The 43115-nt window shown below is 41.5% G+C and carries 47 protein-coding genes and 1 tRNA gene; 42 read left to right on the top strand and 6 right to left on the bottom strand.

Translation table 11 applies throughout. From position 1 onward, the window contains the following. The 9 genes from HMPREF1149_RS11520 to dnaJ all read left to right on the top strand — a co-directional run. A partial coding sequence (locus HMPREF1149_RS11520) for an SHIRT domain-containing protein (RefSeq protein ID WP_000396764.1) occupies nt 1–1273 on the top strand: 1273 nt, incomplete at its 5' end. 157 nt (nt 1274–1430) lie between these two features. Continuing rightward, entirely contained in the window at nt 1431–1751 is a 321-nt protein-coding gene (locus HMPREF1149_RS08525; RefSeq protein ID WP_000423978.1) for a PadR family transcriptional regulator, read from the top strand. Further along, the gene (locus HMPREF1149_RS11380) at nt 1751–2326 is read left to right on the top strand and encodes a DUF2812 domain-containing protein (RefSeq protein WP_000412845.1); all 576 of its coding nucleotides are present in this window, start codon (nt 1751–1753) and stop codon (nt 2324–2326) included. The genes HMPREF1149_RS08525 and HMPREF1149_RS11380 overlap by 1 nt, the downstream gene beginning before the upstream one ends. A 34-nt stretch (nt 2327–2360) precedes the next feature. Continuing rightward, nucleotides 2361–2870 carry a DUF2812 domain-containing protein gene (locus HMPREF1149_RS08515; protein WP_001086360.1) on the top strand — a complete coding sequence of 170 codons (510 nt, stop codon included), beginning with the start codon at nt 2361–2363 and terminating at the stop codon, nt 2868–2870. Nucleotides 2871–3033: 163 nt separating this feature from the next. After that, complete coding sequence (hrcA, locus tag HMPREF1149_RS08510) at nt 3034–4068, top strand: heat-inducible transcriptional repressor HrcA (protein ID WP_000255742.1); 1035 nt, start codon at nt 3034–3036, stop codon at nt 4066–4068. Between the two features lie 27 nt (nt 4069–4095). After that, on the top strand, nt 4096–4611 hold the full coding sequence (grpE, locus tag HMPREF1149_RS08505; RefSeq protein WP_000046060.1) for a nucleotide exchange factor GrpE: 516 nt from the start codon (nt 4096–4098) through the stop codon (nt 4609–4611). Between the two features lie 247 nt (nt 4612–4858). Further along, entirely contained in the window at nt 4859–6682 is a 1824-nt protein-coding gene (dnaK, locus tag HMPREF1149_RS08500) for a molecular chaperone DnaK (RefSeq protein ID WP_000034655.1), read from the top strand. 344 nt (nt 6683–7026) lie between these two features. Next, the gene (locus HMPREF1149_RS08495) at nt 7027–7659 is read left to right on the top strand and encodes a DJ-1/PfpI family protein (RefSeq protein WP_000756342.1); all 633 of its coding nucleotides are present in this window, start codon (nt 7027–7029) and stop codon (nt 7657–7659) included. Between the two features lie 151 nt (nt 7660–7810). After that, nucleotides 7811–8947 (top strand): molecular chaperone DnaJ, encoded by a 1137-nt coding sequence (dnaJ, locus tag HMPREF1149_RS08490; protein WP_001066316.1) that lies wholly within the window; start codon nt 7811–7813, stop codon nt 8945–8947. A 77-nt stretch (nt 8948–9024) separates the two neighbouring features. Here the strand turns inward: dnaJ and HMPREF1149_RS08485 are convergent, their stop codons facing one another. From HMPREF1149_RS08485 to HMPREF1149_RS08475, 3 genes are all read right to left on the bottom strand, one after another. After that, on the bottom strand, nt 9025–9678 hold the full coding sequence (locus HMPREF1149_RS08485; RefSeq protein WP_000808878.1) for a hypothetical protein: 654 nt from the start codon (nt 9676–9678) through the stop codon (nt 9025–9027). Nucleotides 9679–9745: 67 nt separating this feature from the next. Then, on the bottom strand, nt 9746–10033 hold the full coding sequence (locus HMPREF1149_RS08480) for a hypothetical protein (protein WP_000777738.1): 288 nt from the start codon (nt 10031–10033) through the stop codon (nt 9746–9748). Nucleotides 10034–10042: 9 nt separating this feature from the next. Further along, nucleotides 10043–10453, bottom strand: a complete 411-nt coding sequence (locus HMPREF1149_RS08475; RefSeq protein ID WP_001278314.1) for an HIT family protein — start codon at nt 10451–10453, stop codon at nt 10043–10045. A gap of 67 nt (nt 10454–10520) precedes the next feature. On the opposite strand from HMPREF1149_RS08475, the gene HMPREF1149_RS08470 reads away from it, so the two are divergent. From HMPREF1149_RS08470 to HMPREF1149_RS08380, 20 genes are all read left to right on the top strand, one after another. Next, nucleotides 10521–11252, top strand: a complete 732-nt coding sequence (locus HMPREF1149_RS08470) for an ABC transporter ATP-binding protein (RefSeq protein ID WP_000889928.1) — start codon at nt 10521–10523, stop codon at nt 11250–11252. Further along, on the top strand, nt 11249–12298 hold the full coding sequence (locus tag HMPREF1149_RS08465; RefSeq protein ID WP_000653787.1) for an ABC transporter permease: 1050 nt from the start codon (nt 11249–11251) through the stop codon (nt 12296–12298). The genes HMPREF1149_RS08470 and HMPREF1149_RS08465 overlap by 4 nt, the downstream gene beginning before the upstream one ends. 47 nt (nt 12299–12345) lie before the next feature. Beyond that, entirely contained in the window at nt 12346–13140 is a 795-nt protein-coding gene (gene ccrZ, locus HMPREF1149_RS08460; RefSeq protein ID WP_000363023.1) for a cell cycle regulator CcrZ, read from the top strand. Further along, the gene (gene trmB, locus HMPREF1149_RS08455) at nt 13137–13772 is read left to right on the top strand and encodes a tRNA (guanosine(46)-N7)-methyltransferase TrmB (protein ID WP_001266088.1); all 636 of its coding nucleotides are present in this window, start codon (nt 13137–13139) and stop codon (nt 13770–13772) included. Before ccrZ ends, trmB begins: the two co-directional genes overlap by 4 nt. Before the next feature lie 126 nt (nt 13773–13898). Continuing rightward, nucleotides 13899–14378: a ribosome maturation factor RimP gene (gene rimP / locus HMPREF1149_RS08450; RefSeq protein WP_000338696.1), complete on the top strand. Its 480-nt coding sequence runs from the start codon at nt 13899–13901 to the stop codon at nt 14376–14378. A 42-nt stretch (nt 14379–14420) separates the two neighbouring features. Continuing rightward, complete coding sequence (nusA, locus tag HMPREF1149_RS08445; RefSeq protein WP_000032278.1) at nt 14421–15557, top strand: transcription termination factor NusA; 1137 nt, start codon at nt 14421–14423, stop codon at nt 15555–15557. 21 nt (nt 15558–15578) lie between these two features. Next, the gene (gene rnpM, locus HMPREF1149_RS08440; RefSeq protein WP_000857560.1) at nt 15579–15872 is read left to right on the top strand and encodes an RNase P modulator RnpM; all 294 of its coding nucleotides are present in this window, start codon (nt 15579–15581) and stop codon (nt 15870–15872) included. Next, nucleotides 15865–16164 (top strand): YlxQ-related RNA-binding protein, encoded by a 300-nt coding sequence (locus HMPREF1149_RS08435; RefSeq protein ID WP_001041402.1) that lies wholly within the window; start codon nt 15865–15867, stop codon nt 16162–16164. Before rnpM ends, HMPREF1149_RS08435 begins: the two co-directional genes overlap by 8 nt. A 16-nt stretch (nt 16165–16180) precedes the next feature. Then, on the top strand, nt 16181–18967 hold the full coding sequence (infB, locus tag HMPREF1149_RS08430; protein ID WP_000039172.1) for a translation initiation factor IF-2: 2787 nt from the start codon (nt 16181–16183) through the stop codon (nt 18965–18967). Between the two features lie 165 nt (nt 18968–19132). Then, on the top strand, nt 19133–19483 hold the full coding sequence (gene rbfA / locus HMPREF1149_RS08425; RefSeq protein WP_001273601.1) for a 30S ribosome-binding factor RbfA: 351 nt from the start codon (nt 19133–19135) through the stop codon (nt 19481–19483). A gap of 134 nt (nt 19484–19617) precedes the next feature. Next, a complete protein-coding gene (locus tag HMPREF1149_RS08420) occupies nt 19618–20397 on the top strand; it encodes a hypothetical protein (protein ID WP_001118423.1) in 780 nt (259 codons plus the stop codon). A gap of 1 nt (nt 20398) precedes the next feature. Continuing rightward, nucleotides 20399–20581, top strand: a complete 183-nt coding sequence (locus tag HMPREF1149_RS08415) for a hypothetical protein (protein ID WP_000505780.1) — start codon at nt 20399–20401, stop codon at nt 20579–20581. A gap of 261 nt (nt 20582–20842) precedes the next feature. Then, complete coding sequence (locus HMPREF1149_RS08410) at nt 20843–21076, top strand: DUF1858 domain-containing protein (protein ID WP_000368739.1); 234 nt, start codon at nt 20843–20845, stop codon at nt 21074–21076. Beyond that, complete coding sequence (locus HMPREF1149_RS08405) at nt 21076–22410, top strand: DUF438 domain-containing protein (protein WP_000752870.1); 1335 nt, start codon at nt 21076–21078, stop codon at nt 22408–22410. The genes HMPREF1149_RS08410 and HMPREF1149_RS08405 overlap by 1 nt, the downstream gene beginning before the upstream one ends. Nucleotides 22411–22419: 9 nt before the next feature. Then, nucleotides 22420–22674 carry a DUF1912 family protein gene (locus tag HMPREF1149_RS08400; RefSeq protein ID WP_000119707.1) on the top strand — a complete coding sequence of 85 codons (255 nt, stop codon included), beginning with the start codon at nt 22420–22422 and terminating at the stop codon, nt 22672–22674. Between the two features lie 97 nt (nt 22675–22771). Continuing rightward, the gene (locus HMPREF1149_RS08395; RefSeq protein WP_000038699.1) at nt 22772–23167 is read left to right on the top strand and encodes a helix-hairpin-helix domain-containing protein; all 396 of its coding nucleotides are present in this window, start codon (nt 22772–22774) and stop codon (nt 23165–23167) included. A 276-nt stretch (nt 23168–23443) separates the two neighbouring features. Next, nucleotides 23444–24007 (top strand): GNAT family N-acetyltransferase, encoded by a 564-nt coding sequence (locus HMPREF1149_RS08390; protein WP_000196178.1) that lies wholly within the window; start codon nt 23444–23446, stop codon nt 24005–24007. Next, entirely contained in the window at nt 24004–24981 is a 978-nt protein-coding gene (locus HMPREF1149_RS11215) for a hypothetical protein (RefSeq protein ID WP_000748437.1), read from the top strand. Before HMPREF1149_RS08390 ends, HMPREF1149_RS11215 begins: the two co-directional genes overlap by 4 nt. Next, the gene (locus tag HMPREF1149_RS08385; protein WP_000032146.1) at nt 24974–27625 is read left to right on the top strand and encodes a valine--tRNA ligase; all 2652 of its coding nucleotides are present in this window, start codon (nt 24974–24976) and stop codon (nt 27623–27625) included. The genes HMPREF1149_RS11215 and HMPREF1149_RS08385 overlap by 8 nt, the downstream gene beginning before the upstream one ends. Nucleotides 27626–27698: 73 nt before the next feature. Beyond that, nucleotides 27699–30563 (top strand): DUF3427 domain-containing protein, encoded by a 2865-nt coding sequence (locus HMPREF1149_RS08380; protein WP_001114049.1) that lies wholly within the window; start codon nt 27699–27701, stop codon nt 30561–30563. A 12-nt stretch (nt 30564–30575) separates the two neighbouring features. Here HMPREF1149_RS08380 and HMPREF1149_RS08375 read toward each other — a convergent pair whose 3' ends face one another. Beyond that, nucleotides 30576–30968 (bottom strand): (deoxy)nucleoside triphosphate pyrophosphohydrolase, encoded by a 393-nt coding sequence (locus tag HMPREF1149_RS08375; protein ID WP_000037666.1) that lies wholly within the window; start codon nt 30966–30968, stop codon nt 30576–30578. Between the two features lie 204 nt (nt 30969–31172). Here HMPREF1149_RS08375 and rpoE point away from each other — a divergent pair, with 204 nt between their 5' ends. The 10 genes from rpoE to HMPREF1149_RS08325 all read left to right on the top strand — a co-directional run bounded on the left by rpoE (nt 31173) and on the right by HMPREF1149_RS08325 (nt 39368). Beyond that, nucleotides 31173–31763, top strand: a complete 591-nt coding sequence (gene rpoE, locus HMPREF1149_RS08370) for a DNA-directed RNA polymerase subunit delta (protein ID WP_000418415.1) — start codon at nt 31173–31175, stop codon at nt 31761–31763. A gap of 330 nt (nt 31764–32093) precedes the next feature. Next, nucleotides 32094–33701, top strand: a complete 1608-nt coding sequence (locus tag HMPREF1149_RS08365) for a CTP synthase (protein WP_000105267.1) — start codon at nt 32094–32096, stop codon at nt 33699–33701. Between the two features lie 153 nt (nt 33702–33854). Further along, on the top strand, nt 33855–34154 hold the full coding sequence (locus tag HMPREF1149_RS08360) for a DUF4651 domain-containing protein (protein WP_002875970.1): 300 nt from the start codon (nt 33855–33857) through the stop codon (nt 34152–34154). Next, complete coding sequence (locus HMPREF1149_RS08355) at nt 34151–34468, top strand: thioredoxin family protein (RefSeq protein ID WP_000632567.1); 318 nt, start codon at nt 34151–34153, stop codon at nt 34466–34468. The genes HMPREF1149_RS08360 and HMPREF1149_RS08355 overlap by 4 nt, the downstream gene beginning before the upstream one ends. Nucleotides 34469–34483: 15 nt before the next feature. Next, nucleotides 34484–35110 (top strand): YtpR family tRNA-binding protein, encoded by a 627-nt coding sequence (ytpR, locus tag HMPREF1149_RS08350; protein ID WP_000578298.1) that lies wholly within the window; start codon nt 34484–34486, stop codon nt 35108–35110. Between the two features lie 39 nt (nt 35111–35149). Further along, nucleotides 35150–35911 carry an SDR family NAD(P)-dependent oxidoreductase gene (locus HMPREF1149_RS08345; RefSeq protein WP_001107782.1) on the top strand — a complete coding sequence of 254 codons (762 nt, stop codon included), beginning with the start codon at nt 35150–35152 and terminating at the stop codon, nt 35909–35911. A gap of 77 nt (nt 35912–35988) precedes the next feature. Continuing rightward, nucleotides 35989–36384 (top strand): single-stranded DNA-binding protein, encoded by a 396-nt coding sequence (locus HMPREF1149_RS08340; protein WP_000282457.1) that lies wholly within the window; start codon nt 35989–35991, stop codon nt 36382–36384. Between the two features lie 156 nt (nt 36385–36540). Continuing rightward, entirely contained in the window at nt 36541–36825 is a 285-nt protein-coding gene (gene groES, locus HMPREF1149_RS08335) for a co-chaperone GroES (RefSeq protein WP_000917326.1), read from the top strand. 15 nt (nt 36826–36840) lie between these two features. Then, a complete protein-coding gene (gene groL, locus HMPREF1149_RS08330; RefSeq protein WP_000031560.1) occupies nt 36841–38463 on the top strand; it encodes a chaperonin GroEL in 1623 nt (540 codons plus the stop codon). A 137-nt stretch (nt 38464–38600) separates the two neighbouring features. Beyond that, nucleotides 38601–39368, top strand: coding sequence for an epoxyqueuosine reductase QueH (locus HMPREF1149_RS08325; protein ID WP_000567556.1), 768 nt, complete (start codon nt 38601–38603; stop codon nt 39366–39368). Nucleotides 39369–39438: 70 nt separating this feature from the next. On the opposite strand, the gene ntdP is transcribed toward HMPREF1149_RS08325, so the two are convergent. Both ntdP and recX read right to left on the bottom strand, forming a co-directional pair. Beyond that, a complete protein-coding gene (ntdP, locus tag HMPREF1149_RS08320) occupies nt 39439–39972 on the bottom strand; it encodes a nucleoside tri-diphosphate phosphatase (RefSeq protein WP_000775318.1) in 534 nt (177 codons plus the stop codon). An 88-nt stretch (nt 39973–40060) separates the two neighbouring features. After that, a complete protein-coding gene (gene recX / locus HMPREF1149_RS08315) occupies nt 40061–40837 on the bottom strand; it encodes a recombination regulator RecX (protein ID WP_000705065.1) in 777 nt (258 codons plus the stop codon). Nucleotides 40838–40874: 37 nt separating this feature from the next. Here recX and rlmD point away from each other — a divergent pair, with 37 nt between their 5' ends. The 3 genes from rlmD to HMPREF1149_RS08300 all read left to right on the top strand — a co-directional run bounded on the left by rlmD (nt 40875) and on the right by HMPREF1149_RS08300 (nt 43073). Further along, nucleotides 40875–42293 (top strand): 23S rRNA (uracil(1939)-C(5))-methyltransferase RlmD, encoded by a 1419-nt coding sequence (rlmD, locus tag HMPREF1149_RS08310; RefSeq protein WP_001050268.1) that lies wholly within the window; start codon nt 40875–40877, stop codon nt 42291–42293. Nucleotides 42294–42349: 56 nt separating this feature from the next. Then, on the top strand, nt 42350–42943 hold the full coding sequence (locus HMPREF1149_RS08305) for a hypothetical protein (RefSeq protein WP_000053461.1): 594 nt from the start codon (nt 42350–42352) through the stop codon (nt 42941–42943). A gap of 58 nt (nt 42944–43001) precedes the next feature. Then, nucleotides 43002–43073: transfer RNA gene (locus tag HMPREF1149_RS08300), tRNA-Glu, on the top strand. The last annotated feature ends 42 nt before the right edge of the window (nt 43074–43115 follow it).

Genomic DNA, 43115 nt, shown 5'->3' with positions numbered 1-43115 from the left:
CTTCAAGTCCTATGACAAAGCATCAGAAACCATCAATGGAGCAGATGCACATTTCGTAGGCACCTGGGAATTTACCCCAGCACCAACTTACAAGGCAACACATGAATTTGTCAGCGGAACCCCAGGTAAAGAACTTCCACAAGAAGTGAAAGCCTTTCTTCCAGCAGATCAAAAAGACTTGAAAGATGGCAATCAAGCGACGCCAACGCAACCAAGTCAAACAGAAGTGAAGACAGCAGAAGGTACCTGGAGCTTCAAGTCCTACGACAAGACATCGAAAACAATTAATGGATCAGATGTTAAGTTTGTAGGTACATGGGAGTTTACAGCAAGCCCAGTTCCAACAGTGACTCATAAGGCGGTTCACGAGTTTGTCAGCGGAACTCCAGGTAAAGAGCTTCCACAAGAAGTGAAAGACTTGCTTCCAGCAGACCGAACAGACTTGAAAGATGGCAGTCAAGCAACTCCAATGCAACCAAATCAAACAGAAGTGAAGACAGCAGAAGGTACCTGGAGCTTCAAGTCCTATGATAAGACATCGGAAACAATTAATGGATCAGATGTTAAGTTTGTAGGTACATGGGAATTCACCCCATCCCCAACCTATAAGGCAACTCACGAGTTTGTCAGCGGAACTCCAGGTAAAGAACTTCCACAAGAAGTGAAATCCCTGCTTCCATCAGACCAAACAGACTTGAAAGATGGCAGTCAAGCAACGCCAACGCAACCAAGTCAAACAGAAGTGAAGACAGCAGAAGGTACCTGGAGCTTCAAGTCTTATGACAAGACATCGGAAGCAATTAATGGATCAGATGTTAAGTTTGTAGGTACATGGGAATTTACAGCAACTCCAGTTCCAACAGTGACTCATAAAGCGGTTCATGAGTTTGTCAGCGGAACTCCAGGTAAAGAGCTTCCACAAGAAGTGAAATCCTTGCTTCCAGCAGACCAAACAGACTTGAAAGATGGTAGTCAAGCGACTCCAACTCAACCAAGTCAAACAGAAGTGAAGACAGCAGAAGGCACTTGGAGCTTCAAGTCCTACGACAAGGCATCAGAAACCATCAATGGAGCGGATGCCCACTTCGTCGGTACTTGGGAATTTACCCCGGCAACAAATAAAGATTCTGGAAATAATAGCAAACCAGAAGAAGGAAGTAGTCAAACTAAGGCCTTGTTACCAAACACAGGCTCAGCAGTATCTGGTCTTCTTTCAATCATTGGTCTTGCCTTTGCAAGCCTAGCAGTTTTTGTCCTTCGCAAGAAAGACTAAGATGCTCTTAGTGAATAAGAAATTGACATCTTAATTTCTTACCCTAAGAAGAGAGAACGAGAAATCGTTCTCTCTTTTTCTTGCATTTTATATCGAGCTGTGATATAGTTTATATAACGAGATGCGATATATCGAACTGAATAGGAGGTGTGAATAAATGGAATTAACAGATAAAATCAGGCGTGTTTACCTTCCCATGACTGAAACAGGTTTTTATATCTTGTTTTGTTTACAGAAGGAGAACCATGGATATGGTATCACACAAAAGGTCAAGGAGATGACAGATTCGCAAGTTTCGATTAGTCCTGGAACTATGTATGGGACCTTGTCAAAGATGGAAAAGGATGGCTTGATTTCCTTTATCCGGGAAGAGGAAAAACGTAAAATCTATCAGATCACAGACTTGGGACGAAAAGTCTTAGATATTGAATTGAAACGTATTGAACGGCTCTATAGAAATAGTCGGGAGGAAGTATGATGGAAAAGAAGGTTGTATATCGAATATCTACAATTGCAGATTATGATAAAGAGGCTTTATACCTTGGGGAAATGCATGCTAAGGGCTGGAAACTTAAGGAAGTAAGCTACTCTAACTTAGTAGTTGCGGTTAAGTATACTTTTGAAAAGTGCCAACCGGAGCAGGTGTCTTATCAGTTGGACTTTTATCCCATGAAAAAATCAGAGAGAGCCTCCTATTTACAATTATTTAAAGACTGTGGCTGGGAGCATATTACAGACTTTAATAGTTTTTCCTATTTTAGAAAAGCGCATTCTGAAATTGAATCGGATACTGAGTTTGAAATCTATAATGACGCTACAGGGAAGTTAGCTATGATCAAACGGATTTTAATAATGCGGATGCTTCCTATTTTGATTCTATTTTTAGCTCTACTACCGGTTTTCTCAAAGTTTGTCAGTGGAGCTAGCTCTTTCAGATGGGAAGTATTTTTGATTTTCATAATAGATTGGATTTTATTGATAGTTTTTGCGATTCAGATTTCTTATATTTTTTGGAAATTGAGTCAAAAGTGGAAAGAATTATCTGATAAATGAAAGAATGCCTGTTTTCTAATTTGGAGGTAAGACAATGAATAGCAAAGTACAATTTAGGATTTTCACCATTGTTGATTTGGACAAGGAAGAAGAATATTTACATGAGATGCACTTGAAAGGTTGGAGATATAGAACTAACCGTTTTGGTTTTTTCTATTTTGAACAATGCCAACCAGATGATGTCATCTATCATATCTATGATTCTAGATTTCTTAAAAAGTATAAGCATGAACTGCAAGATTTTAGAAATAGCGGTTGGGAATTGATAGAAACAGGTTTTTATTCAATTCTTCGTAAACCAACTTCTGATATACTTTCAGAGGAGAAAGTCTATATGCGTAATGCTCTTAGATGGGAAGCTATGCGGTCTAGACTTCGTTCCTGTATAGCCGCTTTCTCAGGTGGTCTTGTTGTTTGCATGAGTTTGTATCGAGAGAACTTGTCTCAGTCTTTCTTTATTATTTTCGTTTTATACACTTGCTTAATTTCTTATCTAATCTATGGTTTTTTCAGACTTAAAAGGAAATACCAGGTAGATGAGTAGCAAGGTTCTAGGTCTTCAGACTGATTTTTAGCACTCTTGGTAAAAGAGTGCTAATTTTTTGAGTTTTTATCTTGACATTCTCTTCTAAGGGTGTATAATAGAATCATGAGTTAGCACTTGGGTACATAGAGTGCTAATCGATCGGACAGAGAGGAGTGATGAGATGGTTACAGAGCGTCAGCAGGATATTTTAAATCTGATTATTGACATCTTTACCAAAACGCACGAACCTGTCGGATCCAAGGCGCTACAAGAGTCTATCAATTCTAGTAGTGCTACCATTCGTAATGACATGGCAGCTCTAGAGAAGCAGGGTTTGCTTGAGAAGGCTCATACCTCAAGCGGTCGGATGCCAAGTGTCGCGGGATTTCAGTACTATGTGAAACACTCGCTTGCTTTTGACAGACTGGCTGAAAATGAGGTATACGAGATTGTCAAAGCCTTTGATCAGGAGTTCTTCAAACTGGAGGATATTCTGCAAGAGGCTGCTAATCTATTGACAGACCTGAGCGGCTGTACGGTAGTAGCACTGGATGTTGAGCCGAGCAGACAGCGCCTGACGGCCTTCGATATTGTCGTTCTAGGACAACATACTGCTCTTGCAGTTTTCACCCTAGACGAGTCTCAAACGGTTACCAGTCAGTTTTTGATTCCAAGGAACTTCTTGCAGGAAGATTTGCTGAAACTGAAGAGCATCATTCAGGAACGTTTCCTTGGTCACACTGTTCTGGACATTCATTATAAGATTCGGACGGAGATTCCACAGATTATCCAACGTTACTTTACAACAACGGACAATGTCATGGATCTCTTTGAACACATCTTTAAAGAAATGTTCAACGAAAATATTGTGGTGTCGGGAAAAGTCAATCTCTTGAATTTTGCTAATCTAGCAGCCTATCAGTTCTTTGATCATCCACAAAAGGTGGCTCTGGAGATTCGTGAGGGTCTGCATGAAGATCAGATGCAAAATGTTCGTGTTGCGGACAGTCAGGAATCCTGTCTAGCTAACCTAGCAGTGATTAGCAGTAAATTCCTCATTCCTTATCGAGGTTTTGGAATTCTAGCGATTATCGGTCCAGTCAATCTAGATTATCAGCAATTGGTCAACCAAGTCAATGTGGTCAATCGTGTTTTGACGATGAAGTTGACAGATTTTTATCGCTACCTCAGCAGTAATCATTACGAAGTAAATTAATATTGGAATCATTAGAAGGAGGCGAAAATGGCCCAAGATAAAAAAAACGAAGAAATGAAAGAAGAGGAAGTTGTGGAAACAACTGAAGAAACAACTCCTGAGAAGTCTGAGTTGGACTTGGCAAATGAACGTGTGGATGAGTTCGAAAACAAATACCTTCGCGCTCATGCAGAAATGCAAAATATTCAACGCCGTGCCAATGAAGAACGTCAAAACTTGCAACGTTATCGTAGCCAAGATCTGGCAAAAGCAATTTTACCGTCGCTTGACAACTTAGAACGTGCACTAGCAGTTGAAGGTTTGACAGACGATGTCAAAAAAGGATTGGAGATGGTGCAAGAGAGCTTGGTACATGCTTTGAAAGAAGAAGGAATCGAAGAAATCGCAGCTGACGGTGAATTTGACCATAACTACCACATGGCCATCCAAACGCTCCCAGCAGACGATGAACACCCAGCAGACACCATCGCTCAAGTCTTCCAAAAAGGCTACAAACTCCATGACCGCATCCTACGCCCAGCCATGGTAGTAGTATATAACTAGGCTAGAGAACTTAAAAACTTGTCCGAAACGACAATAAACTATGAAGAAAGTTAAGAAATTGTTCAGCTTTGCAATAGTGAGCGAAGCGAACAAAAGACGATACTCTTCGCCGTGGCGCTATTTGCGCAAACTTTGAGACCTTAGGCTCAAAGTTTGCGCAAAGAGATTGACGAGTCAAGCTCTGACGGCGCCGCTACCTAAGAAGAGTACCAAAAAGAAAGAATATAAAATTAAAGGAGAAAAACACATGTCTAAAATTATCGGTATTGACTTAGGTACAACAAACTCAGCAGTTGCAGTTCTTGAAGGAACTGAAAGCAAAATCATCGCAAACCCAGAAGGAAACCGTACAACTCCATCTGTAGTATCGTTCAAAAACGGTGAAATCATTGTTGGTGATGCTGCAAAACGTCAAGCAGTCACAAACCCAGATACAGTTATCTCTATCAAATCTAAGATGGGAACCTCTGAAAAAGTTTCTGCAAATGGAAAAGAATACACTCCACAAGAAATCTCAGCTATGATCCTTCAATACTTGAAAGGTTATGCTGAAGACTACCTTGGTGAAAAAGTAACCAAAGCTGTTATCACAGTTCCTGCTTACTTCAACGATGCTCAACGTCAAGCAACTAAAGACGCTGGTAAAATCGCTGGTCTTGAAGTAGAACGTATTGTCAACGAGCCAACTGCAGCAGCACTCGCTTACGGTTTGGACAAGACTGACAAAGAAGAAAAAATCTTGGTATTCGACCTTGGTGGTGGTACATTCGACGTATCTATCCTTGAATTGGGAGACGGTGTCTTCGACGTATTGGCGACTGCAGGGGATAACAAACTCGGTGGTGACGACTTTGACCAAAAGATCATCGATCACATGATTGCAGAATTCAAGAAAGAAAACGGTATTGACTTGTCTACTGACAAGATGGCGATGCAACGTTTGAAAGATGCAGCTGAAAAAGCTAAGAAAGACCTTTCTGGTGTAACTTCAACTCAAATCAGCTTGCCATTTATCACTGCTGGTGAAGCTGGACCTCTTCACTTGGAAATGACTTTGACTCGTGCGAAATTTGATGATTTGACTCGTGACCTTGTAGAACGTACAAAAGTTCCGGTTCGTCAAGCGCTTTCAGATGCAGGTTTGAGCTTGTCAGAAATCGACGAAGTGATCCTTGTTGGTGGTTCAACTCGTATCCCAGCCGTTGTAGAAGCTGTTAAAGCTGAAACTGGTAAAGAACCAAACAAATCAGTAAACCCTGATGAAGTAGTTGCTATGGGTGCTGCTATCCAAGGTGGTGTGATCACTGGTGATGTGAAAGACGTTGTCCTTCTTGATGTAACGCCATTGTCACTTGGTATCGAAACAATGGGTGGAGTATTTACAAAACTTATCGATCGCAACACTACTATTCCAACATCTAAATCACAAGTCTTCTCAACTGCGGCAGACAACCAACCAGCCGTTGATATCCACGTTCTTCAAGGTGAACGCCCAATGGCAGCAGATAACAAGACTCTTGGACGCTTCCAATTGACTGATATCCCAGCTGCACCTCGTGGAATTCCTCAAATCGAAGTAACATTTGACATTGACAAGAACGGTATCGTATCTGTTAAGGCTAAAGATCTTGGAACTCAAAAAGAACAAACAATTGTTATCCAATCTAACTCTGGCTTGACTGACGAAGAAATCGACCGCATGATGAAAGATGCAGAAGCTAACGCTGAAGCAGATAAGAAACGTAAAGAAGAAGTAGACCTTCGTAACGAAGTTGACCAAGCTATCTTTGCGACTGAAAAGACAATTAAGGAAACTGAAGGCAAAGGCTTCGATGCAGAGCGTGATGCTGCTCAAGCTGCCCTTGATGACCTTAAGAAAGCGCAAGAAGACAACAACTTGGACGAAATGAAAGCAAAACTCGAAGCATTGAACGAAAAAGCTCAAGGACTTGCTGTTAAACTTTACGAACAAGCCGCTGCAGCCCAACAAGCTCAAGCAGGAGCAGAAGGCGCACAAACAACAGGAAACGCAGGCGATGACGTCGTAGACGGAGAGTTTACTGAAAAGTAAGATGCAAAGCCCGTTAAAACCTCACAGTGAAAATAGGAAATCTGACGCAGAAATTTTAGTTTCTAGGAAGATTTGTCTTTTTCACCAAGAGGTTAGGGAGTGCTCAATTCGGTAAGATGTTGAGGCGTTAAGAAAACGAAAGAAAAATAGGGAGCCATCGCCTTGTGCGATGCACAAAAGATGGCTTATCTTTTTTCCGAAGTTTTTAGCCGAAACTCAGTTAAGCCTAACTCGTTAAGAATGACGAATTACTAAGGTACTTTGTCTAAATGTAATAATGATAGGAAGAAATCCAGAGGTTGCAGCCCAGCCTCTGTTTTTCGGTAAAATAGAGGATGTTGCGTATGAAAAAAGTACTTTGTATCATTTATCCTAATTTTTCTCTTTATGAGATAACCGCTTTAACAAGTACTTTAGCTCTGTCTTTTGACGTCACGATTGATTATGTCGCTTCAGATCACTCAATGGTAGTCTCTGAGGATGGTTTGCCCTGTCAACCAACGAAAACACTGGATCAAATCCGTATAGAAGAGTATTCTTGCGTGATTTTGCCAGGGATGGTAAACATAGGACCAGCCCTACAGGATGAGAAATTGATTTCGTTCTTGAGGGACCTTGGTGAGCAAGATATCCTAATTGCAGCCATTTCTTCAGCACCTCTTTTATTAGCGAAAGCAGGTCTGTTGAAGGACACGAAATTTACAGGTGGAATTTGGCAAAACTTCTTTGACTATTTTGAATTTCTTCCTCGGGAAAATTTCAAAGCAAAAGCTGTCCTGCAAGATAAAAATATCATTACTGCTATTGGCTTTGCACATCAAGAGTTTGCAAGAAAAGTGATTCTTGGTCTAGGTTTGGCAGAAAATACTGACAACTATTTTAAAGAACAGAACGAATATTCAGAAGAGGACTTGATTTTTACTCTATCGGACAAAGAGTTTGATGAAGTGAAGCAGAGTATAGACAATACCTTCTAATGATTTACTTATAAATTATAGAAAGGAATAAGGGTGTTCGTAATTGAACTCGAGCGGAAAGCTTGGAAATTAGATAAACCTCCTAAGAAATCAGGATTTCTTATCGGTTTCCTAAATTTCAGTCGCTTTCTGTTCGCTCTTAGTATCTTGTATGAACAATACTGAATTTTATGATCGTCTGGGGGTGTCAAAAAACGCTTCGGCAGACGAGATCAAAAAGGCTTATCGTAAGCTTTCGAAAAAATACCACCCAGATATCAACAAGGAACCTGGTGCTGAGGAAAAGTACAAGGAAGTTCAAGAAGCCTATGAGACTTTGAGTGACGACCAAAAACGTGCTGCCTACGATCAATATGGTGCTGCAGGTGCCAACGGTGGCTTTGGTGGTGCTGGCGGTTTTGGCGGCTTTGACGGAGCAGGTGGCTTCGGTGGTTTTGAAGATATTTTCTCAAGTTTCTTCGGGGGAGGCGGAGCTTCACGCAATCCAAACGCTCCTCGTCAAGGGGATGACCTCCAGTATCGTGTGAACTTGACCTTTGAAGAAGCTATCTTCGGAACGGAAAAAGAAGTTAAATACAATCGTGAAGCTAGCTGTCGTACATGTAATGGATCTGGTGCTAAACCAGGAACAAGTCCAGTCACTTGTGGACGCTGTCATGGTGCTGGTGTTATTAACGTCGATACACAGACTCCGCTTGGTATGATGCGCCGCCAAGTAACCTGTGATGTCTGTCATGGTCGCGGAAAAGAAATCAAAGATCCATGTACAACTTGTCACGGAACAGGTCATGAAAAACAAGCTCATAGCGTACATGTGAAGATCCCTGCGGGTGTGGAAACAGGCCAACAAATCCGTCTAGCGGGTCAAGGTGAAGCAGGATTTAACGGTGGACCTTATGGTGACTTGTATGTAGTAGTTTCTGTGGAAGCTAGCGATAAGTTTGAACGTGAAGGAACCACTATCTTCTACAATCTGAACCTCAACTTTGTCCAAGCAGCTCTTGGTGATACTGTGGAAATTCCAACCGTGCATGGTGATGTTGAATTGGTCATCCCAGAAGGAACTCAGACTGGCAAGAAATTCCGTCTACGTGGTAAGGGAGCACCGAGCCTTCGTGGCGGTGCCGTTGGTGACCAATACGTAACCGTTAATGTTGTAACTCCGACAGGTTTGAACGACCGCCAAAAAGCAGCCCTTAAAGAGTTCGCAGCTGCAGGTGACTTGAAAGTCAATCCAAAGAAAAAAGGTTTCTTTGACCATATAAAAGATGCCTTTGAAGGAGAATAAAGTAAAAAGAGCCGATTGGCTCTTTTTGTTTTATCATTAAAAATTTAGTGTCGAAAAATCATTTTCCAGTTAGTCTACTATTTGTACTTTTGAGTGAGCAATCCAGCTGCATCCATCTCCTGAATGAGTTGCTTAAGTTCCGCTTCTTTACCAGATTTCACAGTGACAGTATCGATATGTTTGATCGCCGAATTATCTTGAATATCCACTAAGGTCAAAGCTTTTTCATAGAATGCAATTCCCTTTTTAAGACTTTCCTGATCTTTCCAATTTAGAATTGTGTAAGAAGATTTTGATTTCTTTCCTTTTTCTTGGAAATACTTCTCGCCCTCCTCCTCCAAAAATTGTATTAAACCGTGATTGAACAAGTTGTCTCCTACCTTATAGTATGAAATATCCCCTGCCTGTAGGACATAGACTTCCAGTCGGTTTTTGGTGAGTTTTGGACTTTCTTTTAGGACGGGGTGACTATTGATGACCTCGTCTGAGAAAGTAACATAAAAATCTAGGCCTCCACCCTCGTATTGATAGTGTCCATCCGATTCGACTTTCTCGGGAGGGAGGTCAAGGGAGATAAAGATTTGTTTTAAGGCTTCATTCCCCTCACGGATGTCACTCGGTGAAGCCTTGAAAAGATTGGCCACTAGTAGAAATGCCAAGGCTACAAGAAGGCAGAGGCAGCCGCAAGGGATCGCGATGACCTTCGCTAGAACTTTTACAAACTGTTTCATTTTCATTCCTCTTCTTTGTTTGGACTTGACAACCTAAAATGGATTTAAGGAAAGTTGTTGGCTCTTTTTACTTATCCTCAAGCTCCTGTGTTTCTTTTATCACAGCTAGTCTAGTTTGGAAATCCTTTTCTAAGACTTTGAACTTGTAGGTCAAATCTTTTTGGTATTCCTTGATAAGGGCTTTTTGTTGGTCAATGATTTGTAGGCTGTTTTGGATGATATCCAAATCATCCTTGATAGCTTCGACACGGTCAGTTGTATCTAGCACTTCATCCTGAATGGCTTGGCGATTTTTCACGACAAAATAACTTCCAGCTGCAGCTCCTGCGAATAGCAATAGATTGGATAGTTTCATGGCAACTCCTTAAGCGTTTTTAATGGTTCCAGCGACTTGGGCAAGTTTGTCAAAGTCTGGTTCGTGGGCGATAAAGTCAATCTTGAGGTCATCTTCAGCACCGTAGCGAGGTACGAGGTGCACGTGGGTATGAAAGACTGTTTGACCAGCAACTTCCTCACAGTTAGCGATGATATTCATGCCGACGGCCTTGGTAGCCTTCATGACTTTTTGAGCCACTGTTGGCACTTGGGCAAAGAGCTGGCTGGCGCTGGCAGCATCCATCTCCAAAAGATTGCGGTAGTGTTCTTTTGGCACGACCAAGGTGTGTCCAGGCGTTACTTGAGAGATATCAAGAAAGGCAAGAACCTGCTCATCCTCGTATACTTTTGAAGCAGGAATCTCCCCTGCGATGATCTTACAAAAAATGCAATCTGACATAAAATCCACCTCTACTGTATTGAATTTTGATATAATATAGCTACATTATACCAGATTCGGAGAAAATATGTTAGAAATTAAAAACCTGACAGGAGGCTATGTTCACGTTCCTGTCTTGAAAGATGTGTCCTTTACCGTTGAAAGTGGGCAGTTAGTCGGTTTGATTGGTCTCAACGGTGCTGGAAAATCAACGACAATCAATGAGATTATTGGTCTGTTGATCCCTTACAGTGGGGAAATCAAGATTAATGGTCTCACCCTGCGAGAAGATGCGACCAACTATCGCAAGCAGATTGGGTATATCCCAGAAACGCCTAGTCTGTATGAGGAATTGACCCTCAGAGAGCATATCGAGACGGTTGCCATGGCTTATGGTATTGAGCAAAATATAGCTTTTGATCGAGTAGAACCTTTGTTGAAAATGTTTCGTTTGGATCAAAAATTAGACTGGTTTCCAGTGCATTTCTCCAAAGGGATGAAGCAGAAGGTCATGATTATCTGTGCATTTGTGGTAGATCCGAGTCTTTTCATCGTTGATGAGCCTTTTCTTGGCCTCGATCCGCTGGCCATTTCTGACTTGATTCAGCTTCTAGAAGTGGAAAAGCAAAAAGGCAAGTCCATTCTCATGAGTACCCACGTGCTAGACTCAGCAGAAAAGATGTGTGATGCCTTTGTCATTCTCCACAAGGGAGAGGTGCGGGCTCAGGGGAACCTCCAGCAACTCCGCGAGGTCTTTGACATGCCTGAAGCGAGTTTGAATGATATTTACTTGGCTCTGACCAAAGAGGAGGAGCTATGAAAGACTTGTTTTTAAAGCGAAAGCAGGCTTTTCGTAAGGAGTGTGTCGGTTATCTGCGTTATGTTCTAAATGACCATTTTGTCTTGTTCCTGTTAGTTCTCATCGGTTTTCTAGCTTACCAGTATAGTCAACTCTTGCAAGATTTTCCTGAAAATCATTGGCCTATTCTCTTGTTTTTAGTAATAGTATCTACCTTGCTTTTGGCTTGGGGAGGAATCGCGACCTATATGGAGGCACCTGACAAGCTCTTTCTCTTAGTCAGTGAAGAGGAGGTTAAGTCTCACCTCAAAGGGCAGACGATGCGCTCACTGGTCGTTTGGCTCTTTGTCCAAACACTTTTCTTGCTTTTATTTGCGCCCTTATTTTTAGCCATGGGTTATGGCTTGCCAGTCTTTCTCATCTATGTGCTTTTACTGGGAGCTGGGAAATACCTGGTCTTTCGTCAAAAATCCAATAAATTTTTTACTGAGAACGGAATTGACTGGGACTATGTGATCGCCCAAGAGAGCAAGCGCAAGCAAGTTTTGCTTCGTTTCTTTGCTCTCTTTACTCAGGTCAAGGGCGTTTCAAATAGTGTCAAACGTCGCGCTTATCTAGATTTCATCCTAAAGACTGTTCAAAAGGTGCCTGGGAAGATTTGGCAAAATCTCTATCTCCGCTCTTATCTGCGAAATGGAGACCTCTTTGCCCTCAGTCTCCGCCTCCTCTTCCTATCCTTGTTAGCTGTGATCTTTATTGAGCAAGCTTGGATCGCGACAGCAGTAGTAGTTTTATTTAACTATCTCCTGCTCTTTCAGTTACTGGCCCTCTATCATGCCTTTGACTACCAGTACTTGACTCAGCTCTTTCCACTAGAAAAAGGGGAGAAAGAGAAGGGATTGAAACAGATTGTAGTCGGTGTGGGAAGTGCAGTTCTTTTGTTAGAATTGCTGGTCGGAGCAGTGGTTTTTCAAGGGAAAATAGCCTTGTTGGCTCTTGTAGGGGCTAGTCTCTTCCTACAATTGTTTTATTTACCTTACCAACTAAAAAGATTGGTTGACGAATAGACCAAAAACTAGTAGAATAGTAAGGAAACTTTATACGGAGGAAAGAAATGGACTTGGGTGATAATGAGCTAACGCTGACCCCTATCCCTGGGAAGAGCGGCAAAGCTTATATGGGAAGCTACCCTGATGGGAAGCGCGTCTTTGTAAAAATGAACACCTCTCCAATCCTACCTGGCCTGGCCAGAGAACAAATCGCTCCTCAATTACTATGGACTCGTCGTTTGCCAGATGGCAGTGATATGTGTGCTCAGGAATGGCTGACGGGCAAAATCTTGACCCCTTACGACATGAATCGCAAGCAGATTATCAATATCTTGAACCGTCTCCACCGCTCGCGTCCTTTGATGAAGCAGTTGAGCCGTTTGGGATATACCATGGAAACACCAGTTGATTTATTGCGTTCTTGGCAACATGGAGTTCCAGAAATCTTGAAACAGAACCACTATTTGAACAGTGTGATTGCGGAGCTAGGTAAGACGGCTCCAGGTTTTAGGGAAGACCATGCAACGATTGTGCACGGGGATCTTCGTCATAGTAATTGGATTGAGACAGAGAGTGGACTCGTTTATCTAGTGGATTGGGATTCGGTTCGTCTGACGGATCGTATGTTTGATGTGGCGCATTTGCTATGCCACTACATTCCAGATCATCAGTGGCGTCAATGGTTGAGAGACTACGGCTATAAGTACAATCAGACAGTGTTAGATAAATTGTATTGGTATGGTCAGTATTCTTACTTGAACCAGATTGCCAAATACTGTGAAAATCAAGATTTAGACAATGTAAACCGGGAGATTTATGCCTTGCGCGTCTTCCGTGACAAGTATGGAAAGAAGAGATGAGAGTTAGAAATCGTAAAGGGGCGACAGAATTACTAGAGGCCAATCCTCAGTATGTAGTCCTCAATCCCTTGGAAGCTAAAGGGAAATGGCGAGACTTGTTTGGAAATGATCATCCTATTCATGTTGAAGTTGGAAGTGGGAAAGGGGCCTTCGTATCAGGAATGGCCAAGCAAAATCCTGACATCAACTACATCGGGATTGACATCCAAAAGTCGGTATTAAGTTATGCCTTGGATAAGGTATTAGAAGTTGGAGTGCCCAATATCAAGTTGCTGTGGGTAGATGGTTCAGATCTGACCGACTACTTTGAAGACGGTGAGATTGATCGTCTCTACCTAAACTTTTCAGATCCCTGGCCTAAAAAACGCCATGAAAAGCGTCGTTTGACTTACAAGAGTTTCTTGGATACCTTCAAGCGCATCTTGCCTGAGAATGGGGAAATCCATTTCAAGACAGACAATCGTGGCTTATTTGAGTATAGTCTAGTGAGCTTTTCTCAGTATGGGATGAAACTCAATGGTGTTTGGCTGGACTTGCATGCCAGTGATTTTGAAGGCAATGTCATGACAGAATATGAGCAAAAATTCTCCAGCAAAGGTCAAGTGATCTATCGAGTTGAAGCAGAATTTTAAGAAATAGCTTGAAAACCAGCTGTTTGAGTGCTAATGCTTTACATAAATTGACAAACGTGCTATACTGATAGTAAGAATATGAGAAAGAGAGGCGGGGAAATATCTTCGCCTCTTGCTTATGAGGAGGTGGACGCAATCGCAACAATCGTAGAATTAGTCAGAGAAGTTGTAGAACCTGTCATCCAAGCACCTTTCGAGCTCGTGGATATCGAGTATGGAAAGATTGGCAGTGACATGATTCTCAGTATTTTTGTAGATAAACCCGAAGGAATTACCTTGAACGACACGGCAGACTTGACAGAAATCATCAGTCCTGTCTTAGATACCATCAAGCCCGATCCCTTCCCAGAACAATATTTCCTAGAAATCACCAGTCCAGGCTTGGAACGTCCTTTGAAAACCAAGGATGCTGTCGCTGGAGCTGTTGGGAAATACATCCATGTCGGGCTCTACCAAGCCATTGATAAGCAAAAAGTCTTTGAAGGCACCTTGGTATCCTTTGAAGGGGATGAGTTGACTATGGAGTATATGGACAAGACACGTAAGAAAACCGTTCAAATTCCATACAGTTTAGTATCAAAAGCACGTTTAGCAGTAAAACTATAGAAAAGAAAGGATAGCTTTTGAGGATTCAAAAGTAAAAAGAACATGAGTAAAGAAATGCTAGAGGCCTTCCGCATTTTGGAAGAAGACAAGGGAATCAAAAAAGAAGACATCATCGACGCAGTAGTAGAGTCGCTTCGTTCCGCTTATCGCAGACGCTATGGTCAATCTGACAGCGTAGCTATTGACTTCAACGAAAAAACAGGTGACTTTACAGTTTATACTGTCCGTGAAGTTGTTGATGAAGTATTTGATAGCCGTTTGGAAATTAGCTTGAAAGATGCCCTTGCCATTAATTCAGCCTATGAGCTTGGTGACAAAATCAAGTTTGAAGAAGCACCAGCTGAGTTTGGTCGTGTAGCAGCCCAATCTGCTAAACAAACCATCATGGAAAAAATGCGCAAGCAAACACGTGCCATCACCTATAATACTTACAAGGAACATGAACAAGAAATCATGTCTGGTACGGTAGAACGTTTTGACAACCGCTTTATTTACGTCAACCTTGGCAGCATCGAAGCCCAATTGTCAAAACAAGACCAAATCCCTGGAGAAGTTTTTGCTTCCCACGACCGTATTGAGGTTTACGTTTATAAAGTTGAAGACAACCCTCGTGGTGTCAACGTCTTTGTTAGCCGTAGTCATCCAGAAATGATCAAACGCTTGATGGAGCAAGAAATTCCAGAAGTGTATGATGGAACTGTTGAAATCATGAGCGTAGCCCGCGAAGCTGGTGACCGTACGAAAGTTGCCGTTCGTAGCCACAATCCAAACGTGGACGCTATCGGGACAATCGTTGGACGTGGTGGTGCTAATATCAAGAAAATCACCAGCAAATTCCACCCAGCTCGCTACGATGCCAAGAGTGATCGTATGATTCCTGTCGAAGAAAACATCGACGTTATCGAGTGGGTAGCAGATCCAGCTGAATTTATCTACAATGCCATCGCACCTGCAGAGGTTGACCAAGTTATCTTTGATGAAAATGACAGCAAACGTGCCTTGGTCGTTGTACCTGATAACAAACTTTCTCTTGCTATCGGTCGTCGTGGACAAAACGTTCGCTTGGCGGCTCACTTGACAGGTTACCGTATCGATATCAAGTCTGCAAGCGAATTTGAAGCTATGGAAGAAGCAGGTCAAGTGGATTATGCAGCTGCGGACGAATTGACGGAAGAATAAAAGCTGCTAGAGGAGGGAAAGATGAAAACAAGAAAAATCCCTTTGCGCAAGTCTGTTGTATCCAATGAAGTGATTGATAAGCGTGATTTGCTCCGCATTGTCAAGAACAAAGAAGGACAGGTTTTTATCGATCCGACAGGCAAGGCCAATGGCCGTGGCGCTTATATCAAGCTAGACAATGCAGAAGCCCTAGAGGCAAAAAAGAAGAAAGTCTTTAACCGCAGCTTTAACATGGAAGTGGAAGAAAGCTTTTATGACGAGTTGATCGCCTATGTTGATCACAAAGTGAAAAGAAGAGAGTTAGGACTTGAATAAGCAAAAGATAAGTAATCTCTTGGGACTTGCTCAACGAGCAGGCCGGATCATATCAGGTGAGGAATTGGTGGTCAAGTCCATCCAAGATCAGAAAGCCAAGCTAGTCTTTCTAGCCCATGATGCTGGTCCTAATCTGACCAAGAAGATTCAAGATAAAAGTGACTATTATCAAGTAGAAGTTATAACCGTGTTTTCAACACTGGAATTAAGCATAGCAGTCGGGAAACCGAGAAAGGTTTTGGCTGTGACAGATGCTGGATTTACAAAGAAAATGAGGTCTCTTATGGAATAGAAGAGGAGGACATGATTTGTCTAAGAAAAGATTGTACGAAATCGCAAAAGAACTTGGAAAAGAAAGTAAAGAAGTTGTAGCGCGTGCAAAAGAGTTGGGCTTGGATGTGAAAAGCCACTCATCGAGCGTGGAAGCTGCTGCTGCTGAGCAAATCGCGGCTAGCTTTAAACCTGCACCTGCTCCTAAGGCAGAAGCAAAACCTGCAGCACCAAAAGTAAGTGTAGAAAAGAAAGTTGAAAAGCCTGTATCAGATAAACCAGTTGTCGCTAAGGAAGAAAGTAAACCAGCTACACCTGCAGCTCCTAAGGAAGAAAAAGTAGTGGCCGCAAGACCACAGAGTCGAAACTTCAAGGCGGAGCGTGAGGCGCGTGCCAAAGAGCAGGCAGAACGACGCAAACAAAACAAGGGCAACAACCGTGACCAACAACAAAACGGAAACCGTCAGAAAAATGACGGCCGTAATGGTGGTAAACCTGGTCAAGGGAACCGCGACAATCGCCGATTCAACGACCAAGGGAAAAAATCACAAGGTCAAGGGAATCGTGGCAATGATCGCCGTCAGCAACAAGACTTCCAGCCAAAACAAGCTGGACCACGTGTTGACTTTAAAGCCCGTGCAGCAGCCCTAAAAGCAGAGCAAAATGCAGAGTACGCACGCTCAAGCGAGGAGCGCTTCAAACAATCGCAAGCAGCCAAAGAAGCCTTGGCTCAAGCTAACAAACGCAAGGAGCCAGAGGAAATCTTTGAGGAAGCTGCTAAGCTAGCTGAACAAACGCAACCAGCCGTAACAGTAGCTCCTGTAGCGAAAGAAGCGCCAGTGGATACACGTCGTAAAAAACAAGCTCGACCAGACAAAGAACGTGACGATTATGATCACGAAGAAGATGGTCCTAGAAAACAACAAAAGAATCGAAGTAGTCAGAATCAAGTGAGAAATCAAAGAAATAGTAACTGGAATAACAACAAGAAAAATAAAAAAGGGAACAAGCAAAACAACCGTAACCAGGCTCCAAAACCTGTTACAGAGCGTAAGTTCCACGAATTGCCAACAGAATTTGAGTATACAGATGGTATGACTGTTGCGGAAATCGCAAAACGGATCAAACGTGAACCAGCTGAAATCGTTAAGAAACTCTTTATGATGGGTGTGATGGCCACACAAAACCAATCCTTAGATGGAGAAACCATCGAACTCCTCATGGTGGATTACGGTATCGAAGCCAAACAAAAGGTTGAAGTGGATAATGCCGACATCGAACGTTTCTTTGTCGAAGATGGCTATCTTAATGAAGATGAATTGGTTGAGCGTCCACCAGTTGTAACCATCATGGGACACGTTGACCATGGTAAAACAACCCTCTTGGATACCCTTCGTAACTCTCGTGTTGCGACAGGTGAAGCAGGTGGTATCACGCAGCATATCGGTGCCTACCAAATCGTGGAAAATGGCAAGAAGATTACCTTCCTTGATACACCAGGACACGCGGCCTTTACCTCTATGCGTGCGCGTGGTGCATCTGTTACCGATATTACTATCTTGGTTGTAGCGGCCGACGACGGGGTTATGCCTCAGACTATCGAAGCCATCAACCACTCAAAAGCGGCAAACGTTCCAATTATCGTGGCTATCAACAAGATTGATAAACCAGGTGCCAACCCAGAACGCGTTATCGGTGAATTGGCAGAGCATGGTGTTATGTCAACAGCTTGGGGTGGTGATTCTGAATTTGTTGAAATCTCAGCTAAATTCAACCAAAACATCGATGAACTCTTAGAAACGGTCCTACTTGTGGCTGAAATCCAAGAACTCAAAGCAGACCCAACAGTGCGTGCGATCGGTACGGTTATCGAAGCGCGCTTGGATAAAGGAAAAGGTGCGGTCGCAACCCTTCTTGTCCAACAAGGTACCTTGAATGTTCAAGACCCAATCGTTGTCGGAAATACCTTCGGTCGTGTCCGTGCTATGACCAATGACCTTGGTCGTCGTGTCAAGGTTGCAGGCCCATCAACACCAGTTTCTATTACAGGTTTGAACGAAGCGCCAATGGCGGGTGACCACTTTGCCGTTTACGAAGATGAAAAATCTGCGCGTGCAGCCGGTGAAGAACGTGCCAAACGTGCTCTTATGAAGCAACGTCAAGCTACTCAACGTGTCAGCCTTGAAAACCTCTTTGATACGCTTAAAGCTGGTGAGCTTAAGTCAGTTAATGTTATCATCAAGGCCGACGTACAAGGTTCTGTTGAAGCCCTTTCTGCCTCACTTCAAAAGATCGATGTAGAAGGTGTCAAAGTTACCATTGTCCACTCGGCAGTCGGTGCTATCAACGAATCTGACGTGACTCTTGCGGAAGCTTCAAATGCCTTTATCGTTGGTTTCAACGTACGCCCTACACCACAAGCGCGTCAACAAGCGGAAGCTGACGATGTAGAAATCCGTCTCCACAGCATTATCTATAAGGTTATCGAAGAGATGGAAGAAGCCATGAAAGGGATGCTTGACCCAGAATTCGAAGAAAAAGTTATCGGTGAAGCAGTTATCCGTGAAACCTTCAAGGTATCTAAAGTGGGAACCATTGGTGGATTCATGGTTATCAACGGTAAGGTTACCCGTGACTCGAAAGTCCGTGTTATCCGTGACGGTGTCGTTATCTATGATGGCGAACTCGCAAGCTTGAAACACTACAAAGACGACGTGAAAGAAGTTACAAACGGTCGTGAAGGTGGATTGATGATTGATGGCTACAATGATATCAAGACTGATGATGTGATTGAGGCCTATGTCATGGAAGAAATCAAACGATAATAGAGAAACGATAGCTCATTTGACTCGTTGTCAACAGCGCCTTGATGAACTTTAGTTCTATCAAAGGCTTGTTTCCTAGATTCAAATGGCTCTAGTTCCTCTATCTATTAAAAATAGCTAGGTCTGCTGGCCTAGCTTTTGGGTCAAAGTAGAGAAAGGAATATCATGGCAAATCATTTCCGTACGGATCGTGTGGGCATGGAAATCAAGCGTGAAGTCAACGAGATTTTGCAAAAGAAGGTCCGTGATCCGCGTGTCCAAGGTGTGACCATTACAGATGTTCAGATGCTGGGTGACTTGTCTGTTGCCAAGGTTTACTACACCATTTTGAGTAACCTTGCTTCGGATAACCAAAAAGCTCAAATCGGGCTTGAAAAAGCAACTGGTACGATCAAACGTGAACTTGGTCGCAATTTGAAATTGTACAAAATCCCAGATTTAACCTTCGTCAAAGATGAGTCCATTGAATATGGAAACAAGATTGACGAGATGCTACGCAATCTGGATAAGAACTAAGAAAGAGGGGGAACCCTCTTTTTTGTTGCCAGAGTACGATAATTGCTATCTGATAAAAATCGGTTTAAAAAATTTGTAAATTTCACATAGTATGATATGATAAAGCATGATATAAATGAAAAACGGAGAAACATATGGCTAAACAAGATATAGCTATGCAAGTACTACAACAAGTGGTGAAACTTCCCGTAGTCAAAGTTGATCGAGAGAAATTTTTGGTGGAAAAGTTTTCCAAGGAATTAGATCGCAAGGACATTGCTACCTTATTAGAACAAGGGCCGACTTCTTTGTTACCTCAGGAAAGCTTAGATCGAGTGGCAAAGACCTGTATTAAGGACAATGTCTTACTGGCTAGTGGAACTTCGGTATTAGCAGGTCTACCTGGAGGCCTTGCCATGGCAATTACCATTCCAACAGATGTAGCCCAGTTTTACGCTTTCTCATTAAAACTAGCTCAGGAACTAGGCTATATTTACGGATTTGATGATCTTTGGGCATCGCGCAATGAGTTAAGCGAGGAAGCCAAAAATACACTCCTACTGTATCTCGGTGTGATGCTGGGAGTAAATGGTGCAGGTGCTCTGCTTCGATCAGGTGGTGTGACAGTAGCCAAGCAAGTCATGAAAGTAGTAAACAAGAAAGCCTTGACAAAGACCCTTTGGTATCCTATTTTAGAGAAAATTTTGAAAATTTTTGGTGTCAATCTGACAAAAGGAGGCCTAGCCAAAGGGATGGGGAAAGTGATCCCTATCCTAGGTGGAGTCATTTCTGGGGGCTTAACCTTTGCGACCATGAAACCGATGGGAGAAAGATTGCAACAGGAATTGTCCAAGCTAGTCAACTACAATGAAGTGCAATATCAAAGAGACGTTGATACTATCCGAAAAGAGGTCGAAATCATCGAAGGAGAGTAATATGGGATTCATTAAAATTCTAGCCAAGACATACGGGAATTACTTTTTTGTGATGCAAAGCATCAAAGTTCTGAAGAACATGAAAAAAGACGACAATGCTCTAGTAGGTTTCGGGAAAGTACTGCTTGCTGACAAGCTGATGGATGTCGCCCAGTGGCTCGCAAAACCAGGTGATAAGGAATAACTTGAAATGAAAGAAACTAGCAGGAACTCCGCTGCTAGTTTTTTAATCTCTTTCTATATGGTATAATATAAGCAGTAAAATCATTTTATACTCTTCGAAAATCTCTTCAAACCACGTCAGCTTCACCTTGCCGTAGGTATGGTTACTGACTTCGTCAGTTCTATCCACAACCTCAAAACACTGTTTTGAGCAACCTGCGGCTAGCTTCCTAGTTTGCTCTTTGATTTTCATTGAGTATTAGAACATACAATGGAGGTCGTCATGGACAATATCATCGATGTGTCAATACCCGTTGCAGAAGTGGTAGACAAGCACCCAGAAGTTTTGGAAATCCTAGTGGAGCTGGGTTTTAAACCACTTGCTAATCCCTTGATGCGCAACACAGTTGGTCGCAAAGTATCGCTTAAGCAGGGTTCTAAACTTGAAGGAACTCCTATGGACAAGATTGTCCGCACGTTGGAAGCGAACGGCTATGAAGTGATTGGATTAGACTAATGGCAGATGAACGGATTCATATCCTACGGGATATTTTGTTAGAATTGCACAACGGCGCCTCTCCCGAGTCAGTTCAGGAGCGTTTTGATGCGACTTTTACGGGTGTTTCAGCCATTGAGATTTCCCTCATGGAGCACGAGCTGATGAACTCAGACTCAGGTGTCACCTTTGAAGATGTCATGGAGCTCTGTGATGTCCATGCCAATCTTTTTAAAAACGCTGTTAAGGGCGTCGAAGTAGAGGACACCGAACACCCTGGCCATCCAGTTCGGGTCTTCAAGGATGAAAATCTGGCTCTCCGTGCAGCTTTGATTCGCATTCGGAGATTGTTAGATACCTATGAGTCTATGGAAGACGAGGAAATGCTTGCGGAGATGCGCAAGGGTTTGGTTCGTCAAATGGGGCTTTTGGGGCAATTTGATGTCCACTACCAGCGTAAGGAAGAGCTCTTTTTTTCCATCATGGAGCGCTATGGTCACGATTCACCTCCAAAAGTCATGTGGGGAGTGGATGATCAGATCAGAGAACTCTTTCAAACAGCTCTAGAGACGGCTAAGGCACTACCAGAAGTGGCGATTTCCACTGTAAAGGAAACTTTCGAAGCCTTTGCGACAGAGTTTGAAAGTATGATTTTCAAGGAAGAGTCTATCCTCCTCATGATTCTCCTTGAGTCTTTCACCCAGGATGACTGGATTCAGATTGCGGAGGAGAGCGATGCCTATGGCTATGCCATCATCCGTCCGTCTGAGAAATGGGTGCCTGAGCGCCAGAGTTTCGTTGAGGAAAAGAGTGCAGAGGATCCCGTGCAACTAAACACGGCTGAAGGTCAAGTTCAGCAAGTTATCGATACACCAGAAGGTCAGTTTACCATTACCTTTACCCCTAAGGAAAAGGAAGCGGTGCTAGACCGTCATAGTCAACAGGCTTTTGGCAATGGCTATCTCTCAGTAGAGCAGGCCAACCTCATCCTCAATCACCTCCCCATGGAGATTACCTTTGTCAATAAAGACGATATTTTCCAGTATTACAATGACAATGCGCCAGCTGATGAGATGATTTTCAAACGGACGCCATCCCAAGTCGGGCGCAATGTTGAACTCTGCCATCCGCCTAAGTACCTAGACAAGGTAAAGGCCGTTATGAAAGGTCTTCGTGAAGGGGTCAAGGACAAGTATGAAATGTGGTTCAAGTCGGAGTCGCGAGGCAAGTTTGTTCACATCACCTATGCTGCGGTACACGATGAAAACGGGGAATTCCAAGGAGTGTTAGAGTATGTTCAGGATATCCAGCCCTACCGAGAGATTGATACGGACTACTTCCGTGGATTAGAATAAGGAGAATCAATGAGTTACGAACAGGAATTTATGAAGGAATTTGAAGCTTGGGTCAATACCCAGATCATGATCAACGACATGGCGCACAAGGAAAGTCAAAAGGTCTACGAAGAAGACCAAGACGAGCGGGCCAAAGATGCCATGATTCGCTACGAAAGCCGCTTGGATGCTTATCAGTTTTTGCTTGGTAAGTTTGAAAATTTCAAAGCAGGCAAGGGATTTCATGATTTGCCAGAAGGCTTGTTTGGTGAGCGAAACTATTAAAATTCAGATACTTTCTTGATTTTTTCCCAAAATCTTGATAGAATATCTTTATTAAATCCTTGTCAGAGCAGGGATTTTTTATTGAAAGGATTTTATCATGTCAAAGAAACTCCAACGTAAAAAACAATTGCGAAATAGCCTTCGTCGTTCAGGTGCATTTTCAAGTACGGTGACCAAGGTTGTCGAAGAGACCAAGAAAGTCGTGAAACACGCAGAAAAATCTGCCAGCGAAGCAGGAAAAGTTGTCTCTAAAAAAGTGGAACAAGCAGTAGAAGCGACTAAGGAACAAGCTCAAAAAGTAGCCAATTCTGTAGAAGATTTCGCAGCGACTTTGGGTGGCCTCTCAGTAGATCGTGCTAAGACTTTCTATGATGAAGGCATCAAATCAGCTGCTGACTTTAAAAACTGGACTGAAAAAGAACTCCTTGCCTTGAAGGGAATTGGTCCAGCTACCATTAAGAAATTAAAAGAGCACGGAATCAGCTTTAAGTAATCATTCTTGAGTCTTGCATTTCCGAGAAAAACTTGCTACAATAGAGCCATTAGAGGTGTTTTGGATCCCACATTTTACAGAAAGTGGCGGTGCTGAGAAGTCCACAAATGTGTCAAAACTGGTTGCTGATGGATAAAAATGAAATAAAAGTGTCTTTTTGTTTTAAAGACGAGAGTTGCGGGCTTTGCCCGAAATTGGGTGGTACCGCGGATAAGCACATTCGTCCCTGTCATGGATATGGCAGGGGCGATTTTTTGTAGAAAGCGAGGTAGAAGGATGACAAGAGCTGAGTTACCAGAACGTTTAGAAACCGAACGGCTAGTTTTACGAGTCCGTACCGTAGCTGATGTTGTGGATATCTTTGACTATGCCAGTAGGCCAGAAGTTTCCTACCCAGCAGGCTTTCCGCCCGTCAAGACCTTGGAAGATGAGATTTATTATCTAGAGCATATCCTTCCCGAACGCAATGAAAAGAACAATCTCCCAGCGGGCTATGGAATTGTCGTTAAAGGAACCGATAAGGTCATAGGCTCTGTTGATTTCCCTCGTCGTCACGAGGATGATGTCTTAGAGATTGGCTATATCTTACATCCAGACTATTGGGGTCTAGGTTATGTTCTAGAAGCAACACGAGCCTTGATTGATTTAGCTTTTAAAGAATTGAACCTACACAAGATTGAACTAACTTGTTTTGGTTACAATGTCCAAAGTCAACGAGTCGCTGAGAAACTTGGCTTTACCTTAGAAGCTCGCATAAGAGACCGCAAAGATGCTCAAGGCAATCACTGTGACAGTCTGATATATGGATTGCTGAAGAGTGAGTGGGAGGTGGTGAAATGAAAAAGAGTATTAGTATGTTTTTGAGTCATATAGGAAAATTTCAAAGTTTTCTTTGTTTGATATTAATATTTGTATATATTTTAGATAATTTATTTTCACTTAATATTTCTTTAAAAGAGGATAATTTCTTTAATATATTGGTGATTTTGATTTACTTTTTTTCATCATTGTTTTATATTTTTAAATATAAACCAATGAAAGTTGAAAATATTAAAAAGAGTGTAGAATATAAAAAAATAATTTCGTTAATTAGAGAATTTGAATATACAATTTCTTTAACAGTAATAATAAGTTTCATATATAGATTTTGTAAAATGTTAAACTGGTTCCCCGATATTATTCTAGAGAATAGTGATGGAATCATAAATTTGGCTATCTTGGTAATAATGATAAGGTTATATTTTTATGTAATTTCAATCATTTTTGGATTAAAAATATGGGTCCTCCCATTACTTATCACAGTTGCTATTCCTTTGGTCTATTTGATAGGAGTATTTGATATTAGTTGGTGGGCATTAGTATCGGGGCTAATGATAATATGGAATTTCATTAATTCAAAAGATTTTTTAATTTTACTTAATAAGGGGGGAGAAGTTAATAAAATTCCTAGTAGATTGAATTACATTTGGCAAAGAAATAAGATAATATTCTACATAGTTACAACAGTAATTTATCTAGTGTTGATAGTATCTGAATTTTTTGTAACAAGCAATATGAGTATTCTAGATAGATCGGATATCCGGATAAAGACTTCTATTATATTTATGTTAATTTTAATAGTTAACCTCGTAGCATTGCTGTCTATAAAATATCTATATAAGAATTTTAAGATATTCAAAAGATTTTTAGATAAACGAAAAGATAGTTTGATTATTAGTAAGTTGTTAAAAGTTATTGAATATTATACTCGTTACCATAAATATATTATAAAATCGAATAATAAAAAAAATAAAAGGAGAAAAAATAATGTCTAAAGAACTTTCACCTAAATACAATCCAGCCGAGGTTGAGGCTGGTCGTTACCAAAAATGGCTTGACGCTGATGTTTTCAAGCCTTCAGGCGATCAAAAGGCTAAGCCTTATTCAATCGTGATTCCACCACCAAACGTAACTGGGAAACTCCACCTTGGTCACGCTTGGGACACGACTCTCCAAGATATCATCATCCGTCAAAAACGCATGCAAGGCTTTGATACACTTTGGCTTCCAGGGATGGACCACGCTGGGATTGCCACTCAGGCTAAGGTTGAGGAGCGCTTGCGTGGGGAGGGCATCAGCCGTTATGATCTCGGTCGTGAAAAATTCCTGGATAAAGTCTGGGAATGGAAAGACGAATACGCGACAACCATCAAGGAACAGTGGGGCAAGATGGGGCTCTCTGTAGACTACTCTCGTGAACGTTTTACCCTTGACGAAGGTTTGTCAAAAGCTGTTCGCAAGGTCTTTGTGGACCTATACAAGAAAGGCTGGATCTACCGTGGTGAGTTTATCATCAACTGGGACCCAGCAGCTCGCACAGCTCTGTCTGATATCGAGGTCATCCACAAGGACGTGGAAGGTGCCTTCTACCACATGAACTATATGCTAGAAGACGGCTCACGCGCTCTTGAAGTTGCGACAACTCGTCCGGAGACCATGTTTGGAGACGTTGCGGTTGCGGTCAATCCAGAAGACCCACGCTACAAGGACTTGATTGGTAAAAATGTTATTCTTCCAATTGCTAACAAACTCATCCCAATCGTTGCGGACGAACACGCTGACCCTGAGTTTGGTACTGGTGTCGTGAAAATCACGCCTGCCCACGATCCAAATGACTTCTTGGTTGGTCAACGTCATAACTTGCCACAAGTTAACGTCATGAACGATAACGGAACCATGAATGACTTGGCCTTCGAATTTGCAGGCATGGACCGTTTTGAAGCTCGTAAGGCAGTCGTTGCTAAGTTGGAAGAAATCGGTGCACTCGTTAAAATCGAAAAACGTGTCCACAGTGTTGGTCATTCAGAGCGTACAGGTGTTGTAGTTGAGCCACGCTTGTCTACGCAATGGTTCGTCAAGATGGACCAATTGGCTAAAAATGCCATTGCCAACCAAGATACAGAGGACAAGGTAGAATTCTACCCACCTCGTTTCAACGATACCTTCCTCCAATGGATGGAAAATGTTCACGACTGGGTTATCTCTCGTCAGCTCTGGTGGGGTCACCAAATCCCTGCTTGGTACAATGCTGAGGGTGAAATATATGTCGGCGAAGAAGCTCCAGAAGGTGACGGTTGGACTCAGGACGAAGACGTCTTGGATACGTGGTTCAGTTCGGCTCTTTGGCCATTCTCTACCATGGGCTGGCCTGATGTCGACTCAGAAGACTTCAAACGTTACTTCCCAACTTCAACCTTGGTAACAGGTTACGACATCATCTTTTTCTGGGTGTCTCGTATGATCTTCCAATCATTGGAATTCACTGGACGTCAGCCATTCCAAAACGTTCTTATCCACGGTCTCATTCGAGATGAGCAAGGACGCAAGATGTCGAAATCTCTCGGAAACGGGATTGACCCAATGGATGTCATCGAGAAATATGGTGCCGATGCCCTTCGATGGTTCCTTTCAAACGGTTCTGCCCCTGGTCAAGACGTGCGCTTTTCTTACGAGAAAATGGATGCTTCATGGAACTTCATCAACAAGATCTGGAACATCTCTCGCTACATCCTCATGAACAATGAAGGTTTGACTCTTGAGCAAGCAACGGCTAATGTCGAAAAAGTTTCCAACAAGGAAGCTGGAAATGTCACAGACCGCTGGATTCTCCACAACCTCAATGAAACAATCGGAAAAGTCACTGAAAACTTTGATAAGTTTGAGTTTGGTGTCGCTGGACACATCCTTTACAACTTCATCTGGGATGAGTTTGCGGACTGGTACGTTGAGTTGACCAAGGAAGTTCTTTATAGCGATAACGAAGAAGAGAAAGTCATCACACGTTCTGTTCTCCTTTACACTTTGGACAAGATCCTTCGTCTCCTTCACCCAATCATGCCATTTGTGACAGAGGAAATCTTTGGACAAATCTCAGAAGGCTCTATCGTTACATCAGAATACCCAACTGTCAACCCAGCCTTTGAAGACCTCGCGGCTCACACAGGTGTGGAAAGTCTTAAAGACTTGATCCGTGCCGTTCGTAATGCGCGTGCGGAAGTAAACGTAGCACCAAGCAAGCCAATCACCATCCTTGTTAAGACAAGCGATAGCGACTTGGAAGACTTCTTTAACAGCAATGTCAACTACATCAAACGCTTCACAAATCCAGAACACTTGGAAATCGCATCAAACATCCCTGCGCCTGAACTCGCTATGTCAAGCGTCATCACAGGAGCAGAAATCTACTTGCCACTGGCAGACCTCCTCAATGTCGAAGAAGAACTGGCTCGTCTCGACAAGGAACTGGCTAAATGGCAAAAAGAACTGGATATGGTAGGCAAGAAGCTCTCTAACGAACGCTTCGTAGCCAATGCCAAACCAGAAGTCGTCCAAAAAGAACGCGACAAACAAGCCGACTACCAAGCGAAATACGACGCGACAGTGGCGCGTATTGATGAGATGAAGAAGTTGGTTAAATAAACACAGAAACACGGTGATGAACCGTGTTTTTTGGTATAATGAAAATATTAAAACAATAGAAAAGAGAAGGTCTATGCCAGAAGGCGTCACTTTATTTCAAGATACCTTGATCAAATCTTTAAAGTTTGGATTTATTGATAATATTAAATTTCAAGAAGGGGGATACTCTCCTCAAATTTTAATTAATGACCCAGAGTCCAAGCGATATGTATTGAAGGATATTCAAGAAGAATTATCAAAATGCCAAGCCTTTTATATTTCGGTAGCATTTATTACCCAATCAGGAATTGCTCTGATAAAATCCCAATTATCAGATTTAATGGATAAAGGAATAAAAGGTAAAATTCTTATATCTCCTTATCTTGATTTTAATGATCCGGTTGCCATGCAAGAATTACTCAAGTTGAAAAATGTTGAAGTTCGACTTACTCCAGAGAGTCTGCAGATGCACGCTAAGTTTTATCTTTTTGAACATCAGGGGAAACAGGTTCTTATTTCTGGAAGTTCAAATTTAACTCATAATGCATTGAAAATCAATTACGAGTGGAATATTAAGTTGACATCAACTTACAATGGAGAGTTAATTCAAGCTACTAAAAAAGAGTTTGAAAAAATTTGGGAAAAGTCGGATGTTTTAACTATAGAAAAGATTGATTCTTACGCTAGAAAGCGTCAGAAAACAATTCGAGTGGACCAGATTCGAGAAGAGGAAATAGCAGAATATCAGGTTACAAGTATTGAACCTAATAAGATGCAAAATGAAGCACTGAAAGGTCTGCAGGCTATTCGCGATTCAGGGAAAAAGAAAGCTTTAGTTATCAGTGCTACAGGGACAGGAAAAACATATTTATCAGCTTTTGATGTTCAACAATTTGAGCCGAAAAGAATGCTCTTTATCGTTCATAGGGAGCAAATTCTTCAAAAGTCTTTAAAGGATTTTCAAAAGGTTTTACAGTTCCCGGAATCAGAAGGTTTGATTTATCATTCTGGTGCTGATTTGACAAATAAGAAATACATTTTTGCTACGATTCAAACTTTGTCACGTGATTATCATTTGAATCTATTTTCAGAAGATTATTTTGACTATATTTTAATTGATGAGGTTCATAAAGCTGGAGCTGATTCATACAAAAAAGTGATGGCACATTTTCATCCTGAGTTCTTTTTAGGAATGACTGCAACTCCCGAACGAACTGATGGGCAAAATATTTATGAACTGTTTGATTATAATATCGCCTATGAAATTCGTCTGCAGGATGCGCTTGATAATGATATGCTTTGCCCATTTATTTATTTTGGGGTAAAGGATATTGAGATAGATGGACATCTAATCGATGAGAAGACAAATATATCAAACTTAACATCTAATGAACGAGTTAAACATATTCTGCAAAAAATTGATTTTTATGGAGTAAGTGGTGAAAAAGTAAAAGGATTGATATTCTGTTCCTCTAAACAGGAAGCGCATGAACTCGCCTCAAAATTGAATCAGAATGGGAAAGTTTGTAGGGCTCTAACAGGCGATGATAATATTGAAACACGAAATGAAGTCGTTTCTCAACTTGAAAAAGGAGAACTAGACTACATTTTGACAGTGGATATTTTTAATGAAGGTATTGATATTCCTTCTGTCAACCAGGTAGTCATGTTAAGAAATACTCAGTCTAGTATTGTTTTTGTTCAACAACTAGGGCGTGGTCTTCGTAAACATGAGAGTAAAGAATACGTCACGATCATTGATTTTATTGGTAATTATAAAAATAACTATTTGATTCCAATTGCTTTATTTGGAGACAAATCAATGAATAAAGATAATTACCGAAGAGAGCTAAGAGAACCCAATATTTTAAATGGCCTAACTACTATTAATTTTGAAGAAGTTGCTAAAGAACAAATCTTTAAGTCTATTACTAATACAAATCTTTCCAATCGAGCTATCCTAAAAGAGGCCTATATGGAAACAAAGAACCGCTTGGGACGTACTCCGAATCTCAGTGATTTTTTGGAACTAGATAGTCTAGATCCCTATGTTTTCTTTGATACTTTTAATCATTATGGAGAGGTTATTGCTTCCTTTGAAAAAGAGGATCGGTTTATTAAAATTCCTGAATTAAATGGTTTTCTAACTTTCCTCTGCAAAGAACTATCCAATGGTAAACGAAAAGAAGAACTCTATCTTTTAAAAATATTACTAGAAAAAGGAAAGATTTCTCGATCTGAATTTAAACAAATCTTAACAATGAAGCAATTAGGATCCTCCGAACAGTTATTTAAATCTATCGAAAACTGTTTAGACTATAACTTTTTCGTTAAAAGAGATCAAGAAAAGTATGGTTTGTCAGCCTTAAGCATTGAAGATGACACTTATCAACTAGCAACAGATTTCACTCAATTTCTTACAGAGGAATACAAAAAATTTATCTTAGACATCATTCAGACTGGTCTAGAGCGCTCTCAAAAATATCCGCAGGAACCATTGACAATAGGTGAAAAATACTCTCGAAAAGATGCTGTGAGACTTCTTAACTGGGACAAGGATGAGAGTTCTACTGTATATGGATACAAGGTCAAACATGGAACGTGTCCTATCTTTGTAACTTATCATAAGGATGACGATATTACAGAAACAACCCAGTATCAAGATGGATTCTTATCCAACAAAGTCTTTCATTGGTATTCTCGGAGCAATCGAAGCTTTAAGTCTAAAGAAGTTGCTGATATTATGCAATCTAATCAAACCGGTTTGGCTCTTCATCTCTTCGTAAAAAAAGAAGACGGTGAGGGAAGTGATTTCTATTATCTAGGGCCAGTTAGTTATTTGGAAGATAGTGCTACTGAAACTAGGATGCAGGATGGAAAAACTCCTGTAGTTACAATGAATTTTGAATTAGCCAATGAGGTTTCTTCCGCACTTTATGATTATTTGACAAAAAAATAAGAGAGTAATCTCTTATTTTTTTGTTAATAATTCTACAGCTGGACGATCTACTGGAGCCCAGTTGAGAGTATCTAGTTCATTGGGAGCTAACCAAGTTGAATTTTGGTGTTCAAGCAACTCTAGTTTTCCTGATATTAGCTTTGCATGATAGGTCTTCATGACAACTGTCCCAAAATTATAATCATATGAAGCTTCATTGATGTAAGAAACAATCTCAATTTCAGAATTTAGTTCTTCTTTAATTTCACGGACTAAAGCTTGTTCAGGAGATTCTCCTACTTCTAATTTCCCACCTGGAAATTCCCAAAAACCTCCTAAACTTTTACCTTCAGGTCTTTGTGCACAGAATATTTTTCCATCTCGTTCTATAGCCGCTGCAACAACATTTATTATTTTTTTTGACATAAGCTACCTCCAAGTAATATTTTAACAAATATTTTTAAATTTACCATGTGATAAAATCAATTGATTTTTGCTTAATAAATCATAGATAAATCTATTTTAACCTTTGACTATTCCGCAAAATTATCGTACAATAAAGAGTACATGATAAAATGAGGTCAGAGTCTGTTTGCTCTGGCGATAGTAGTAAAAATGAGGAGAAACGCTTTGGAATTAGAAGTATTTGCTGGGCAAGAAAAAAGTGAACTATCTATGATTGAGGTAGCGCGTGCTATCTTGGAACTTCGTGGTCGCGATCATGAGATGCATTTTAGCGATCTTGTAAATGAAATTCAAAACTACCTTGGAACATCAAACAGCGATATCCGCGAAGCTTTGCCTTTGTTCTACACAGAGTTGAACTTTGACGGTAGCTTCATCTCTCTTGGAGACAACAAATGGGGTCTTCGTTCATGGTATGGTGTGGACGAAATCGATGAAGAAATCATCGCTCTTGAAGAAAGTGACGACGATGAAGTAGCACCAAAAGCTAAGAAAAAACGTGTCAATGCCTTTATGGATGGTGATTCAGATGCCATTGACTACAATGCAGATGATCCAGAAGACGAAGATGCATACGAAGCAGACCCAGCTCTTTCATATGATGATGAAAATCCAGATGATGAGAAAAATGAAGTGGAAGCTTATGATGCGGAAATCAACGAAATCGCCCCTGATGACTTGGGTGAAGACGTGGATCTCAACGAAGAAGACGACGAGTTTTCTGACGATGACGCTGAAACGAGTGAAGAAGAGTAAAAGACTGTACAGAGGAGATCGCCTGATCTCCTTTTTTGTTGCTTGGGCAAAATAGTTAAGTGAGTCTTCCGTTGGGTTGTAGATCTTTAGTTGGTTTTCTGAAAACAATCTCCTTTTTTCATCTTTTACCAATTCGAGTTGACAAATGTTCTGCTTTAAGGTATCATATTGTTCGGGCACCTCTTTTAGAGGTCGGGGGCTCCCTAGTTACTAGGGAGCTATTTTTGTTTTTCAGGAAGTTTTTCTTGAAAAGTCGTTATCCATAAGGGTCTTGTTTTCTATCTCCCCTCGTAGCCAACAAGGCCTTGAGCATTTTAGAAAGAGGAATCTATGTCTACGAAATATATTTTTGTAACTGGTGGTGTGGTGTCGTCTATTGGGAAAGGGATTGTCGCAGCGAGTCTGGGCCGTCTCTTGAAAAATCGTGGTCTAAAAGTGACTATTCAGAAGTTTGACCCTTATATCAATATCGATCCGGGAACCATGAGTCCTTACCAGCACGGAGAAGTCTTTGTGACAGATGATGGAGCTGAGACCGATTTGGACTTGGGTCACTATGAACGTTTCATCGATATCAATCTCAACAAATATTCCAACGTGACAACTGGTAAAATTTACAGTGAAGTTCTTCGTAAAGAACGCCGTGGAGAATACCTTGGGGCAACTGTTCAAGTCATTCCTCATATCACAGATGCTTTGAAGGAAAAAATCAAGCGTGCAGCTGTAACGACCGACTCTGATGTCATTATCACAGAGGTTGGTGGAACCGTTGGGGATATCGAATCCTTGCCATTCCTAGAGGCCCTTCGTCAGATGAAGGCAGATGTGGGGGCAGATAATGTCATGTACATCCATACAACCTTGCTTCCTTATCTCAAGGCTGCTGGTGAGATGAAGACCAAGCCGACTCAGCATTCTGTAAAAGAATTGCGCGGTTTGGGAATCCAGCCAAATATGTTGGTCATTCGTACAGAAAAACCAGCTGGTCAGGGAATTAAAAATAAACTAGCTCAGTTTTGTGACGTAGCTCCAGAAGCCGTTATCGAGTCTTTGGATGTTGAGCACCTTTACCAAATTCCATTGAATTTACAGGCGCAAGGCATGGACCAAATTGTTTGTGACCATTTGAAATTAGACGCACCAGTAGCGGATATGACAGAATGGTCAGCCATGGTGGACAAGGTCATGAACCTGAAAAAACAAGTCAAGATCTCCCTCGTTGGTAAGTATGTGGAGTTGCAAGATGCCTACATCTCTGTGGTTGAAGCTTTGAAACACTCTGGGTATGCCAACGACGCAGAAGTGAAGATAAATTGGATCAATGCCAATGATGTGACAGCAGAGAATGTAGCAGAGCTCTTGTCTGATGCGGACGGAATCATCGTACCAGGTGGTTTCGGTCAACGTGGTACGGAAGGGAAAATCCAAGCCATTCGCTATGCGCGTGAAAATGATGTTCCTATGTTGGGAGTCTGCTTGGGAATGCAGTTGACTTGTATCGAGTTTGCTCGTCACGTTTTGGGTCTTGAAGGTGCCAATTCTGCAGAACTTGCACCAGAAACAAAATACCCTATCATTGATATCATGCGTGACCAGGTTGATGTTGAAGATATGGGTGGAACCCTTCGTTTGGGACTTTATCCATCTAAGTTGAAACGTGGTTCTAAAGCAGCGGCTGCTTATCATAATCAAGAAGTGGTGCAACGCCGTCACCGTCACCGTTATGAGTTTAACAACGCCTTTCGTGAACAGTTTGAGGCAGCAGGTTTTGTCTTCTCAGGTGTTTCTCCAGACAATCGTTTGGTCGAAATTGTGGAAATTCCTGAAAATAAATTCTTTGTGGCTTGTCAGTATCACCCTGAACTTTCCAGTCGTCCGAACCGTCCAGAAGAACTCTACACTGCCTTTGTTACTGCAGCGGTTGAAAATAGTAACTAGTTATCTTCTAATCTCTGAGAATAATCTCAGAGGTTTTTTAATTCATTCAGGAACTCAGGCGCTTGGCAATAAGAATTAGACTCACTGAGGGAAGAGATTTTCCTTGCTAGTATACGGCTTCCCTATTTGTCCTAGAGCCCTTTTTGTGTTACAATGAATGGTATGAAAGCTAAGAAATTATGGATGACTGGCTTGACTGTGGCTGGTCTAAGTGCCCTTGCTTTGGGTGCCAAAAAAGCAGCAGATAACCACAAGCTCATGAAGACTCAAGAAGAGTTGACCGCTATCGTGCGCGAACTTTTCTCAGATATGGGTGAGATTGCGACTCTCTATGTTCAAGTCTACGAAAGTAGCCTAGAGCGACTTGTCGGAGGAGTCATTTTCGAGGATGGTCGTCACTATACCTTTGTCTATGAAAATGAAGACCTGGTCTATGAGGAGGAAGTCTTATGATTACTCCCAATAGTATAGAAGAACTAGCAGGTTTTGTCGAGCAAGATGGCAAGAAGGTCTTCCTTTTTGTGGCGGACTGGTGTGGCGATTGTCGTTATATCTATCCATCCTTGCCAGAGATTGAGGAAACCAATCCAGAGTTCACATTTATTCGAGTGGACCGAGACCAGTACATGGATCTGGCCAAACTCTGGGATGTGTACGGCATTCCTAGCCTTGTTGTGCTAGAAAAGGACAAGGAAATCGGCCGATTTGTCAATCGTGACCGTAAAAGCAAGCAACAAATTAACGACTTTTTAGCAGGACTGAAATAGGAGAAAAAGGAAACAATGATTTTTACATATAATAAAGAGCATGTCGGCGATGTCCTTATGGTTATCGTGAAAAACAGCGGAGATGCCAAGTTGGACGTGGAGCGCAAAGGCAATATTGCCCGTGTTTTCCTCAAAGAAAATGGGGAAACAGTGGCGTGGAATATTTTCGAAGTTTCAAGTTTGTTTGAAATTGCAGAGCGCGGTCAAGTCTTTTTGACAGATGAGCAAGTCGCTCGTTTGAACCAAGAATTACATGCAGAAGGATTTGCAGAAGAAATTGTCAATGACAAGGAACCTAAGTTTGTTGTTGGTGAAATTGTTGAGATGGTAGCTCATCCTGATAGTGATCACCTCAACATCTGCCAAGTTGCAGTCGCAAGTGACAAGACAGTGCAAATCGTTGCAGGAGCACCTAATGCGCGTGTTGGGTTGAAAACCATTGTAGCTCTTCCTGGAGCGATGATGCCAAAAGGCAATCTCATTTTTCCAGGCGAGCTTCGTGGTGAAAAGAGTTTTGGCATGATGTGTAGCCCTCGTGAATTGCATCTACCAAATGCTCCACAAAAACGTGGGGTTATTGAATTATCAGAAGATCAAGTTGTCGGAACTCCATTTGACCCAGCCAAACACTGGACTGCCTAGGAAATTGTCAGTATTTAATAGACCAGATAGGGGGATAAGATGGCGAAAAATGTAGTGATTACAGGAGCGACCTCAGGAATCGGTGAAGCGATTGCGCGTGCTTATCTGGAGCAGGGGGAGAATGTCGTTCTAACAGGGCGACGGACAGATAGACTAGAGGCCCTCAAGTCAGAGTTTGCAGCAACCTATCCAAATCAAACAGTTTGGATCTTTCCACTGGATGTGACGGATATGACCATGGTCAAGACTGTCTGCTCCGATATTTTGGAAACGATAGGGCAGATTGATATTTTGGTCAATAATGCTGGACTGGCTCTTGGTTTAGCTCCCTATCAAGACTATGAAGAATTGGATATGCTGACCATGTTGGATACCAATGTCAAAGGTTTGATGGCAGTTACTCGCTGTTTCTTGCCAGCCATGGTAAAAGCCAATCAGGGTCACATTATCAACATGGGGTCAACCGCAGGAATTTATGCCTATGCGGGAGCCGCTGTTTACTCGGCCACTAAGGCAGCAGTTAAGACTTTTTCAGATGGATTGCGAATCGATACCATCGCAACGGATATCAAGGTGACCACCATTCAGCCAGGGATTGTCGAAACAGATTTCTCTACAGTTCGTTTTCACGGTGACAAAGAGCGTGCTGCGACCGTCTATCAGGGAATTGAGGCCTTGCAAGCTCAGGATATTGCAGATACAGTGATCTATGTGACCAGTCAGCCTCGTCGTGTGCAGATTACAGATATGACTATTATGGCCAATCAACAGGCGACAGGTTTCATGGTTCATAAAAAATAAAAAATTTCTTCGAAAAGTTACAAATTTCTGTAACTTTTTTTGATTCCTTACGAATAGATAAGTAGGAGGAAGAAAATATGTATAATAAAGTTATCATGATCGGGCGCTTGACGTCTACACCAGAATTGCACAAAACAAACAACGACAAGTCAGTGGCGCGAGCAACTATCGCTGTGAACCGTCGTTACAAAGACCAAAACGGGGAACGTGAAGCTGACTTTGTCAATCTTGTTCTTTGGGGGAAATTGGCTGAAACCTTGGCAAGCTACGCAACTAAAGGTAGTCTTATCTCTGTGGATGGAGAACTTCGTACCCGTCGCTTTGAGAAAAAGGGCCAGATGAACTATGTGACTGAAGTCCTTGCCACAGGATTCCAACTTTTGGAAAGCCGCGCCCAACGGGCTATGCGTGAAAATAACGCAGGACAGGATTTGGCAGATTTGGTCTTGGAAGAGGAAGAATTGCCATTTTAAACATTGAAAAGTCTGAGTTGGTCTCAGGCTTTTTTATATTGAGAAAGTCAGACTTTTTTCTTGACTATTTCTGACCAAGTGATACAATAGAACTATGAATTAGCACTCAGATACAAAGAGTGCTAATAATATGTAGTTCATCATGGAGGAAAACAGATGTTGAAACCATTAGGAGACCGTGTGGTCTTGAAAATCGAAGAAAAAGAACAAACTGTTGGAGGCTTTGTCCTTGCAGGCTCAGCCCAAGAAAAAACAAAAACAGCCCAAGTTGTAGCTACTGGACAAGGTGTTCGTACCTTGAATGGTGACTTGGTTGCTCCAAGCGTTAAGCCTGGAGACCGTGTCTTAGTTGAAGCTCATGCAGGTATTGATGTCAAAGATGGCGATGAAAAGTACATCATCGTTGGCGAAGCTAACATTTTGGCCATCATTGAAGAATAGAAGGAGAAAGTAAGTATGTCAAAAGAAATTAAATTTTCATCTGATGCTCGTTCAGCTATGGTTCGTGGTGTCGATATCCTTGCAGACACTGTTAAAGTAACCTTAGGACCAAAAGGTCGTAATGTTGTGTTGGAAAAATCATTTGGCTCACCTTTGATTACCAATGACGGTGTGACCATTGCCAAAGAAATTGAACTAGAAGACCATTTTGAAAACATGGGTGCCAAATTGGTATCAGAAGTAGCTTCAAAAACCAATGATATCGCAGGTGACGGAACGACAACTGCAACTGTTTTGACCCAAGCAATCGTCCGCGAAGGAATCAAAAACGTCACTGCAGGTGCCAACCCAATCGGCATTCGTCGTGGGATTGAAGCAGCAGTTGCCGCAGCTGTAGAAGCCTTGAAAAACAATGCCATTCCAGTTGCTAATAAAGAAGCCATCGCTCAGGTTGCTGCTGTATCTTCTCGTTCTGAAAAAGTCGGCGAATACATCTCTGAAGCTATGGAAAAAGTTGGTAAAGACGGTGTCATCACTATCGAAGAGTCACGTGGTATGGAAACGGAACTTGAAGTCGTGGAAGGAATGCAGTTTGACCGCGGTTACCTTTCACAGTACATGGTGACAGATAGCGAAAAAATGGTGGCTGACCTTGAAAATCCATACATTTTGATTACCGATAAGAAGATTTCAAATATCCAAGAAATCTTGCCACTCCTAGAAAGCATTCTTCAAAGCAACCGTCCTCTCTTGATTATTGCGGATGATGTGGATGGTGAAGCTCTTCCGACTCTTGTATTGAACAAGATTCGTGGAACCTTCAACGTAGTAGCAGTTAAGGCACCTGGTTTTGGTGATCGCCGTAAAGCGATGCTTGAAGATATCGCTATCTTGACAGGTGGAACAGTTATCACAGAAGATCTTGGTCTTGAGTTGAAAGATGCGACTATTGAGGCGCTTGGTCAAGCGGCGAGAGTAACTGTGGACAAAGATAGTACGGTTATCGTAGAAGGTGCTGGAAATCCTGAAGCTATTTCTCACCGTGTTGCAGTTATCAAGTCTCAAATCGAAACCACAACCTCTGAATTTGACCGTGAAAAATTGCAAGAACGCTTGGCAAAATTGTCAGGTGGTGTCGCAGTCATCAAGGTCGGAGCTGCAACTGAAACTGAGTTGAAAGAAATGAAACTCCGCATTGAAGATGCCCTCAACGCTACTCGTGCAGCTGTTGAAGAAGGAATCGTTGCTGGTGGCGGAACAGCTCTTGTAAATGTCATTCCAGCCGTAGCTGATTTGGAATTGACAGGAGATGAAGCGACAGGACGCAATATTGTTCTCCGTGCCTTGGAAGAACCTGTTCGTCAAATCGCTCACAATGCGGGATTCGAAGGTTCTATTGTTATTGACCGCTTGAAGAATGCAGAAGTTGGTACAGGCTTCAACGCAGCAACTGGCGAATGGGTCAACATGATTGAAGAAGGAATCATTGACCCAGTGAAAGTGAGCCGTTCAGCCCTTCAAAATGCAGCATCTGTAGCCAGCTTGATCTTGACAACAGAAGCAGTCGTAGCCAATAAACCAGAACCAGTAGCCCCAGCTCCAGCAATGGATCCAAGCATGATGGGCGGTATGATGTAAGCTTTCTGTAGAAAGCAACTTATAAAAAACACAAAAGGAGGGAATGCCTACCCCTCCTTTTTATGATATTCACTTCTAAATAGATTTGAGCTCTCCTAACTTATATGATAAAATAAGACTATAAAAAGGAGAAGAACATGATCGATGTAGAAGAAATTCTGAGCAAGATGAATCTCAATCAGAAGATTAATTATGACCGTGTCATGCAGAAAATGGTTCAGGTTTGGGGAAAAAATGAGCAACGTCCCACTATTCTCATGCATGTTTGCTGTGCTCCTTGTAGTACCTACACCCTAGAGTATCTGACCAAGTACGCTGATGTGACCATCTATTTTGCCAATTCCAATATCCATCCTAAGGCAGAATACCACAAGAGAGCTTACGTCACCAAGAAATTTGTCAGTGATTTCAATGAGAGGACAGGAAATACGGTCCAGTATTTAGAAGCGCCTTATGAACCCAATGAATACCGGAAGTTAGTCAGAGGACTGGAAGAAGAACCCGAAGGTGGCGATCGTTGCAAGGTTTGTTTTGATTACCGTTTGGATAAAACAGCACAGGTAGCTATGGACTTGGGCTTTGACTACTTTGGTTCAGCCTTGACCATCAGTCCTCATAAGAATTCTCAAACCATCAACAGCATCGGAATCGATGTGCAAAAGATTTACACCACCCACTATCTTCCAAGTGATTTCAAGAAAAATCAAGGCTACAAACGTTCAGTGGAGATGTGCGAGGAGTATGATATCTATCGTCAATGTTATTGTGGATGCGTCTATGCAGCTCAAGCTCAGAACATTGATCTTGTTCAGGTTAAGAAGGATGCCACAGCTTTTTTGCTGGATAAGGATGTTGAAAAAGACTATTCCCACATCAAGTTTACTGTTACTAAATTAGATATATAGCAATCAACCCAGCTGAAAAGCTGAGTTTTTCAAATAAAAAAACCGGGGCTTTCACCCCAGCTTGACAACTTTACCGATTCTTTAGTTCTATGTAGCGTTTGTACCAAATGTTGACATAGGCCTCTGAGAAAGGACCGCGTCCATTGTTAATCCAATCAACAAGGATTTTAACATGCTCTTTCAAAATATAGTCTAAATCATCAGAATACTTCATTTTGCGTTTATGGCGCTCGTACTCTTCAACGTCCAAGAGACGCTTTTCACCATCAGTGAAAACCTTGACATCCAAATCATAATCAATGTATTTCAGGGCTTCCTCATCTAGATAGTAGGGGCTGGCCATATTGCAATAGTAGGAAATCCCATTATCACGAATCATGGCAATGATATTAAACCAATATTTTTTGTGAAAGTAAACAATAGCCGGTTCTCGAGTCACCCAACGACGACCGTCACTTTCGGTAACAAGTGTGTGGTCGTTGACGCCGATAATAGCGTTCTCTGTTGTTTTTAGTACCATGGTGTCTCGCCAAGTACGGTGAAGACTCCCATCATGCTTATAACTTTGAATTGTAATAAAGTCGCCTTCTTTTGGAAGTTTCATAACTAACCAACTTTCTACAATTTATAAGTTTATCGTCTACTATTATATCATAAATTGGTCTAATCTTTTTGAATTTTACATGAAAATGTTAAAGATATTCTCTGAGAGCGTTTGCTATATCCGAAAAATCATAGCCTTTTCTAGCTAGGACTTGAGTTAAACGTTGCTTTAGTTCGTAACCTTCATACTTTCGAGCATACTTAGCATATTGTTTGTCTAGCTCTTTAAAAATGAGTTCTTGAGTCGTTTCTTGGTCGACTTGACTGTCCAAGTCATCAAAGGCACTTTTAGCATCGGGATAGGAGAAGCCCTTGTTAGTCAAGTTTTGGATAATCTTATCTTGCAAAGCGCGAGCAGGAAGCTTTCCGGTGTATTTTTTAAGCAGTTTCTCAGCTACACGTTGAGCAACTTCTGTATAGTCAAAATCCTTTAAAACCTCTTCAATAGTTGATTTGGCAATCCCTTTTTGAGACAGTTTTTGAGCTAGCACATAAGGTCCCTTATCTCCAGAAAGTTGATTTGCATTGATGATAGAGTAGGCATACTGACGATCATTAATCCAGTTATCTTCTTTAAGGTTAGCAATAACTTGACTAGTGATTTTTTCATCAAGATCATACTTTTTCAGATACTCACGAACTTCCTTTTCGGTTCGAGCTTTAAATGATAGATGGTAGAGGGCGAGATTCTTACCATAAGAAAACTGAGCAAAGCCCTGTATCTCGATTAATTCTTCCTTGCTAACCACCTTATCTTTAGACAACATAAAACGGACAATGGTATCTTCCGTGATATAAGAGGTTTGCTGTCCATCTAGTTCCATTAAGTAGAGGCGTTTTTTCTTTTCAAGTTTTGTGATTTTCATAGTTCTATTATACCCTAAAATGTGATAAGATAGGGGTATGAATCTGAAAGTCAAACAAAAAATACCTTTAAAAATCAAGCGGATGGGTATCAATGGTGAGGGAATCGGTTTCTACCAGAAAACCCTCGTTTTTGTACCAGGCGCCCTCAAGGGAGAAGATATCTATTGTCAGATTACTTCTATTAAACGTAACTTTGTTGAAGCCAAATTACTAAAGGTTAATAAGAAGTCTAAATTTCGAGTCGTACCAGCTTGTACGATTTATAATGAATGTGGTGGTTGCCAAATCATGCACCTCCACTACGATAAACAGTTAGAGTTCAAAACGGATTTGCTCCACCAAGCCCTGAAAAAATTTGCTCCTGCAGGATATGAAAACTATGAAATCCGTCCAACTATCGGAATGCAGGAACCAAAGTACTACCGTGCTAAGCTTCAATTCCAGACTCGGAAATTTAAAAATCAGGTCAAGGCAGGTTTGTATGCGCAAAACTCTCATTATCTCGTAGAGTTAAAAGACTGCTTGGTGCAAGATAAGGAAACCCAAGTGATTGCGAATCGCCTAGCTGAACTTCTTACTTACCATCAAATCCCCATCACCGATGAGAGAAAAACGCTCGGTGTTCGCACCATCATGGTACGCAGAGCAAGAAAAACGGGGCAAGTTCAGATTATCATTGTCACAAATCGCCAGCTTAATTTAAATCAACTGGTCAAAGATTTAGTCAATGATTTTCCAGAAGTTGTCACGGTTGCTGTCAATACAAATACAGCAAAAACAAGTGAAATCTATGGTGAAAAGACGGAAATTATCTGGGGCCAAGAGAGTATTCAAGAAGGAGTACTCGACTATGAGTTTTCTCTTTCCCCTCGAGCTTTTTATCAGCTTAATCCTGAGCAGACAGAAATTCTCTATAGTGAAGCAGTTAAGGCTCTGGATGTCAGCAAAGAGGATCATCTGATCGATGCCTATTGCGGTGTTGGGACGATTGGATTTGCCTTCGCAAATAAGGTCAAGAGTCTCAGAGGAATGGATATTATTCCAGAAGCCATTGAAGATGCCAAGCGAAATGCTCAAAAAATGGGGTTTGACAATACCCATTACGAAGCGGGGACAGCAGAAGAGATTATTCCACGCTGGTATCAAGAAGGCTACCGAGCAGATGCCCTGATAGTCGACCCTCCTCGTACAGGCTTAGATGATAAGCTACTGGATACCATTCTGACCTATGTTCCAGACAAAATGGTCTATGTATCCTGCAATGTTTCGACCTTGGCACGAGATTTGGTTAAGCTGGTAAAAGTTTATGATATCCAGTATATCCAGTCGGTCGATATGTTTCCCCACACTGCACGAACAGAAGCAGTGGTTAAGTTAGTAAAAAAAGATAGAGCTCTAAGACATAAAAAACAAGCAAGATACGAATCAAAGAAAAAAAGTATAACGGATAATTAATTAGTATAGGAAGAAATTATTATATAGAAATAATAGAGCACAGAGGAGTAAGTTAAATGTCATTAAAAGAAAATCTAAATAAATATGACTATTTAAAAGAAATTTGCAAATTTTCAGATTTAACAAATGTAAACATAAAACAATTGATAAAAGGGGTATCAAATGACGAGAAAAAATTGTGGGCAATGTTTGCTAGGAAAAAGAGAGGCTTGAATAACGATAATTTTGATTTGGAACAGATTTGCGTACAAGTTGGGAGTAGTATTAACATATACTCTGAGTTAAGAGGAATATTAAGATGTATGATTTCTGAACCAAAAAAAGAAGAAGTTTCTACAGAATTTACGGTTGATGCATATATGTTCACTACATTCATGGATAAAGACAGTATCAAGTACAGATCTATCTATAATGAATTCGAAGATTTTATTATTTATGAAATTATTGCTGAAAAATACTTAGCTAATATAGATTATGGAGACTATGATAAAATCAACTATTCGGAAGTGAAATTTGCGCTTGAACATCGTGCTTATTTATGGAATCCTGCCCCATCAACACATGGAAATAAAGAACGAGAAATACTCGCAACTTTTAAAACAAGAAAAGAGAACAAAGAGAAAGAAATTGAAAATTTTTTTGTAGACTGAAAAAAGTCCTTGACAAAGGCGGAAAAGTAGGTATAATAGAAAGAGTTGAAAAGCTCAAGGTCCGTTGGTCAAGGGGTTAAGACACCGCCTTTTCACGGCGGTAACACGGGTTCGAATCCCGTACGGACTATGGTGTATTGCGGTTAAAAAAACTTGAAAAAAGTTTCAAAAA

It is taken from the genome of Streptococcus sp. BS35b (assembly GCF_000286475.1).
Classification (GTDB): domain Bacteria; phylum Bacillota; class Bacilli; order Lactobacillales; family Streptococcaceae; genus Streptococcus; species Streptococcus oralis_W.
The sequence above is the reverse complement of the archived record's forward strand: the minus strand, read 5'-3'. Positions and strand labels throughout refer to the sequence as shown.

Bases quoted from the DNA above. Each gene is read 5' to 3' on its own strand.
- HMPREF1149_RS08525 (WP_000423978.1), top strand. From the start codon at position 1,431: ATGGAATTAACAGATAAAATCAGGCGTGTTTACCTTCCCATGACTGAA.
- HMPREF1149_RS11380 (WP_000412845.1), top strand. From the start codon at position 1,751: ATGGAAAAGAAGGTTGTATATCGAATATCTACAATTGCAGATTATGAT.
- HMPREF1149_RS08515 (WP_001086360.1), top strand. From the start codon at position 2,361: ATGAATAGCAAAGTACAATTTAGGATTTTCACCATTGTTGATTTGGAC.
- hrcA (WP_000255742.1), top strand. From the start codon at position 3,034: ATGGTTACAGAGCGTCAGCAGGATATTTTAAATCTGATTATTGACATC.
- grpE (WP_000046060.1), top strand. From the start codon at position 4,096: ATGGCCCAAGATAAAAAAAACGAAGAAATGAAAGAAGAGGAAGTTGTG.
- dnaK (WP_000034655.1), top strand. From the start codon at position 4,859: ATGTCTAAAATTATCGGTATTGACTTAGGTACAACAAACTCAGCAGTT.
- HMPREF1149_RS08495 (WP_000756342.1), top strand. From the start codon at position 7,027: ATGAAAAAAGTACTTTGTATCATTTATCCTAATTTTTCTCTTTATGAG.
- dnaJ (WP_001066316.1), top strand. From the start codon at position 7,811: ATGAACAATACTGAATTTTATGATCGTCTGGGGGTGTCAAAAAACGCT.
- HMPREF1149_RS08485 (WP_000808878.1), bottom strand. From the start codon at position 9,678: ATGAAACAGTTTGTAAAAGTTCTAGCGAAGGTCATCGCGATCCCTTGC.
- HMPREF1149_RS08480 (WP_000777738.1), bottom strand. From the start codon at position 10,033: ATGAAACTATCCAATCTATTGCTATTCGCAGGAGCTGCAGCTGGAAGT.
- HMPREF1149_RS08475 (WP_001278314.1), bottom strand. From the start codon at position 10,453: ATGTCAGATTGCATTTTTTGTAAGATCATCGCAGGGGAGATTCCTGCT.
- HMPREF1149_RS08470 (WP_000889928.1), top strand. From the start codon at position 10,521: ATGTTAGAAATTAAAAACCTGACAGGAGGCTATGTTCACGTTCCTGTC.
- HMPREF1149_RS08465 (WP_000653787.1), top strand. From the start codon at position 11,249: ATGAAAGACTTGTTTTTAAAGCGAAAGCAGGCTTTTCGTAAGGAGTGT.
- ccrZ (WP_000363023.1), top strand. From the start codon at position 12,346: ATGGACTTGGGTGATAATGAGCTAACGCTGACCCCTATCCCTGGGAAG.
- trmB (WP_001266088.1), top strand. From the start codon at position 13,137: ATGAGAGTTAGAAATCGTAAAGGGGCGACAGAATTACTAGAGGCCAAT.
- nusA (WP_000032278.1), top strand. From the start codon at position 14,421: ATGAGTAAAGAAATGCTAGAGGCCTTCCGCATTTTGGAAGAAGACAAG.
- rnpM (WP_000857560.1), top strand. From the start codon at position 15,579: ATGAAAACAAGAAAAATCCCTTTGCGCAAGTCTGTTGTATCCAATGAA.
- rbfA (WP_001273601.1), top strand. From the start codon at position 19,133: ATGGCAAATCATTTCCGTACGGATCGTGTGGGCATGGAAATCAAGCGT.
- HMPREF1149_RS08420 (WP_001118423.1), top strand. From the start codon at position 19,618: ATGGCTAAACAAGATATAGCTATGCAAGTACTACAACAAGTGGTGAAA.
- HMPREF1149_RS08415 (WP_000505780.1), top strand. From the start codon at position 20,399: ATGGGATTCATTAAAATTCTAGCCAAGACATACGGGAATTACTTTTTT.
- HMPREF1149_RS08410 (WP_000368739.1), top strand. From the start codon at position 20,843: ATGGACAATATCATCGATGTGTCAATACCCGTTGCAGAAGTGGTAGAC.
- HMPREF1149_RS08405 (WP_000752870.1), top strand. From the start codon at position 21,076: ATGGCAGATGAACGGATTCATATCCTACGGGATATTTTGTTAGAATTG.
- HMPREF1149_RS08400 (WP_000119707.1), top strand. From the start codon at position 22,420: ATGAGTTACGAACAGGAATTTATGAAGGAATTTGAAGCTTGGGTCAAT.
- HMPREF1149_RS08395 (WP_000038699.1), top strand. From the start codon at position 22,772: ATGTCAAAGAAACTCCAACGTAAAAAACAATTGCGAAATAGCCTTCGT.
- HMPREF1149_RS08390 (WP_000196178.1), top strand. From the start codon at position 23,444: ATGACAAGAGCTGAGTTACCAGAACGTTTAGAAACCGAACGGCTAGTT.
- HMPREF1149_RS11215 (WP_000748437.1), top strand. From the start codon at position 24,004: ATGAAAAAGAGTATTAGTATGTTTTTGAGTCATATAGGAAAATTTCAA.
- HMPREF1149_RS08385 (WP_000032146.1), top strand. From the start codon at position 24,974: ATGTCTAAAGAACTTTCACCTAAATACAATCCAGCCGAGGTTGAGGCT.
- HMPREF1149_RS08380 (WP_001114049.1), top strand. From the start codon at position 27,699: ATGCCAGAAGGCGTCACTTTATTTCAAGATACCTTGATCAAATCTTTA.
- HMPREF1149_RS08375 (WP_000037666.1), bottom strand. From the start codon at position 30,968: ATGTCAAAAAAAATAATAAATGTTGTTGCAGCGGCTATAGAACGAGAT.
- HMPREF1149_RS08365 (WP_000105267.1), top strand. From the start codon at position 32,094: ATGTCTACGAAATATATTTTTGTAACTGGTGGTGTGGTGTCGTCTATT.
- HMPREF1149_RS08360 (WP_002875970.1), top strand. From the start codon at position 33,855: ATGAATGGTATGAAAGCTAAGAAATTATGGATGACTGGCTTGACTGTG.
- HMPREF1149_RS08355 (WP_000632567.1), top strand. From the start codon at position 34,151: ATGATTACTCCCAATAGTATAGAAGAACTAGCAGGTTTTGTCGAGCAA.
- ytpR (WP_000578298.1), top strand. From the start codon at position 34,484: ATGATTTTTACATATAATAAAGAGCATGTCGGCGATGTCCTTATGGTT.
- HMPREF1149_RS08345 (WP_001107782.1), top strand. From the start codon at position 35,150: ATGGCGAAAAATGTAGTGATTACAGGAGCGACCTCAGGAATCGGTGAA.
- HMPREF1149_RS08340 (WP_000282457.1), top strand. From the start codon at position 35,989: ATGTATAATAAAGTTATCATGATCGGGCGCTTGACGTCTACACCAGAA.
- groES (WP_000917326.1), top strand. From the start codon at position 36,541: ATGTTGAAACCATTAGGAGACCGTGTGGTCTTGAAAATCGAAGAAAAA.
- groL (WP_000031560.1), top strand. From the start codon at position 36,841: ATGTCAAAAGAAATTAAATTTTCATCTGATGCTCGTTCAGCTATGGTT.
- HMPREF1149_RS08325 (WP_000567556.1), top strand. From the start codon at position 38,601: ATGATCGATGTAGAAGAAATTCTGAGCAAGATGAATCTCAATCAGAAG.
- ntdP (WP_000775318.1), bottom strand. From the start codon at position 39,972: ATGAAACTTCCAAAAGAAGGCGACTTTATTACAATTCAAAGTTATAAG.
- recX (WP_000705065.1), bottom strand. From the start codon at position 40,837: ATGAAAATCACAAAACTTGAAAAGAAAAAACGCCTCTACTTAATGGAA.
- rlmD (WP_001050268.1), top strand. From the start codon at position 40,875: ATGAATCTGAAAGTCAAACAAAAAATACCTTTAAAAATCAAGCGGATG.
- HMPREF1149_RS08305 (WP_000053461.1), top strand. From the start codon at position 42,350: ATGTCATTAAAAGAAAATCTAAATAAATATGACTATTTAAAAGAAATT.